Origin of the sequence: Victivallis vadensis (assembly GCF_003096415.1) — a bacterium.
Taxonomy (GTDB): Bacteria; Verrucomicrobiota; Lentisphaeria; order Victivallales; family Victivallaceae; genus Victivallis; species Victivallis vadensis.
The window spans coordinates 1-54,147 of the sequence record NZ_QEKH01000034.1; the positions used below are offsets into that span (position 1 = coordinate 1).

The 54,147-nt window shown below is 55.0% G+C and carries 52 protein-coding genes and 1 tRNA gene; 14 read left to right on the forward strand and 39 right to left on the reverse strand.

The annotated features are described in order from the left end of the window. From C8D82_RS20810 to C8D82_RS16790, 4 genes are all read left to right on the forward strand, one after another. Window positions 1-277 (forward strand): hypothetical protein (locus C8D82_RS20810; protein WP_133245250.1); only part of this gene is annotated, 277 nt, incomplete at its 5' end. A 16-nt stretch (window positions 278-293) separates the two neighbouring features. Then, the gene (locus tag C8D82_RS20815) at window positions 294-1,220 is read left to right on the forward strand and encodes a peptidoglycan-binding domain-containing protein (protein WP_133245251.1); all 927 of its coding nucleotides are present in this window, start codon (window positions 294-296) and stop codon (window positions 1,218-1,220) included. Further along, on the forward strand, window positions 1,221-1,553 hold the full coding sequence (gene hxsD, locus C8D82_RS16785) for a His-Xaa-Ser system protein HxsD (protein WP_116885448.1): 333 nt from the start codon (window positions 1,221-1,223) through the stop codon (window positions 1,551-1,553). 2 nt (window positions 1,554-1,555) lie between these two features. After that, window positions 1,556-2,275, forward strand: a complete 720-nt coding sequence (locus C8D82_RS16790; protein ID WP_116885449.1) for a radical SAM protein — start codon at window positions 1,556-1,558, stop codon at window positions 2,273-2,275. On the opposite strand, the gene C8D82_RS22385 is transcribed toward C8D82_RS16790, so the two are convergent. The 27 genes from C8D82_RS22385 to murA all read right to left on the reverse strand — a co-directional run bounded on the left by C8D82_RS22385 (window position 2,235) and on the right by murA (window position 29,913). After that, window positions 2,235-2,462 (reverse strand): integrase core domain-containing protein, encoded by a 228-nt coding sequence (locus C8D82_RS22385; protein WP_116885450.1) that lies wholly within the window; start codon window positions 2,460-2,462, stop codon window positions 2,235-2,237. The genes C8D82_RS16790 and C8D82_RS22385 overlap by 41 nt on opposite strands. A 586-nt stretch (window positions 2,463-3,048) precedes the next feature. Continuing rightward, on the reverse strand, window positions 3,049-3,462 hold the full coding sequence (locus C8D82_RS16800) for a thermonuclease family protein (RefSeq protein WP_116885451.1): 414 nt from the start codon (window positions 3,460-3,462) through the stop codon (window positions 3,049-3,051). A 325-nt stretch (window positions 3,463-3,787) separates the two neighbouring features. Beyond that, window positions 3,788-3,952 (reverse strand): ribonuclease HepT family protein, encoded by a 165-nt coding sequence (locus C8D82_RS21380; protein WP_165833153.1) that lies wholly within the window; start codon window positions 3,950-3,952, stop codon window positions 3,788-3,790. Next, a complete protein-coding gene (locus C8D82_RS16805) occupies window positions 3,949-4,242 on the reverse strand; it encodes a nucleotidyltransferase family protein (protein ID WP_116885452.1) in 294 nt (97 codons plus the stop codon). The genes C8D82_RS21380 and C8D82_RS16805 overlap by 4 nt, the downstream gene beginning before the upstream one ends. Before the next feature lie 49 nt (window positions 4,243-4,291). Further along, window positions 4,292-6,553 carry a serine/threonine-protein kinase gene (locus C8D82_RS16810; protein ID WP_116885453.1) on the reverse strand — a complete coding sequence of 754 codons (2,262 nt, stop codon included), beginning with the start codon at window positions 6,551-6,553 and terminating at the stop codon, window positions 4,292-4,294. Then, window positions 6,550-7,146 carry a sigma-70 family RNA polymerase sigma factor gene (locus tag C8D82_RS16815; RefSeq protein ID WP_116885454.1) on the reverse strand — a complete coding sequence of 199 codons (597 nt, stop codon included), beginning with the start codon at window positions 7,144-7,146 and terminating at the stop codon, window positions 6,550-6,552. Before C8D82_RS16815 ends, C8D82_RS16810 begins: the two co-directional genes overlap by 4 nt. Before the next feature lie 12 nt (window positions 7,147-7,158). Next, on the reverse strand, window positions 7,159-7,989 hold the full coding sequence (locus tag C8D82_RS16820) for an MBL fold metallo-hydrolase (protein WP_165833154.1): 831 nt from the start codon (window positions 7,987-7,989) through the stop codon (window positions 7,159-7,161). Between the two features lie 144 nt (window positions 7,990-8,133). Next, window positions 8,134-9,135, reverse strand: a complete 1,002-nt coding sequence (locus C8D82_RS16825; protein ID WP_116885456.1) for an SUMF1/EgtB/PvdO family nonheme iron enzyme — start codon at window positions 9,133-9,135, stop codon at window positions 8,134-8,136. Between the two features lie 381 nt (window positions 9,136-9,516). Continuing rightward, on the reverse strand, window positions 9,517-10,686 hold the full coding sequence (locus tag C8D82_RS16830; protein ID WP_116885457.1) for a nucleotidyltransferase domain-containing protein: 1,170 nt from the start codon (window positions 10,684-10,686) through the stop codon (window positions 9,517-9,519). Next, entirely contained in the window at window positions 10,686-11,894 is a 1,209-nt protein-coding gene (locus tag C8D82_RS16835) for a UDP-N-acetylglucosamine 4,6-dehydratase (RefSeq protein ID WP_116885458.1), read from the reverse strand. The genes C8D82_RS16830 and C8D82_RS16835 overlap by 1 nt, the downstream gene beginning before the upstream one ends. A gap of 17 nt (window positions 11,895-11,911) precedes the next feature. Then, entirely contained in the window at window positions 11,912-12,574 is a 663-nt protein-coding gene (locus C8D82_RS16840; RefSeq protein ID WP_116885459.1) for a sugar transferase, read from the reverse strand. Window positions 12,575-12,588: 14 nt separating this feature from the next. Further along, window positions 12,589-13,530 carry an NAD-dependent epimerase/dehydratase family protein gene (locus C8D82_RS16845; protein ID WP_147835249.1) on the reverse strand — a complete coding sequence of 314 codons (942 nt, stop codon included), beginning with the start codon at window positions 13,528-13,530 and terminating at the stop codon, window positions 12,589-12,591. 6 nt (window positions 13,531-13,536) lie between these two features. After that, window positions 13,537-14,748 carry a glycosyltransferase family 4 protein gene (locus C8D82_RS16850; RefSeq protein WP_116885461.1) on the reverse strand — a complete coding sequence of 404 codons (1,212 nt, stop codon included), beginning with the start codon at window positions 14,746-14,748 and terminating at the stop codon, window positions 13,537-13,539. 3 nt (window positions 14,749-14,751) lie between these two features. Next, window positions 14,752-15,900, reverse strand: coding sequence for a non-hydrolyzing UDP-N-acetylglucosamine 2-epimerase (wecB, locus tag C8D82_RS16855; RefSeq protein ID WP_116885462.1), 1,149 nt, complete (start codon window positions 15,898-15,900; stop codon window positions 14,752-14,754). A 2-nt stretch (window positions 15,901-15,902) separates the two neighbouring features. After that, window positions 15,903-17,021: a polysaccharide biosynthesis C-terminal domain-containing protein gene (locus C8D82_RS16860; RefSeq protein ID WP_116885463.1), complete on the reverse strand. Its 1,119-nt coding sequence runs from the start codon at window positions 17,019-17,021 to the stop codon at window positions 15,903-15,905. After that, window positions 17,014-18,039, reverse strand: coding sequence for a polysaccharide biosynthesis protein (locus C8D82_RS16865; RefSeq protein ID WP_116885464.1), 1,026 nt, complete (start codon window positions 18,037-18,039; stop codon window positions 17,014-17,016). The genes C8D82_RS16860 and C8D82_RS16865 overlap by 8 nt, the downstream gene beginning before the upstream one ends. Window positions 18,040-18,075: 36 nt before the next feature. Continuing rightward, a complete protein-coding gene (locus C8D82_RS16870; RefSeq protein WP_116885465.1) occupies window positions 18,076-19,155 on the reverse strand; it encodes a polysaccharide pyruvyl transferase family protein in 1,080 nt (359 codons plus the stop codon). Beyond that, window positions 19,152-20,432 carry a lipopolysaccharide biosynthesis protein gene (locus tag C8D82_RS16875; RefSeq protein ID WP_116885466.1) on the reverse strand — a complete coding sequence of 427 codons (1,281 nt, stop codon included), beginning with the start codon at window positions 20,430-20,432 and terminating at the stop codon, window positions 19,152-19,154. Before C8D82_RS16875 ends, C8D82_RS16870 begins: the two co-directional genes overlap by 4 nt. Then, window positions 20,429-21,844: a hypothetical protein gene (locus tag C8D82_RS16880; protein WP_133245252.1), complete on the reverse strand. Its 1,416-nt coding sequence runs from the start codon at window positions 21,842-21,844 to the stop codon at window positions 20,429-20,431. The genes C8D82_RS16875 and C8D82_RS16880 overlap by 4 nt, the downstream gene beginning before the upstream one ends. 60 nt (window positions 21,845-21,904) lie before the next feature. Continuing rightward, window positions 21,905-22,981 (reverse strand): glycosyltransferase family protein, encoded by a 1,077-nt coding sequence (locus C8D82_RS20820; protein ID WP_133245253.1) that lies wholly within the window; start codon window positions 22,979-22,981, stop codon window positions 21,905-21,907. Between the two features lie 32 nt (window positions 22,982-23,013). Beyond that, on the reverse strand, window positions 23,014-24,195 hold the full coding sequence (locus tag C8D82_RS16895; protein WP_116885470.1) for a Coenzyme F420 hydrogenase/dehydrogenase, beta subunit C-terminal domain: 1,182 nt from the start codon (window positions 24,193-24,195) through the stop codon (window positions 23,014-23,016). Further along, window positions 24,192-25,352: a non-hydrolyzing UDP-N-acetylglucosamine 2-epimerase gene (gene wecB, locus C8D82_RS16900; protein ID WP_116885471.1), complete on the reverse strand. Its 1,161-nt coding sequence runs from the start codon at window positions 25,350-25,352 to the stop codon at window positions 24,192-24,194. The genes C8D82_RS16895 and wecB (C8D82_RS16900) overlap by 4 nt, the downstream gene beginning before the upstream one ends. Window positions 25,353-25,392: 40 nt before the next feature. Continuing rightward, on the reverse strand, window positions 25,393-26,655 hold the full coding sequence (locus C8D82_RS16905) for a hypothetical protein (RefSeq protein ID WP_116885472.1): 1,263 nt from the start codon (window positions 26,653-26,655) through the stop codon (window positions 25,393-25,395). 1 nt (window position 26,656) lies between these two features. After that, on the reverse strand, window positions 26,657-27,460 hold the full coding sequence (locus C8D82_RS16910; protein WP_116885473.1) for a glycosyltransferase family 39 protein: 804 nt from the start codon (window positions 27,458-27,460) through the stop codon (window positions 26,657-26,659). Window positions 27,461-27,552: 92 nt separating this feature from the next. Continuing rightward, window positions 27,553-28,092, reverse strand: coding sequence for a transcription termination/antitermination protein NusG (nusG, locus tag C8D82_RS16915; protein ID WP_116885474.1), 540 nt, complete (start codon window positions 28,090-28,092; stop codon window positions 27,553-27,555). 300 nt (window positions 28,093-28,392) lie between these two features. Further along, window positions 28,393-28,566, reverse strand: coding sequence for a hypothetical protein (locus C8D82_RS21385; protein WP_165833156.1), 174 nt, complete (start codon window positions 28,564-28,566; stop codon window positions 28,393-28,395). A gap of 66 nt (window positions 28,567-28,632) precedes the next feature. Then, window positions 28,633-29,913, reverse strand: a complete 1,281-nt coding sequence (murA, locus tag C8D82_RS16920) for a UDP-N-acetylglucosamine 1-carboxyvinyltransferase (RefSeq protein ID WP_116885475.1) — start codon at window positions 29,911-29,913, stop codon at window positions 28,633-28,635. 180 nt (window positions 29,914-30,093) lie between these two features. Here murA and C8D82_RS16925 point away from each other — a divergent pair, with 180 nt between their 5' ends. Continuing rightward, window positions 30,094-30,552 (forward strand): MarR family winged helix-turn-helix transcriptional regulator, encoded by a 459-nt coding sequence (locus tag C8D82_RS16925; protein ID WP_116885476.1) that lies wholly within the window; start codon window positions 30,094-30,096, stop codon window positions 30,550-30,552. 36 nt (window positions 30,553-30,588) lie between these two features. Here the strand turns inward: C8D82_RS16925 and C8D82_RS16930 are convergent, their stop codons facing one another. The 9 genes from C8D82_RS16930 to gltX form a co-directional block, all read right to left on the reverse strand. Continuing rightward, complete coding sequence (locus C8D82_RS16930; RefSeq protein ID WP_116885477.1) at window positions 30,589-31,530, reverse strand: DMT family transporter; 942 nt, start codon at window positions 31,528-31,530, stop codon at window positions 30,589-30,591. Then, window positions 31,527-32,354: an AraC family transcriptional regulator gene (locus C8D82_RS16935; RefSeq protein WP_165833157.1), complete on the reverse strand. Its 828-nt coding sequence runs from the start codon at window positions 32,352-32,354 to the stop codon at window positions 31,527-31,529. Before C8D82_RS16935 ends, C8D82_RS16930 begins: the two co-directional genes overlap by 4 nt. A 389-nt stretch (window positions 32,355-32,743) precedes the next feature. After that, window positions 32,744-33,676, reverse strand: coding sequence for a CsgG/HfaB family protein (locus tag C8D82_RS16940; protein ID WP_116885479.1), 933 nt, complete (start codon window positions 33,674-33,676; stop codon window positions 32,744-32,746). Then, on the reverse strand, window positions 33,676-34,353 hold the full coding sequence (locus tag C8D82_RS16945; protein ID WP_116885480.1) for a hypothetical protein: 678 nt from the start codon (window positions 34,351-34,353) through the stop codon (window positions 33,676-33,678). Before C8D82_RS16945 ends, C8D82_RS16940 begins: the two co-directional genes overlap by 1 nt. After that, entirely contained in the window at window positions 34,350-36,626 is a 2,277-nt protein-coding gene (locus C8D82_RS16950) for a hypothetical protein (protein ID WP_116885481.1), read from the reverse strand. The genes C8D82_RS16945 and C8D82_RS16950 overlap by 4 nt, the downstream gene beginning before the upstream one ends. After that, window positions 36,626-39,703: a hypothetical protein gene (locus tag C8D82_RS16955; RefSeq protein WP_116885482.1), complete on the reverse strand. Its 3,078-nt coding sequence runs from the start codon at window positions 39,701-39,703 to the stop codon at window positions 36,626-36,628. Before C8D82_RS16955 ends, C8D82_RS16950 begins: the two co-directional genes overlap by 1 nt. A gap of 9 nt (window positions 39,704-39,712) precedes the next feature. Next, window positions 39,713-40,354 carry a hypothetical protein gene (locus C8D82_RS16960; RefSeq protein WP_116885483.1) on the reverse strand — a complete coding sequence of 214 codons (642 nt, stop codon included), beginning with the start codon at window positions 40,352-40,354 and terminating at the stop codon, window positions 39,713-39,715. Continuing rightward, window positions 40,347-40,838 (reverse strand): RNA polymerase sigma factor, encoded by a 492-nt coding sequence (locus C8D82_RS16965; RefSeq protein ID WP_116885484.1) that lies wholly within the window; start codon window positions 40,836-40,838, stop codon window positions 40,347-40,349. The genes C8D82_RS16960 and C8D82_RS16965 overlap by 8 nt, the downstream gene beginning before the upstream one ends. Window positions 40,839-40,988: 150 nt before the next feature. Next, window positions 40,989-42,458, reverse strand: coding sequence for a glutamate--tRNA ligase (gene gltX / locus C8D82_RS16970; protein ID WP_116885485.1), 1,470 nt, complete (start codon window positions 42,456-42,458; stop codon window positions 40,989-40,991). Window positions 42,459-42,635: 177 nt separating this feature from the next. On the opposite strand from gltX, the gene C8D82_RS16975 reads away from it, so the two are divergent. Beyond that, a tRNA-Glu gene (locus tag C8D82_RS16975) sits at window positions 42,636-42,711 on the forward strand. A gap of 169 nt (window positions 42,712-42,880) precedes the next feature. Here C8D82_RS16975 and C8D82_RS21945 read toward each other — a convergent pair. From C8D82_RS21945 to C8D82_RS16990, 3 genes are all read right to left on the reverse strand, one after another. Next, window positions 42,881-43,306 carry a YaaA family protein gene (locus tag C8D82_RS21945; protein WP_243402533.1) on the reverse strand — a complete coding sequence of 142 codons (426 nt, stop codon included), beginning with the start codon at window positions 43,304-43,306 and terminating at the stop codon, window positions 42,881-42,883. Window positions 43,307-43,545: 239 nt separating this feature from the next. Beyond that, entirely contained in the window at window positions 43,546-43,959 is a 414-nt protein-coding gene (locus C8D82_RS16985; protein WP_116885487.1) for a hypothetical protein, read from the reverse strand. A 1-nt stretch (window position 43,960) separates the two neighbouring features. Beyond that, on the reverse strand, window positions 43,961-44,431 hold the full coding sequence (locus C8D82_RS16990; RefSeq protein ID WP_116885488.1) for a hypothetical protein: 471 nt from the start codon (window positions 44,429-44,431) through the stop codon (window positions 43,961-43,963). A 417-nt stretch (window positions 44,432-44,848) separates the two neighbouring features. Between C8D82_RS16990 and C8D82_RS17000 the strand changes: the two genes are divergently transcribed. The 8 genes from C8D82_RS17000 to C8D82_RS17035 all read left to right on the forward strand — a co-directional run. After that, complete coding sequence (locus C8D82_RS17000) at window positions 44,849-47,107, forward strand: portal protein (protein ID WP_116885490.1); 2,259 nt, start codon at window positions 44,849-44,851, stop codon at window positions 47,105-47,107. Then, a complete protein-coding gene (locus tag C8D82_RS17005) occupies window positions 47,104-47,370 on the forward strand; it encodes a hypothetical protein (protein ID WP_116885491.1) in 267 nt (88 codons plus the stop codon). The genes C8D82_RS17000 and C8D82_RS17005 overlap by 4 nt, the downstream gene beginning before the upstream one ends. A gap of 53 nt (window positions 47,371-47,423) precedes the next feature. After that, the gene (locus C8D82_RS17010; RefSeq protein WP_116885492.1) at window positions 47,424-48,641 is read left to right on the forward strand and encodes a hypothetical protein; all 1,218 of its coding nucleotides are present in this window, start codon (window positions 47,424-47,426) and stop codon (window positions 48,639-48,641) included. An 18-nt stretch (window positions 48,642-48,659) separates the two neighbouring features. Then, entirely contained in the window at window positions 48,660-49,559 is a 900-nt protein-coding gene (locus tag C8D82_RS17015; protein ID WP_116885493.1) for a hypothetical protein, read from the forward strand. Window positions 49,560-49,622: 63 nt separating this feature from the next. After that, window positions 49,623-50,087 (forward strand): Rho termination factor N-terminal domain-containing protein, encoded by a 465-nt coding sequence (locus C8D82_RS17020; RefSeq protein ID WP_207776168.1) that lies wholly within the window; start codon window positions 49,623-49,625, stop codon window positions 50,085-50,087. 3 nt (window positions 50,088-50,090) lie between these two features. Beyond that, window positions 50,091-51,905, forward strand: a complete 1,815-nt coding sequence (locus C8D82_RS17025; protein WP_116885494.1) for a hypothetical protein — start codon at window positions 50,091-50,093, stop codon at window positions 51,903-51,905. A gap of 12 nt (window positions 51,906-51,917) precedes the next feature. Then, window positions 51,918-52,499 (forward strand): hypothetical protein, encoded by a 582-nt coding sequence (locus C8D82_RS17030; RefSeq protein WP_116885495.1) that lies wholly within the window; start codon window positions 51,918-51,920, stop codon window positions 52,497-52,499. Further along, window positions 52,499-54,147 (forward strand): phage tail fiber repeat family protein (locus tag C8D82_RS17035; protein ID WP_207776169.1); only part of this gene is annotated, 1,649 nt, incomplete at its 3' end. The genes C8D82_RS17030 and C8D82_RS17035, both read left to right, overlap by 1 nt.

The window sequence follows — 54,147 nt, forward strand, 5'->3', positions numbered from 1 at the left end:
AAGCAAGCAAGCAAGCAAGCAAGCAAGCAAGCAAGCAAGCAAGCAAGCAAGCAAGCAAGCAAGCAAGCAAGCAAGCAAGCAAGCAAGCAAGCAAGTCTTTATTTCCAATAAAGGCTTGCTTCTATCCTCCCCGAATTTCTCTAGAAATAAATTCCACACAATTGCTGTTTTTCAAGATGCAAAATCATTGTTCCTTGAAGAACTGTATCAATCCATTTTTACAGCTGTGAAGTCCGACGATGGATTATTACGATCACTGTTAAAGTATTATAGATAGGATTGATGTTGTAAAGATGAAAATAAATGTAAAAAAAATACTTGGTGGAATTTTAGCCTCCTCTCTTGCCACCATTTCCAATGCATATGGAGCAACGATTGGTTCGCAAGCTCAAAGTGCTGTAATATCTTCATCTTTTATAAGCTCAGAGGAAAAGAAAAAAAATCTTTCGGCTACATCCTTTACTCTGCCGACACGAGGAGAAATACTTCTTGCAGCTCATAGATCTCATAGATCCCATAGTTCTCATAGATCCCATAGTTCTCATAGATCTGCAAGATATACACCATCAACCTATACACCATCAACCTATACACCATCGACCTATACACCATCTTCACCGGCACGAACAACGGTTACCACGCCTGTAGTACCAGCCAAAACCTATGAATACGGAGAACGTACTATTCGTTCTGGTATGAGTGGTAGTGATGTTGCAACCCTTGCAACATTCTTGGTATTGCACAAATATTTAACAATGGATGTTAAACCAGGGAAGAGGGTTTTTTATGATTGGCGTATCGAAGAATCTGTAAAGAAATTCCAAAGGGACGCCAATTTGCCAGAGACAGGCATTTGTGATGCGCAAACAGCAAAAAAACTGAAAGAATGGGAAGCTATTCTTGCCGAGCGTAAAGAAAAAGAACGTTTGGCCGGGTATCAAGAAAAAATAACTCCGATTACACCAATACCAGTCATACCATCTAAAACATTTAAGCTTGGCATGCGAGATTTGCGTATCGGTTGTACAGGCGAGGATGTAACAGATTTCATTTCTCTGTTGCAAAGACTCAATTTGTTAGACTACAGTGAGTCTATGGATTTTTTTGATACAAAAGTAGAAGCTGCCGTAAAAAAATATCAAAAACAAACAGGGCGCACAGAAACGGGAGTTGCAGATAAAATATTTATTCAGGACCTTGTAAAAAAGGAGATTAAATAAATGTTTGATTTTGCAACTAACTCAAATGAAGAATGTGAATTTAAGGTAGATACAAATATATACTCAGACGCGGTCGTTAGCAAGGTTTTGTATTGGTTGTCTAGTGATTTCATAATTTCAAGAAAGCAACTTTCACCGCAACTGCATTTTATCACATTAAAAAAGAAAAAAAATGCAATAGAAAATCTACTTTTAGAAGAAAAAATTGCTCAATTGTTCATTGATTTTAAGGTGCGAGAAACGATAAATAAAGAGACCGAAGCCATTCGTAATATTCTTTACCTAAAGGCATTTGCCAATTATTCCGATTTGGAAGATTTAAGGGATGGTTGACGATGTATTTCTTGCTGCCATTTCGATTTAGATCAATTCAGGATAAAGAAATCCTCGTGAGTGAACTAGGGAATTATTTAATCGTTCCCCGAGGGACAGCTGCAGATATTGTAAATAGAAAAATAGATTCACAATGTGATTTATACAAAGATCTGGAAGCTGGGGCTTTTGTTTCGGAGAAACCAATTCCAGATTTAATTGACAATTTTGCAATTCGTTTGAGAACAAAAAAGTCATTTTTGGATGAGTTCACAACATTGCATATTATTGTACTTACGTTAAGATGTAATCAAAATTGTACTTACTGCCAAGCAAGCAGTTTGCCATCCGATGCAAAACATTGTGATATGAGTGTGGAGGATTTAGAAAAATCCATTGATTTGATAATGCGTTCTCCCGCTACTGCAATTACTATTGAATTTCAAGGGGGCGAATCATCGCTTGTGCCTGATTTAATTAAACATGCCATTAGATATGCAAATAAACTAAATGAATCTGTTGGCAAACAAATAACATATGTTCTTTGTTCTAATTGCATAGATATTTCCGATGATCTTTTGTCTTTCTGCAAAGATAGTTGTATTTTTATTTCAACATCTCTTGACGGTCCGGAGCAACTACACAATAGTAATCGCGGAAAAAAAGACAGTTTTCAGCGTGTAAAAGATGGTATATCTCGGGCTAGGCGTAAAATTGCGCCTCGACTTCATTCGGAGTCCTGAATCCCAGTCGTTGATGTGGACGCAAGCTATTGTAATATTGAACGAAATCCGCAACGTCCGTCTTTAACTTGTCAGGTGAGTTGTAATATTTTAATGATTTCCCTAACAAGTTTATAAAGTCACGGAAAAATCGATGAATGTGCAAATTGATATATCCGGAGTATTTTAGACAGTTCAATAGAGACACTTCCTAAAATACCCCGGTTGATTTTTAATGAGAGAAACATTCCTCTTCGACTCGATTTGGTGTCTTGCTATTCAATGTGCGATGTGAGCGCATCCTATCAGGGTAGTTGTCCGCTATTTTGCGCACATTAAAGTTTGTCATGCAATATTTGAGGTGAGGTATTGAGTTCAACTCACAAAGCTATGTGATTTTGTTGATGTGAATTAAACCTGTGACCTGACGGTTTGAGCTCGAATTGATGTCGCAAATTAGATTTTGCTTATGCTTAGGACTTGAGATTGTTTTTTTATGATGAAATGTTTTTTGACAAGGTTGAAAATATCTTTTTAACTTTTATCTCTAAATGGCCTGCGAGTACAAATTGCGCGTGCTCCACCATTTTTTTAACTTAAAGCCGCTCAGGATAAGCAAGTTGCAAATCCGAGCGTTTTTTTCGTGTCTTGATCTGTCAACGTCTTTCCACGCCTGTCTTTTCCCATACCAATTTTTCGGGATATACAAATAGTTTCCTATTGTATTTTCCTTCAAAGGTGAAAACAGGAGAAGGCTCATCGTCAACCTCACAGGACCGGTGGCAGTAAGGACATTATTTTCCTCCGGTCAGATATTGTTGATTGAGTTTCGGCAGGAGAGGTTCGCCGTCGATATAGACGCCGGTGTCGATTCGGAAATATTTGTCACGGTCGATGTTTCGGAGTTCAATCACACGGGCATTGTTGAGCAGTTCGGAAAGACGTTGTTTTTCGAGGTCAGCGGATTTGCGCTCCTCCGGGTTCTTGCTTCGCAGTTCTGGAGTGTTGATTCCCCGTAGGCGGATGGAGATGTTTTTCCCGGCGATGGCAGAATGTTCGTCGATGTCGCACCGGAACGTATCGCCGTCGATGACACGCAGGAGGCGGGAGACTTTGACGTCGGGATAAAGTTTATCCTGTGTCTGCGGATGGGTGGTGCATCCGGTCAGCAGCAGAATTCCGAACAGCAGAAGTAATGTTCTTTTCATTGGTTTCGTCTCCTTTGTCATCTTATACCGGAGTTTATCGGCAATCTTACGCGGCAGACGGAAAAATGTGCAAAAAAAGAGGTGCCCCCGATTACACCACCTGAAGGCACCGCCAAGCGCCCATGAGAGAATGCAAAAGGGAGCACCAAAGCAATGGTGCTTTCCCTTCAGCAACGATTCTCTCATCAAAAATTGGCGGTTTATCAGGTGAACGTCTGCTGAAAAGTCAAAATAGACTTGTCATATACAATTATAAGATTCGGTTACTTCTCCGATATATCCTCCAGTATCTTTTGTATCTGTTTCTTCAGAACCGGCAAATCATTCATGGCCGTTTCCCGGCGGCTTCTCCGATGATGACCAGATGCGCGAAAAGCGCCGCCTGTTTGTCCTTATTCCCGGAATATTCTTCAAACGACACATTCAGGGATTCGTCGATTTCGCCGATACGCTCAAGAATATGGTTCAAACGTTCCGCATCACTCATCATAATGCCACCATATCCTTCTTCACTTCACGGCTGAATGTATCATTGTTCAAAGTGCGAATGGAAACCACGTCAACAGGCCTGTTAATCAGTTCAGAAACTTCATCCTTGAAATCAAACTGATTGAACAGCGTGGCACCTTTGGCAAACTCGACGAGGAAGTCCACATCGCTTTCCGGCGTTTCCTCTTTTCGGGCGCAGGAACCGAACACGAAGAGCTTTTCCACCTTGTGCGCTTTCGCTATCCGGTAGATTTCATTCCGTTTGGCTCTGAGTTCGTCGAGTTTGCACATGATATCCTCCTGCTCTGTTTAAATATAAGCCGCTTGCAGGAAATTTCAATTACGGCGGCGGGAAAATACCGATGGCGCGATCCGGTTTTTCCAGCTTTTTCCGGAATTCCGGAAGCATCGGCCCATGATAATAGTCCAGTTCCCGCTTGATTTTTTCCCGCAGTGATGCGCTTTCGCCGCTTTTTCCGCTACGCCGGAGCGGCTCCAGCCGTTGGAGCTGGAGTCCGATCAGGTTTTCCTTCACCGCATCGGAAATTTCGGGATTGTAAAACAGGATCTCAAGGATGCCGAGCAGCCGGTCGGTCTCCCGCCAGGCCTGTGGCTCCTTGCCGTCGCGGCGCAGAAAGCCGATGTACCGCGTGTGCAGCGACACCACGGCGGAAACGATCTGCGGATCGTTCGGCCAGCGTCCGAGGAGCCGTTCGGAGAGCTGCACCGCCTCGGCCAGCTCCTGCCGGTTCTGCTCCTGAAATCCCCGGGCATACCGGAGACGCCGCAGCATCAGTTCGACAAGCGCAAGGCCGTACTCCGGCTGTTCGGGGCAGGCGTCGGCGAGCCGCAGAAGCAGTACGACCGCATTCGGCTCGACGCCGGGAATGCGCTCTTTTCGGAATAATCGCGGATTTCCGGCCAGAAGCTGCGCGTATTGAAACCGGTATTCCGGATTGTCCGGGTGGTCCGCCAGCAATGTTTCCAATATTCCGAACGCCCGGGAACGTTCCTTGCTCTCCGGTGCTTCGGAGAGGGCCAGCAGCGCCCGGACCGCTTCAAAACGCTCTTCCGGCTGCTTCGAATCTGCGAAACGGGCGACCACCTGCCGGGAGAGTTCCGTTGCTTCCGCGCTTTTCCCCTGCTTCTTCAATGTCGTCGCCAGTTGATTGATCGGAAAGGCGTCCGGACTCAATTCCACCATGTTGCGGAACGCTTCCTCCGCAAGTGCGTAGTTCCCGGTGCGCAGCGCACATTCGCCGATGACGGCATTCGCCTCGCTGATTCTCGACTCCGGCAGGTTCCGTTCTCCGGCGATCATCCGGTAATAGGGCAGCAGGGTTGAAAGCAGCTGCGTGTTCTTCTGCGAAGGCAGCTGCTCCGCAAGCCGGGCGAACACCTGCGACAGGGTTGCATCCGCAACCGCGGCGTTGCGTTCCGCCTGATTCAGTGCGGCAGTCGTGCGCAGGTAACCGGCCGCGAGTGCGGCGACGAAGGCGGCGGCGCAGAATGCCGCCGCAAAGCCCAGCGCGGCGACCGCCGGTTTGCGTTTGATCCAGAGCCGGAACCGCCTGGCCGGGGACGGCGCAGCGGCGCAGACCGGCTCGTGATTCAGGAAATGCTGCAGATCCGCCGCAAGATCATCCATGCCCGCATAGCGGTCCTCCGGCCGGAAGCTGATGCATTTGTTGATGATCGCGGCCAGATCCGGAGCGCTGCATCTCAGGGGCGGAACCGGCTCTCGGCAGATTCGTTTGGCCAGTTCCCCGGGATTCCGCTCCGGCAGCAGCGGAGACTTCGCAACCAGCTCATAAAGCGTCGCTCCGAGCGAATACTGATCGGTGGCGAAGGTGTTGACTCCGTGCGCCAGCCGTTCCGGGGACATGTAGCGCAGCGTCCCGCTCCGGGCCTCCTCTTTTTCAACGATTTCACCGCCGCCGCGCAATACAAAGGCGAGTCCGAAGTCGCTGACATGCACTTCACGCGCCTCGTCGAGCAGCAGGTTCGCCGGTTTGATGTCCCGGTGCAGGATGCCGCAGCGGTGGGCATAGGCGAGCGCCCGGGCGGCCTGAAGGCCGATCCGGGCGATCTCGCGCGGATCGCTGAATTCACACCGGTCCAGTCCCCTGCCTCCGATGAACTCCATGGCATAGTAACAGCGTTCCGCACTGCATCCGGCGCCGAACACCTTGACGATGTTCGGATGGTGGAGCATCGCGATGACGCGCGCCTCGTTTTCAAACTGGACGCGCCGGGCGGTATCCTTCAGCAGCAGCGGTGACAACAGCTTGACGGCCACTTTCCGGTTGAGCGACAATTGCAGCGCCTCAAACACCACTCCCGTTCCGCCGCTGCCGAGCCTGCGGATCAGCCGGTAATCGGAATCCGGCAGTTCGGGAACCTCGGACGTCTGATGCGGAAGCCGCCGCGTTATTTCGGCATTCAGGCCCTCCATTTCCAGAACGAGCGGCAGGAGATTCAACAGTTCGGACGCATGTCCGGGATGCGCGGCGGCGAAAGCGGAAACTTCCGGCGCGTTCCCGGAACGGCACTGTTCCAGAAACTGTTCGACAAGTTCTTCAAGAGAGCGGTTTTCCGTCATGGCCGGAACTCGGTAAATTCGGTCAGCTGTTTCTGAAGCCGCTGCAGCGCCCGCACATGGCGGATGCTGGCGGCCTTCGGATCAATGTGCAGAACTTCGGCGCACTCCGAATTGGACATCCCGTCGAAGTGACGCAATTCGAGAATCTGCCGGTCGTTTTCCGACAGCGAGCCAAGCGCCTTCTGGAGCAGCGCATAGCGGTCGAGCCGGTCGAGCCGGGTCAGCGGTCCGGTTACGGTATCCGCAAACCGGTTCCAGTTCAGCCGGGCGGCGGAACAATCGCCGTCCTCCGTCACCTCCACCTCCTTGCAGGCATCGCGTTTCCGGCATTGCAGGTGCCTGCGCTCCAGCGCGGCAACGGTCTGAAACAACAGGAGCCGCAGCTTGAAATAGACCGGGATTTCCGGCTTGTTTTCAAAGAAATCGATTTTTCCGCAGGCCGCCGACAATGTGTCCTGAACCACATCCTCCGGTGAAACGCGCCGGGCGAGGAAGGGATTCAGGTTTCGCCGGGCCAGCGCGAGCAGCCGCTCCCGGTATTCGAGAAAACGGCCTGCCCAGAGGTCCGGTTGTTCTGTATCAGGTTGCGGCATTGCGGCAGGGCCTCACTTTTCAGGCGAATAAACATATCCCGCCGCGTTCCGGCTGATCCGGCCGATACCGGGATACGGCAGGTGCATTCCGGCGACCGGTTTCGACGCGGCCGCGGCAAGATCGCAGAAACGCCGCCGGGCCTGTACCGCTTTGGACGGCTCCATATCGTAGGCCGCGCAAATTTCCGGCCGCGGAATCTGGATTGCGGCGGCGTGAAACAGGTCGCCGACGATCAACAGCGAATCGGTTTCGAATACGGTGTGCCCCGGCGTGTGGCCGGAAGCGTCGAGGGCTCTGACGCCGGGCAGCACCTCTTCCCCGAACCGGAACTCCTTCACCCGGCCGGCGTAGCTCTGCAACACTTTCCGGGCCAGTTCTCCGCGCGCTCCGGCGGCGCTTTGCCAGTATTCCCGTTCCGGCGCGGAAACATATACAACAGCGTTGGGGAAGGCGGCCTTTCCGTCTCTGCCGAGCAATCCGCCGATGTGGTCGCCGTGCATGTGGGTCAGCAGGATGCAGTCGATTTTTTCCGGGGGAATGCCGTCCTGTTCAAGTTTGCGGAGCATCGCGCCCCGCTTCCCGCCGTTGCCGGCGTCGACCAGGATCAGCTTGCCGCCGCGCTTCAGCACAAAGACGTTGACGGAGGAGGGAGCCCGCTGCGCACCGGCCAGCCTGCGGAACTCGGTTCCCGGGATTCCCGGGAAGAGTTCGGCCCGCATTGCCGAGGAGGCATCCTGAACGGCAGTCACTTCAAAACTTCCGAACCGGAATTGGCGGTTCGGCGGTTCAGCGGCGATTACGGCGGAAATCATCGCGACTCCGGCCAGCAGCCATTTTGTCATAAGATATCCTCCTGAACGATATTTGTTTATCATTCAATGTGTTATGCCTGATTTTAATACAATATACCACGGAACGGAGTGAAAATCAAACGGGCTTCCGGGTCGTGAGGTCCGGAAGCTGCGGAAATGCCGGTCAACTGCTTCTTACCGCCGTTCGTCCTGTCTGCCGGTACGTCCCTTACTCTCGCGGATGACCCGGAAACCGACGTCATCGGCTTTGACGGAGGCTTCCCGTCCTTCCTCCTTTTGTTCGGTACGGCATTCCGTCCGGCGTGACTTCCAGGAGCCTCCCTTTACCGCCATGACGGTTTTGCCGCGTGCCGTCGGCGTTGAAGTCCACTCCCGGCAATTCCCCCACATGTCGATCGCGCCGCAGGCCGCCAGGGTTTCCGCATAGGCGTCAACCGGCGTTGTCCCATCATTTTCACCACAGTTGAAACTCGCATCTTTCGGCATGTGTCCGGCGGCGAACTCCCACTCCTCCGCGGTCGGCAGGCGGTAGACGGCGCTTTGATCCTTGTCGGAAAGCCATTGGCAGTACGCGGCGGCATCGGCATAGGAGACAGTCACCACGGGATGCCGCGCTTTTCCGGCGGGCATGGCGCCATTCCGCCAATCCTGCGGCGGTTTTCTGCCCGTCGCTTTCAGGAATTCGGAATACTCTTCGTTGGTGACCGGCGTGCGGGCGATCGATACGTTCCGGGCGGCTCCGATCACCGGCAGATACTCTTCCTGCCTGTCGCGGGAGCCGGGCTTGAGGCGCGGATCGGTGAAGCGGCGCAGGCTCTGTTCGATGCGTTTCTCCCGGTTCTGAAGCATCTCATCGACAATCTCCTGCATTTCCTGAACCTTGGACGCATGTTTGGCGGTCCGCTTCAGTTCTTCAAGTTTCGCTTTCTTGCGCTCGACGACTTTGTCGTAATTGGCAGCCACCTGCTTTTTCAGTGCGGCCAAGTTCGCCTCGGTGGGATGGCGGCGCCAGGCGGAGATCAATCGTTTCGTTTCCTCATTCAACTGCGGGCGTTCTTTCTCGATGGTGGTGCTGTATTTGTGCAGTTTGGCCTCTCCGGCGGAAGCCGCGAATCCCATGCCGACGGCTGCGGCCATGCATACCGCAAGGATGCTTTGAGCGAAATTGATGTTCATAATTGTTTCCCTCCTGTTGGTTGTCGTCGCTGTAAAAGTGCCGGAGCTTTGCCGCTCCACCTTTAAGAATGCGGTTTTTCTGCAGATTCTACACTTTTCCTGAAGAATTTTTTATTTTTTTGTAGAGTCGGCGGCTTGTCGCGGAGGCGCCTCGACGCACCGTTGGATTCAACCCTGCTTTGAGGGCTGCGGAGGGGAGGGGAGTGTGAAAAAACAAATAAAAAACGACTGAAAGAGAAAAAATGCTTTGTTTCTCTTTTCAGTCGCGGTTTATGGCGATGTCGTTTCAGAAAATTCCGGAGCCGTTCTCCGTGATTGCGTAGAATGTCTTCAGGCGGAATACCGGCGGCAGGCGGTATCGCGGATTGAGTTCAAGGAGGCTTATTGCCTGAATCCTTCAAAGAAATGTTTGATATGGGTTCGGCGTTTCAGATATGACTGCATTTGAGGCTCCTGCCGCTTTCGCAGGCTGCGGACGGCGAAACCGGCCTTCCGCATTCCGTCCCGGCAGGCGCAGAGGAACAATTGCCAAGGATGTCCTTTCTCCAGATGATACCGCACATACAGCACCTGCGGACGCAGGCCTTTCAGGCGGGTACGCCACCATTTCGGAGAAAAACGGCCCGGTTCGTTCATCAGGATCAGCCATGAAGATTGCGGGAACACACAATTTTCTCCGAGCAGCGCCAGAAAATCGTTCCGGATCGCTTCCGGAATTTCTCCCCGGAATTCCGGAAGGCCCGGAGCGTGCCGGAACAGTTCCGGCACGACCGCAAACAACGGTGCCGGCGATAACACTCCGAACCGTTTCGCCAGCAGCTCCACGCGGTTCCAATCGATGGTTTCCCGCCGGATCAGGAAGGCGAGGTCCAGCAGCAGTTTCATGCCGTTGTGCCATTCGTGGCCGGCGGCATGGGCGACCTGCAGAAGAAGATTCAGTTCGGGGGAGAGGCGATGTTCTTCGGCATTGCCGGTTTTTCGGCACTCCTTCCAGAACTGCGCCGGTTCTTCCGAATGAAAACCGGGAAGATCGAAATGGATTTCGACATTCACTCCCTTTCGTTTCAGCGGGGCGAAATGGTGATCGTAACGGAATTCGTCTCCGGTCCAGCCGTCGGCCCGCAACAGGGCGATGGCTCGATCGATGTCGCCGGGATGGATCAGGATATCCAGATCGCCCATCAGCCGCAGCGAAAGATCGGGATAGACTTCGCGTGCCAGCTCCGCACCCTTGAACGGCACAAACCGGATGCTGTTTTCATTCAGCAGCTTTCGGATGGAATCGAACTGATGGAAGAGGGGCAGGGAGTTCTGCGACACCGCCCGCCCGGCTTTCTGAAACTCCGTTTTCCGTTCCGGAGGCAGCACTTTCCACAGATAATAGTAGAAAAAAGGCTCCAGGCGGTATTGAACCGCACTGCGGCAAAGTTCTTCGCGCACCTCCGCCGCACACCCGGCCCAATACTCTTCCGTCCGGGAACGGAAAATGAACTCCCCCGCCGTTTCCAGCAGTCGCGAAAGTTCATCCGGGTGTTTTTCGTTTATTTGCATTACATCTTCTGGTCGAGGTTTTTTCCGGTCTCATGATGCTCAAAATTGGGCAGGAAACGTTTCAGCGCGGCGACGATTTCCGCCTTGGTTACTTCCGGCCGGGACAGCAGCGCCGCGAGTTCTTGCAGAAACGCCTCCACTTCGGCCAGCGGGCGGCTTGTGCCACCGGTGATTACCCCCAGGGCCCGGAATCGTTCCTGATCAATCGTTTCTCCCGCCACATAGAACTCTTCGAAGCTCTTTTCGCCGGTGGTGTCGGAAGTGAAGTAGTAGACCGGATACCGTCTGGAATCTTCCGGCATCTCCGCAGCGAACCGGCGAGCCTCCTCTTCGGAGGCACACCGGAACGGTTCGTAACCCAGCGCCCGCAGCAGACGGTCGGAGATTGCGGCAAAGGTCATCATCTGTTCTTCACCGAGCTTCGGGAAGAAAATCTCCCGGTTCCGGCCCAGAATGCAGGCCATCAAACAGATCTGGCCGCTCTCTTCCGGTGACACGAAATAGCGTTTCACGTCGGCGGGAGAACTCAGAGGCTGCCGCTTCAGCAGCCGTTCCAGAAAGCCGGCGGGCAGACTGCCGTTGGAAAAGGCGACATTCGCAAATCGGGCGGTGGTTACCTTGAAGCGATCCGCATATGCCATGATCATGTCTTCCATGACCCGCTTGCTGGCCCCCATGATGTTCACCGGATTGGCGGCTTTATCGGTGGAGACACAGAAAAAGTGTTCCGGCGGAAACTCCGCCAGCAGTTCCAGCAGGCGACGCGCTTTCAGCACATTGTTTTCCAGCAGCGCCTGTACGGAATAGACATCCTTCTCGCTGCGGACATGCTTGTGGGCCGAAAAGTTTGCGACGATATCAAAACCGTTTTCCGTCCGGAAAATTTTTTCAAAAATCGGGTCCGCGAAACTGAGCGGATAAGTCCGGTAATCCGGCGGTACATACATGCCGAAGGTCGAACGCAAGTCGCGGGTCAGTTCGGTCAGGCCGTTTTCGCTGAGGTCCACGACCACAAGTTTTGCAGGACGGAACGGCAGCAGGGCGCGGATGTAAGAACTGCCGATGGTCCCGGCGCCGCCGATCACCAGCACCTTTTTTCCGGCGATTTCACGTGTCAGGAGTTCTTGATTGGCCGTCAGGTCCTCCCGGAACATGCTGGCATTCCGTTGCGTGACCGCCTCCGCGATGAATTTATTTACATGGAACATATTCGATCTCCTGAATGTTATTTTTTCGTCATCCATTCCGGTTTGGACGGCAGATCCCGGAACCATCGGTACGGCAATTCGCTCTCCGGAAATATGATCACCCACGCTGTCAGAAAAATAATCCTGAAATCTACTGCCAGAGAGGCATGTTCCTGATACCAAAGCTCCAGCGCCCCCTTGTAGGGCGCGATGAATTCCCGGTAAAATTCCGCCGGCTTCTCCGTTCCGGAAAGATACTTTTCCTCATCACGGAAAATCACCGAACCGATTCCGCTCAGACCTGGGCGCAATTCTCCGATTACCTGTTGAATTTTCGGCGAGTAGTACGCAAAATTCCGCGGTGTCAACGGCCGCGGCCCGATAATGCTCATATCACCTTTGAGAATATTGAAAAGCTGAGGCAGTTCATTAATTTTGGTTTTTCTCAGAAAACGACCGAATGGCAGCACCCGTGGATCGTGTCGGGTCGTGATATCACCTGTACCGATATTCGGACTGTTCTTCAACATGGTAGCAAATTTCATCAGACCGAATGGCTGTCGATTTTTTCCTATCCGCTCCTGACAGTAGAAAATATAATGTTCTCCAGTCAGTTTCAGGATGATCATGATCGGAATTAACAATGGTGAAAGTATCACCACGGCGAATGTTGTTAAGATAATATCAAAAAAACGTTTCATAATACCAAGCCGTTTCAGTTACGGGAACTCAATTCCCTGAGATGTTCTGTCACAGGATGGGGACGCCACGAAAAATCGCGTTGTGCCGCGCTTCCGTCAAATGTAAGGGTTTGCGTCATCTGATGCAGCCTTTTTTTGTTGAATATAAATGTCTTGTGCGTAACACCCTGAATCAGTTCGCCCGCATAAGCCAGTAAAACGGCGCACCAGACTGGAAGTTTGGGACGATGCGGAAAACGGTTCAGGCGGCAGAGGCCGGAATACAATTCAGAAAATGACAAGTCATGCCCGTCCGTCAAGTTGTATGTTCCTCCACTGACAGCCAGTTCCTCCAAAAACGGCGCTACATCACGCAGCAGAATTGCACTGCGTCTTGCCTCGCCATTGCCGATGTTGAAATACACACCCTTTTTCATTGCCCGGAACATGCTGCCCAGATTACCCGGCGCGTCGGGGCCGGCAATCAGTGGCAATCGAACGATCCCGCGTACTACCGGTGAAGCAAAAGCTGTTTCACGGATCAGTTGTTCTGCCTGGATTTTACTGCGTCCGTAGGGAGTATTGGCGAGCAATGGAGCAGTTTCCGGGATATGTTCCCCCGCTTCCAGTCCATATACTGCTACGCTGCTGATGAACAGCAAGGCACGCGGTGGTGCGGCTTGCAAAGCCATAAGCAAATGTTCGGTTCCTTTTACATTAACCTCAAAAAACTGCTGTTTTTCCTGCTCGGTTCTCGGAATCACGTGCGCTTTTCCGGCAGCATGGATTACCATATCATAGTGACAGCCTGCAAGCTCTGGTATCTGTTCTGCCAAGTTGCAGACGATATGCTTTGCCGGCTCCTTACGTTCGACTGTCGTAAGACCGAGGGTGTCTACAACAGCTCCGCGGGCTGAAAAATATTCCAGAACCGCCCCGCTCAGAAAACCGGGATAACCGGTCAACAGAATACGCATGGACAACTATTTTTTCTCCTGATGGTTAAGTGAAGTGAAAAGCTCTCCGTATCGGTTCTGAATTACAGTTTCGGAAAAACGTTTTTCTGCTGTTCTTCGCGCCGCCTGTCCTGCTGCAGTCAGTTTTTCTTCCGGCAGAGCACAGATCAAATCAATGAGTTCAGCAAGCCGGGCCGGTTCATGAGGCTCGACCTGCCAGCCGCATTGTTCCTCTGCAATTACCTGGGCGATTTCAGAATCATGCTCTCCGATATAGAGCAAAGGCTTACCCGCCGCCATTGAGAAGTAGCTTTTGCTGGGGACTCCGAGACCGAGCATATTGGTGCCGAGTGTTACAATTGCCACATCGCACGCATTCAGAAACTCCGGCTGCTTTTCCAGCGGAAGAGGTTCCAGATAGTAGATATTATGATACCGCGATTCTGCCTGTTGCATACGGACAGTGTCAGCCATTGCGCCGGAACCAATGAACAGAAAGACCGCCTGTTTGCTTTTGACCAATGTGATTGCGGTCAGAAGATTGTTGATCCCCTGGACTCTGCCAATATTTCCGGCAAATAAAAAAACCTTTTTGTTTTGAATTCCCAACTGGCACAAGTAAGGATTGTTCCGTGGTGAAGTCGGTTGAATCCGACTACAGTCACTCCAGTTCGGAATGAGCAGGAGCCGTCTGTTTTCAACTCCCTTGTTTTTCAGGATGTTCGCCATATCCCGGCCAATCACGATCACCCGGTCAGCCCGGCTATACGACCAGTCGAAGATTTTCTTGACCACGCGATAATGGAAACTTTTCTGACGTGCCAAACCGGCTGCCACCAGATTTTCCGGGAAAATATCATAAGCCAGCAGAATATATTCGAAACGCCGGAAAGAGCGCAACACCGCCAGTATGAAAATGATAAATGCCGGGTTGGTGACCGCAAACACCACATCATTTCGGCGAACATGCAGAAAGGCCAACCGGAAAAAATGCCAGGAGATAACTAGAAATTTCTGAATCCTTTGCTTCAGGTTGTTTTTATCTCCGTGTCCCACCGCAACTCGGAAGACACTGAAATTTTCGGTATCTTCCGATGGAGTCTGCGGGCCGGGTGTTGCACAAATTACCTGAATTTTTCCATGGAATCTTCGTGCTACGCCGATAATCCGCGTCAGGAAATAGGCCGTCGAGTTTGGTGCCGGCTCGTAATATTCCGTAAAGAAAAAGAGAGTTCTCATCGTTTACTTTTTCAGTTCAATACCGCGCCAGCGGTTGGAAAGTCTGGCGGTGCCGAGGATCAGCTTCAGTACGCGCCATGAAGTGTTCGGAACCTGATATTCCGGACAGATTTTCTCATATTTGCCGCCGTTCTGCTCGAATTCATCGATCACCAGCCGGACTGAATCCAGCACGATCTCCGGATCAAGCCCGGTCAGGATGATCGTGCCGGCATCCATCGCTTCCGGCCGCTCCAGCGCCTGCCGGATCGTGACCGCCGGGAAGTTCAGCATGCTGGATTCCTCGCTGATCGTGCCGGAATCGCTGATCGCACATCTGGCATTCAGTTGCAGGGCGTTGTAATCGAAGAAGCCGAAAGGTTTCAGGAACTGCACGCGCGAATCAATCTCCACGCCCTCCAACGCTTCGATCCGTTTGCGGGTGCGCGGATGGGTCGAAACCACGACCGGCATGTCATAGGTTTCCGCGAGGCGGTTCAGGATGGTCAGGATCTTGCGCAGGTTCGACGGATAGTCGACGTTTTCTTCGCGGTGACAGCTGACGATGAAGTACCTGTTCTTTTCCAGCTTGAGCGTATCCAGGATTTTCGAGGAACGGATTTTATCCATATACTGGTGTAGCACTTCGTACATCGGGGAGCCGGTCACGTAGATATGGCGGTGAGGCAACCCCTCCGCAAGCAGGTGACGGCGGGAATTTTCGGTGTAGACCAGATTGAAATCGGCGATGTGATCGATGATCCGGCGGTTGATCTCCTCCGGCACGTTCAGGTCAAAGGAGCGGTTGCCCGCTTCCATGTGGAAAATCGGAATCTTCATGCGCTTGGCCATGATTCCGGCGATCGCGGCATTGGTGTCGCCGAGGATCAGCACCGCGTCAGGCTGCTCGGCGTTGAACACCTCCTCCACTTTGATCAGGGTTTCACCCAATACATGGCCGAGGCTGGAGGTGTCCACGCCCAGATAATAGTCCGGCTTGCGCAGCTCCAGCTCCTCAAAGAAAACCTGGTTGAGTTCGTAATCGTAGTTCTGGCCGGTGTGGATCATCTTGTGGTCCACATGGGCTTCCAGCAGTTTGATGACCGCCGCAAGCCGGATGATTTCCGGACGGGTTCCGACGATCGACATCACTTTGAGTTTGGATTTTTCCATGGTCAGGCTTCCTCAAAAAAAGTATCCGGGTCCTCCGGATTGTAAAATTCGTTGATCCAGAAAACGGTGTACAGCTCATCATCCCCGATGTTGGTGATATTGTGCGTATGCCAGACCGGCATATCCACGAAGGCAGGATGGTCGCCATCCAGCTCGAACACCATTTTTTCTGTTGTTCCGATTCGGCGCAGTTCGATCCGGGCCTTGCCGCGGATGACCGCGAAGCGTTCGATTTTGCGGGTGTGGTAATGATTTCCACGGGTCACTCCCGGCACGGTCGTTGAAAACGACACCTGACCGCCGAGATGGTCCAGTTTCACCAGCTCCACGAAAGTACCGCGCGCGTCGGTGTTGTTTTTCAGGCTGAATGGATAAAAAGTTTTGTAATCCAGATAGCCGCAGAAGGTATTGAACAACTGCACCTCGAACCGGTCACGAAGTTCCGGCAGGATGCCCTGCTCGAAGTAGAGTTCCTTGAAGCGGCGGAAGGTCGCCAGCAGCTCCGACACTTTTCTCTCCGCGCCGTAAGGGATCGGCCGGAGAACCGCCGTCTCCGCGGTACGCATGATTTTAATGAACTCCCGGCACAGATCGCCGACATAGATCAGCCTGATTGAACCATCAACCTGAATTTCCGGCTCCTCGCCGTGAGTCAGTTTGTGACAGAAGGTGGCGACCACGGAGTTGTAATTCGGCTTCCCGAAAGGACCGAATACATTCGGAATCACGCAGCCGGTGAATTTTCCTCCGTTACGCTCAGCCCATTCCGCCAGCAGTTGCCGGCCTTCCCGCTTGGAAGCGCCGTACAGATTGTCGCGCTCCTCCTGGGTCGAACTGGAGAAAAGCACATGAGGCGCGACTTGCTCTGCCTCCATCGCCGCGATCAACTGTTTCACCAGCCGGATATTGGTGTCGTAGATCACCTGCGGATCGGGATGACGGTTCATCGCCGCCAGATGCACAATCACGTCACACTGTTTTACGAAGTTCCGCAGGGCTTTTTCGTCGGAAAAGAACTCATCCCGGCAGGGAATCCGCTGTATATCCGGCTCCGTACCCAGCAGGTTGTAGAGATGGGAGCCGACAAAACCGGGCTGCCCGGTGATACCGACCTTAAGCATGACCGAGTTTCTCCATATCTTCGCGGATGAAATTCAACTTCAGCAGCAGTTGCTTCATGCCGTCCACATCCAGCCGGCGGGTATTGTGTGAATGATAATCCTCGATTTTAGCGACATCCTCCGAACCTTCCACGAAAAATTTGTCGTAATTCAGGTCACGGGTATCGCACGGAATTCGGAAATAGTTGTCCATATCCACCGAACGCGCCATCTCTTCGCGGGTCACCAGCGTTTCATAGAGTTTTTCCCCATGCCGCGTGCCGATTACCCTGACCTCGGTGTCGGAGTGGTAAAGTTCTTTGAGCGCCGTTGCGAGGGTGGTCAGGGTAGCCGCCGGAGCCTTCTGTACGAAAAGGTCGCCGTTTTCGCCATGCTGCCATGCGTAGATCACCAGATCCACCGCGTCATCGAGGGTCATCATGAAACGGGTCATATTCGGATCGGTGATCGTAATCGGTTTGCCGGCCTTGATCTGCTCCACCCACAGCGGAATTACCGAACCGCGCGATGCCATCACATTGCCGTACCGGGTACAGCAGACGGTGGTTTTCGCGCTCTTTCCCAGTGCGCGTCCTTTGGCGATCGCAACTTTCTCCATCATCGCTTTGGAAATCCCCATCGCGTTGATCGGATAGGCTGCTTTGTCGGTGGAAAGCACCACAATATTTTTTACGCCGTGGGCGACGGCGGATTCCAGTACGTTATTGGTGCCGAGCACATTGGTCTGAACCGCCTGCAGCGGGAAAAATTCGCAGCTCGGCACCTGTTTCAACGCCGCCGCATGGAAAATATAGTCAACTCCGTCCATCACTCCGTCGACGCTCTGCCGGTCGCGGACGTTGCCGATATAGAACTTCACTTTGGGATTTTGAAGCTCATGCCGCATGTCGTCCTGCTTTTTCTCGTCACGGCTGAAGATCCGCACCTCCCGGATATCCGAATTCAGGAAACGCCGCAGCACAGCATTCCCGAATGAACCCGTTCCGCCCGTAATCAACAATACTTTGTCTTTGAACACCGTTCACCTCATTATTCAATTACTTGATCATAAAAATTATTTATTCACACAACATTCTGATAAAGCATCATTCAGGAAGTGTTTCGACATTTCCCGCAGTCTGTTTAGATTGGGTTGGACTTCCGAATAATCGATAGCCTGGTCTACAATCGCCAAATCATCAGGAGTGTGGATAACTCGTTTCAACACCCCCGCACTGTTCAGGATGTTTTCAACTCGTAAGCGATTAGTTGGCGGCATGACTACAGCAAATTGTTTCTGATAGATCAGTGAAAAAGCAGTACCGTGAAACGAACTGGTGATCACAAAATCCGCCTGTGCCACATAAGCGAGAAATTCCGCCGGTCCTGCAGTTCTGACGATCTCATCGGCTTGACACTTTTTAGCGAAACCACCGATTTGAATTACTTTTTTATGCAGACGCGCAGCAAGCATCGTAATGACTTTTTCCATAAAAGGATCTTTCTGAATAACATATGCGAGAATATAGTTTTCAGCGTTGACGCGCCTCTCAAGTTGCCGATAGTGTTCGCGATCCAGTAGAAAAACTGGATCAAGCACATAACGCGCCTGAGTCATGCCGATTTCCTGCAACTGCTGCACCGACACTTCTTCCCGCAAGGAAACTGCTTTGAAATCCGACAATCTGTTTTTAAGTTTGACAAGTTCTGCCGTTTTTTCTATCTTTCGCCCCAAGCTGGCGGCGTAAGACAACTTATTGGGAGAATGAACAAATTTCAGGTAATATGTGTTATCGTTACCACAGTGATATTCAGTATTCCATACTTGGTCGCTTCCAATCAAAAACACATCCGCAACCGGGGGCTTTGCCTCCAGTTCTCGATAAGAGGAATAACGCCGGGTCAGTTTTTGTGTGGAAATGAAAGTTTCAAATCGTCTGCTTCTGATCAGATATGGAATCAAAAAAAGCATATTGGCTGCAATTTTGGTGAAAAAACGACGAATACTGGTTATACCATTTGAATAGAATGGCCTGTAATCTAAGACCTCCACCTCATAACCTTGTTTCTCCAGATAGGTGTACAGCGCATAAGCCTGCAGTACACTGCCGAAATTATTATTCTGGCTATGTAAAGTAATCAACAGAATTTTCATTTTTTAAGATATCTCCGTTTCGACATGAATAAGATTGTTAAAAGCTCCAGCAAGTATATACCCGAATACACAACTGAAATGTAAAACAGAAATACACTAATATTCCAATTGCAGGGGCGAACCAACAGTGATCCACCAATCAAAGCTCCAAAAAGCAGAATCTGAAAAAACAATTCAAACAGTTGCCTGGAAGCCAGAATAAAACCATAACCGACCGTACCGACTAAAAAACGTATTCCGAACATTGGCGCCAGAATACGTACATAGATTCCCGCTTCCCGCCACTCCTCTCCAAAAATAATTGCAAACAGCATCGGTGAACATACCATCAGCACAATAGTGAATGGAACCACTCCAGCCAACGCTAACATCAGAGTTTTGACTGTACAGTGGAAATAATTCTGTACCGCAGCAATTTCCTTTACGGCATCGCGATAATGAACTCGCGCAATATTCGAGCTGAAAACCGCAAGCGGCAACCCGAGGACACGCAATGAAATACCGTATAACCCCAGCATCGTCATACCGTATGTATTGCCGATACAGATACTGATTGCAGAATAAGCCAGAGCATTGATTAAGGTCGCAGGTGCGGAATAGGTCAACTGCCGACTGTGTTTCCAAAACGCATACTGGATTGCCCGTCGGTCCGGCGTAAAAATTTTAATTCCGGATTTCAACAGAGAAGAAGACTGTTTTTTCAGTCCAGCGAGCTGGCCGCAAAACTGCCCTAACAAAAGTCCCCAAATTCCCCAGTGAAATATGCCGCAACCAATGATGATTACATTTTGCAACACCGACCGGATTACATAAACTCTCGCCATGATCCGATACTCCTCCGCTCGGTTGTTGTATGCATTGAGAATATTGACCACGCCGCTGATCAGCAGCAGAAAAAAGCAAACCCATATCAAAGCAAGTAAAGATCGGTCCTTCCCCCACAGAAGCAAATAAAGATAAAATCCAAGAGTAACACAGATACTTCCAATAACGGCAATTAAAAACGAAAGCTGAATCAGTCCTTTGATTTCACCTCTGCGGGAAGCTGAAACAATGGATATTTCATATCGGCCATTGATGACACCGGAAAAGATATTGATAATGGAGAGAATGAAAGTGAAGAAACCGATATCTGCCGGCAGATAAAGTCTGGTGATAATTAAAGAACAGAGAAAAACAATTCCCTGAGCCCAAATTGATCCTGAACTCAGAACAAAAATGGCATTCAGAAAATTATTTTTCTTCAAGCGATTACAGATGTTGTTCAAGGTTTTCATAACAATTTGCAGCGATCATATACTCTTTGTGCACAATAGATTCCCGCAGTAAAAATCAGGACCAGGGAAAATGATGTGATCACAGTATAAATATTGGAGGCAACCATACAGGAAGCCAGACGAATGAAAAAATAGCTTCCCCAAAAGCCGATGAATACAGAACGCGTATTGATCAAAATTCTTTCAAGCTGAAATGCCAAATAATAACAAATACAGATCAGGCCGGGAGCAAGCAAATAGCCGAAATATAAGAAACAATGACCGGAAATAGGCAATAGGAAACCATTGGAAGCTCGGTTATCTGTGACAAACAAATTATATAATATCGTAGTTGTATCAAGAGAAGAATCTTTCACGAGAAAACTGATTCCGATAAAAGGGCGCAATAAATCCAGCAAAAAACGTTGTATTGTAAAAACGCCTTCAGACTGCACGGCAAAATCAAAAACAGAGGCAATTGTCAGGGGGCCAAGCAGATACAGTTCCAGATTTTTTGTAAGTTCGTAGCCGTTAAAACCAGTTTCAGCGATTGCACTGCCATAAGAGTCCATCTGAAAAACATACAGATGTTTATACAATGACAGAAGAGTCAGAATTCCCAATGCGCTCCCGGTTAGAGTGATGAAAATATATCGCCTGTGTTCCGGAAAGGTTTTGCATAACAAGAAAATACAAGCGAAAGCACTATATACCTGAGTTGATCTCTGCTCTCCCACAATTGTCGCAATATTGATAAAAGCGATCGCGAGTAGCAGATTAAGCCCCAGAAAACTTTCCCGTTTTCGTTTGAGCATCAAGGTTCCGGTAATCATCATACAGCCTAGACCGGTAATAATGATCTGCCGGAGAAAGTATTCCAAGGTAGAGAACTCCTGTCCCCCGAAGCGCTCTCCCGTTCGAGCAGCGATTTTAACAAAATTCAAATTTTCCCGGGCTTGGGGAAACAGAAACCAGATTCCCAAAGCAAACAATACAAACAGCATGTAAATGCCGTATCCTTCTGTTGGGCCAAGTTTCTCTCGTTGTTTCTGTTGAATTTCCGGGGGCTTCATCCTTCTTATAAAAAAAGCAATGAAAACTGATACAATGACCAATTCATAAAGCAGGAATAAACATCCCGCTGACAAATACATTCTATTTAATGGATAATAATATGAGAATTGATATACCGGCCACAAACTAAGGCAGACTGGCAATAGAACATAGCGGGCCATGACGACCAATAAGAAAATCAGCACGGTTATGGAGTTGCATTTTTTCAAAGCAGGAAAGATAAGAATATTGGCTGTCCCCAATGCTCCCATTGGTAGAAATGGTAAAAAATAATAGTCATTCTCCGGGGCTGTTGCACAAAGCAATATTGCTAATAAAGCAGAAATATTATATCCGGAAATAAACAGACGTTTCAGCATAGTGCAATTATGAAATATCTCGGTTTGCAACAACCATTACGCAGTCTGCACAAGCCGTTTTCAGACCAATTCAGAAGTAAATTCATCTGAATTCAAGAAGTTTGTAACTTTCTGGTCAAAAATTGCATTTTCCCTGAAAACTTCTACCAGAAAATCATCGCAGGCACGTTGCAGTTTTTCTTTATCAATTGCCGTATAATAAGAATAAAAATTGTCAGCAACATGTTGGCTATCAAGGTCCATGGTATATCCAAATCCCACAGACGCTTTCTGCATATAGGTATCCGGACAGACCAGAATAGGCTTGCACAATTTGGCTGCGTAATACAATTTATTGGAGAGAGCATAATCCAACAGGGGAATATGATTCCCGTATAAATTGGAAATTACATCGCTCTGCATAAAATATTCAACTGACTTTTCAGGAACGAAGTAACCTGTCAACTGAACGTTTTCAACCTTTTGTTCTCTACAAAAATCAGCCAGCTCATCAGCTCCTTTTCCAATAAAACGAAGTTGAAAACGAGGATCATTCCGGAATGCTAAAATCAATTTTCTGTTCTGCTGATGAAATCGAATTAACCCGATATTTGAAATCACAATCGGTCGTTTCCGAGTTGAGAAATTTCGGCGGGATAATTCAATCAGCGATGGTTCAATCGGATTATCATTATGCACTGAAATATATTCTCCCGACGGCAGAAAAGACAAATAACCTTTGGAAGATATGACATTCAAGCCGGAATGATTTACTAGTTTTTTCTCCCACTCCCGATACCAGCGATATTTTTCATAAGAATAATCCCGGATGTCCAGTAGATAACGCCCGGAATACTGTGTGCATAGCAGTTTCCCAATCAACACAGCCAATGGGGTATGCAGGATGACAACCCGACTGTAGTCATTTTTCTTCAGTATTTCCGCCGCAAAAAAACTGAACCTTACATAACCGAGCAGTTTTTGAAATTTATTTCCGGAAGCACAATGAAACGCATAAATATTTTCAGCGCCGCTTTTTTCCTCCACATTGCTCCGATTCCAATAGATAACATCATATTTGCCGACAAACGACAGATATTTTTTCAGATATGGAACCAAATAAAGGTTATCCAGCGAAATAAAACAGACTCGACCCATTATATCCTTTTTTCTTTAAGTATCAGAAGTTCTCAGTTCATTTTGCTGTAATGAAAATCCAACAGCCAATGATAGATTTTTCTCAGCGGCAATTTCATTAAATTTTTATAATATATTTTTTTCAAGGAGGTTCTGGCGGCTGCCCGGCGGATTCCCCTGTCCTTCAATTCTTTCAGAAAAACCGCGCGGTCCGGATGTAATGCAAAAGGCGTACGCAATTGATTATTCCCGCGAACAGCCTCTTCGATAGGACGTTCGGTCCAGACAAATCTCTCCTTTACCGCCTCGAATAACTTCCGGCCTTTGTCGGTATGCAGCAGCGCCAGGGAAATTCCTCGATTGGGAGGCAATTCCGGTAATGCGGAATAATCAATCCCCCAAAAGTCGCCAAGCGTGATATCCCCGACTCGCTCCGGACAGGCATAAGGACAGGAATAACAGTTCACACGAAATGACAAACCGTACATGAAAGCCAATAAATACCAATCCAGCGTACCTTCGCAGGAATATAACCTCTTTGATTTCTCAAAGAGCTTAAAGCAATAACCATTCCGTTGACGGAACATAACATGTGTATAATGTCTTGATCCAATTATTTCCCGGAGGTAGTCTGCAAAGAGATCATAGACCGGTACGCCATGGCAGACCAGATCTACCGTCAGCAATTTGTCATATTCCTGACCAAGAAAGCCATATAATCCTGCAATTTGACATGGAGTTCCGAAAACCAAAACAGTGCGTCCCGCTTTCAATCGGTTCTCCACAGTCGAGTAAACCGAACTGAAATCGCTCTGAACATATTTAGACCCGCAGAAGTTCGCCGCAACCTCCCGGGTTTCTGCAATCGTATGAACCAGCTTCCCATCAGCAGTGAAACCTGCACCGACAACTACACCGCCTTGTTCAAGAACATAGTCGGTGAAGCCTTGAGCGGCGCCACCGGAAGAGGAACGTGCCGCCTTCTGAACATCCCGTAACCACAGAGCGATGGCATGTCCGGGAGTTTTCCTGAATGGAGGTGTCACAACCGGACAGGCTTGACGACACATTCCACATTGAATGCAAAGTTTGTCATCAACCACGGTACGCCGACTCAATCGCTCCGGATCGAATTTCAACCGCACAGCCTGTCGGGGACATTTCGCAATGCATGCACCACAGCCGGTACACTTATCTGCACTGCAGATTTCTGTAATTTTTCCCACTGCTGTCATTTTGCTGTTTGATGGATCAACACTTGCAAAATCCGTTCACACGCAAAGCCATCCCCATAAGGATTGACGGCATTGCTCATAGAGGAATAATATTCCGGATTTTGCAGAAGAACCGTTGTTTCGCCGACAATTTTATCAAAATCAGTGCCGACCAATTTCACTGTACCTGCCAGAAGAGCTTCCGGCCGTTCCGTTGTATTCCGCATCACCAGAACCGGTTTTCCCAAACCGGGAGCCTCTTCCTGAATTCCGCCGGAATCGGTCAATACCAAAGTGCTTTTCTCCATCAGATAGACGAAAGGCAGATAATCTAAAGGCTCCATAAAAAACATATTTTCCGGGGGCCTGTTGCCGAATACCTCCTGAATCGGTTTCCGGACATTGGGATTCAGGTGCATCGGATAGACGAAATCGACATCTGCATGCCGTTGTACCAACGTCTTTATCGCGGAGCAGATAGCCAGAAAACCATCACCGAAGTTTTCCCGCCGGTGGCCAGTGATCAGCACCAAGCGTCTTCCCGCCTCTATCCGGGATACTGGATAACCGGCCACTCTCAGAATTTCAGCTAACTGCTGCTGCATGGCCTTCGAGTTTGAAATTTTTGAAACGACCCAATGCAGAGCATCAATTACGGTGTTTCCGGTAACGAAAATCCGTTCATCCGCAACATTTTCTTTGAGCAGATTGTCACGGCTCAGAGGTGTCGGGGCAAAATGGTATTCGGCAATACGTCCTGTGAGTTGCCGGTTCATCTCCTCCGGCCACGGACTGTAGATATCGTGCGTCCGCAACCCTGCTTCTACATGCCCGACCGGAATCCGTTGATAAAATGCCGCCAACGCTGCGGAAAAAGAAGTAGTAGTGTCGCCATGTACTAAAACTACATCCGGCCGCTCTTTCTGCAATACCTCTTTCAAACCGCACAGTACTCTGGAGGTAACATCGTACAAATCCTGTTTAGCCTGCATGATATTCAAATCATAATCAGGCTCAAGTTCAAACAAATTCAGAACCTGATCCAGCATCTGACGATGCTGCCCGGTAGAACAGACCTTTACATCAAAATAATCAGGACGCTGCTGAAAAGCCTTTACTAACGGAGCCATTTTAATTGCTTCCGGCCGCGTTCCAAAAACCAGCATTATTTTTTTCATAATATCCTTATATTTCCAAAACGATTTTCAATTATTCCAGTCAATCCCGGTATTCACGCCCGATATTGAAATTCTCCAGCGCAATCTGACCATCAGCAAATTCTATGGCAAAAATGAATTTTTCCACTTCCGGTGGGAAACGATCCAGCAGAAAGACTGCCTGTTGTACGGTATTGAACCGCAAACCGTAACATGTTTTGACTAATACGGCATCAGCAAGTCTGCCGGATTGGTCGAAACAATATGCATAAACGTTCAATTCGCTTCCCGGAGTTCCTCGAAATCGAAGACTACCCCAATATATTCCGTTTGCCGGCTGTCGTAATTCAGAAATAACGATTCCCTTCCCGCGGCCGGAAAAATAAATGGCATTACTTTTCTCGCCTGTACGGTTGGCGCTCAGTTCCAATTCTTCCCGATTACCACGACCATCATTAGGAACCCAGCCGGCAGGAAACCATAACGGCTGTCGTGCAAATCCTACCCCCTTCTCCCGCAGGGTATGCATCATCGGGTGTGTTTCCGGAATTTTCCGTAATATTTCAAAACAATCCGTCAAAACCATTTCCATTCCTTTCTGCCTGTTCGTATTTGCAGCATTTCTGGAAATGGAAAAAATCTGAAAATATTTTCCCTGATATTCCTGTTTCAGCGCGGGTTCTGATGCTTTTAATTTCTGCAAGAGGCCAAACTTGTCCTCCTGTTGAATGTAAACAAGTAATAACTGCTTGTAATAGGGGGCTGACCATTGGATGCAATTAATCCACGCCGCAGCGTCTTTCGGCAAATCGATACTTGTTCCCTGTCGCTCAGCGGAAAACAGAACACGGGACATCCGCTTGTCGGAAGACAATACCAATCGGGAGCCAGAAAGCGGCGATGGGAGAGAGCGGAAGTATCGTATAAGTTCCGTTTCCATTCTGGTTCGCCTGCTCAGGCGGATCTCTTTCAGGAAGCCGCCGAGGCAGATGCCGAAGACCAGCACGAGCAACAGCATCCCTCGCCAGCGCCGCACCGGGGTGGGGCAATTATGCCAGCTCCAGTGAAGCAGCCAGACCGACCAGAAAAGTGTCAGGATGCCAATTCCGATTACATAACGGAAACTGATGACCGCCGGATTCGGAATCCGATTCGCCATCATGAAAAGCAGCAGCAGCGCCAGAAAGCCTTCCATTCCGGTCAGCTTTTTCCGCCACTCCCCGGAACGGAATGCCGTATATAGAAAAATCCCCGCTCCCAGCCAGCCCAGTATTACCAGCGGCGGGAAGCAGGCCCCGAAAATGCGGTTCAGGGTTTCAAGCATTTCAGCCCCACAGTCCTCGCAACCGCCCCGTAAAGGCTTCCGTGTAGTATTCCAGCGGAATCCCGAGCAATACAGAAAGCAGGATTCCACCGACGGCTCCGCCAAGCAGGAAAAGCAGAAGCGCCCAACCGGTTTCACGGCGCTCTTCCGCATTCAGCCACAGGCGACCCAGCAGAAAAAGCGGAATGAAAAGGAACAGCTCCAGCGCCTCATACCGGGCAAGTGCTGCCAGAAAAGCCCCGGCCCCGGCTCCGCCCCAGTAAAAGCGGTTTCTGCGCCGGAAGCCGCAGACAGCCAGCCATAACGCCAGCGTCATGAAAAGCAGATACAGGGATTCGCGCTGGATTTCCACGGAAAGCTGTATGAATTCAGGAACAAATGCACAGAACAGTGCCGCCAGCGCTCCGAGACGTTTATCTCTGAAAAATTCCCCCGCCAGCAGAAACACCGCCGCAATCAGTAAACTTCCGGTCAGAACATTGACCAGAATTCCGGAGGAATAGGCGGAAAGACCGCACAGCATGCCGCGGCTGACGCTCCAGGGCAGCAGCGGCGGTATCCAGGCGGCCTCGCTTCCCTGCAGCGCCTGAAAACCGCCGGTCAGCCAGAGTTCCGCCTGACGCAGGTATAAGACGCCGTCGCGGGAGATCATCGGCTCCGCCCAGTGGCGCCACAAGCGGAAAGCGCCTCCCGCCGTCAGGGCGGTGAGCAGCAGCCATGCCCAGCCATGCCGGAAGCGGCTCAGCTTGTCCAGTTTTTCAGGACAGGTGGAGATGATAAAATTTTTCAGTGGAGTCAGGATCATCACTGCCGCATTGAGAAATGCGAAAAGAACAGACTGTTTCGGAAAGGAAACAGTTCAGACGTGTTTGGGGTTGCGTATTGTGCTTCGAAGCGTTATTCCGTCAACTTCTTGAGTTTTTCGGCGGGAAGCCGGTATTCGATATGCTGTCCCAGCAGCGTTACATTCACGATGATCGCATCGTGGGCGTCGTCCCGGCGGACCACCTCCGTGACCAGCCCCGCCAGAGAGCCGGAGGTGATCAGCACCTTATCCCCGTGGCGGATGCCGGGATTGATCAGGATCGGCTCCGTTTTCGCCAGCGCCTCACAACGCTGCAGCGTATGAAGTTCATCGATCAGCAGGGCTTCCCGGCCTTCGTCGAACTGCAGGTCGATTTTGACGATTTTCTTTTCCCGGATCTTCAGGTCGGCGGCTTCGAAACGCCCCAGGCACAGAAAAAGATAGCCGGGGAACATCGGCACTTCCGTAATCACTTTGGTGGAGTGCATCATATAGGCGCGGGGAACCACCGGCAGATAGCAGGCGATCCCGGCATTCCGCAGTTTTTGCGCAACCATTTTCTCCGTCCTGGGGTGCAGATAAGCATATCCCCAGTGACGTTCCGGCTGTTTTACGATATCGATTTTATCCATGCGGATTTAAGGCCGAGAGGCGGATTTTTCCCATGCAGTGGCATCCTCACTTGATCGTCCCGACCGAGTAAGGATGCCGTGTCAACGGCGGCTGTTTTTCGGCGCCGCCTGAAAATAAATAACCGTAAATCCTATTCAATCTGGAAATTTACGGCAGTGGAAACAAATCAGAAACGGTTTACGGTTCCCGGACACATTTTCCCCGCGATCAAAAAAACAGGCAGATATTGTAGCCGAAAACATAATCCTTTTTCCCAAATAAGATAAACCTCGCTTAATATAGTCCGTTTGTCCGGAAAATCAATTGTTAAATACCGCCGTTCGGAAAAAAATGCCCTCCTGCATCATCAGTGTCCTGCAAGCCGGGCGCAGGATGCCGGCAAGGTGCGGAATGACCGTCAGTGCCGCATCATTTCCAAATGTTTTTCGGGAAAAAATCAGAAAAATCCGGAAAATCGCAATGAGTGCAATCACTTGAGAAGGCAAATCACCTGAAAGCCCGCTCCGGCAGGGGAGCGGGCAGGGGAGCCCGCGGCGGGATCAGGGGCGAAGTTCTTCAATTTCCGCTCCGATGGCGGTGAGCTTGGCGCAGAGGTTTTCGTAGCCGCGGTAGATCACTTCCGCCGAATGGATCGTGCTGGTCCCCTTCGCGCAGAGCGCCGCGATCACCATCGCCATTCCGGCGCGGATGTCCGGGCTGGACATCGTGACCGCGTGGAGCTGTGCCTTGCCGGTGATCACCACCCGGTGCGGGTCGCAGACGATCGCGTTGGCTCCCATGCTGATCAGCCGGTCCGCGAAGTAGATCCGGCTTTCGAACATCTTCTCGAAGAACATCACCGTGCCGGTGCACTGGGTGGCCGCGACGATCGAACAGCTCATCATGTCCGACGGATACTGCGGCCACGGGCCATCCGAAATCTGCGGGATGTGACCGCCGAAATCGCATTGGATTTTCGGCTGCTGGCCGCCGGGCAGGATGATCCGGTCCGAATAAAGCTCCATCGCGACGCCGAGCCGCTCGAACACGCGGCGCAGCATCCAGTTGTGGCGGGGCGCGGTGCCGTGCACCGTGAGTTCTCCGCCGGTCGCCGCGGCCAGCGCGAGAAAGCTGCCCGCTTCGATATGGTCGCCCGCGATCGTGTAGTCGCAGCCGTGCAGTTTCTCGACGCCTTCGATTTCGATGGTGTTGCTGCCGGCCCCGGTGATCCTGCCGCCCATCGCGTTGAGCAGTTGGGCGAGGTCCTGCACGTGAGGTTCCCCCGCCGCGTTGTACAAGGTGGTTTTGCCTTTGGCGGTGACCGCCGCGATCAGGATCTGTTCGGTCGCGGTTACGCTCGCTTCGTCGAGGAAAAGCTCGCGGCCGAAAAGCCCGCCGGGAGCGTGGAAGCGGTAGGTTTCATCGCCCGACATCGCGGAACCCAGCTTGATCAGTCCGTAGAAGTGCCCGTCCAGGCGGCGGCGGCCGATCACGTCGCCGCCGGGCGGGAAGAGCTCGGCGGCGCCGCAGCGGGCGATCAGCGGAGCGGCGAAAAGGATGCTGGTCCGGTTCCGGGAGCACATTTCGCGCGATACCTTGGTGGTCCTTATGTCGCGGCAGCGGAATTTCAGCACGTGGTTTTTAAAGGAGAATTCCGCCCCGAGCTCTCCGGCGATGTCCAGCATGGTGCGCACGTCGAGGATATCGGGCACATTGCGCAGTACGCACTCCTCCTCGGCCAGCAGCAGCGCCGCGATCATCGGCAGCGCCGCGTTTTTGTTGCCGCTTACCGTAACCGAACCGCGGATTTCCGCGCCGCCCTTCACTCTCAAACTCTGCATGAACCCCAGCTTTCCATTCTATTGCTTTGCCATGCTGTAAATTTAATTCCAACTTGTCTTATGTCAACCGGAAATATGAATTTACCGCCGTTTTTATTTCATTAAGGACTTGAAAATATTATTGAAGGCAGTATGTTAAGGATGGCCTAATTTCAAAAAAACTTAACCGGATGTCAATCAATGAATAGTGAAGAAGTCATTCCGCTGTGGCGTAAGATGTTTGAGGTGACGGATATCATGCGCAACATGAATATCTCGATCACCGATGAAATGCTCTTTTCCCTGACGTTCAACCAGTTGAGAATGATCAAGAACGTTCATGTCCTCAATCGCGACTATCCGGAGGGCGTAACCCTGAAAGTCCTGGCCGAATCGCTGGCGATCACTCCCGCCGCCGCTTCTGAAATGGTCGACGCCCTGGTACGCAAAGACGTGCTGCGCCGCGACCACAACCCGCAGGACCGCCGTGCCGTCGCAATCAGCCTGGCCGACTCCTGCCGCAAGCGCTTCGCGGAAGGGGAAAAGAATTTCGAGAATCTGACCAATGAGTTTCTGGCGACCCTTCCGGCTGCCGACCGCGACAGCTTTATCTCCACCGTCGAGAAATTCCGGGTTTTCATGCAGCCCTATAAAAAATAGATTGCAGTTGCGGTTTCCCAAAGGCAGCCCGGCGGTTTATTCCGGCCGGGTTGTCTGTTTTTTCAGAAGGGAACGCCATGTGCGAATCCCGGGAAGCCGGAGGCGTTCCTCGGAGATCAGCAGGCCGGCGAGCGTCAGGATTGTGCCTGCGATGGCGGCGGGCGTGAGCCGTTCCCGCAGGATCAGGGCTGACGAGAGCACGGTGACTACCGGAACCAGATAGATATAGAGACTGGTTTCGACGGGGCCGAGTACTTTGACGGTCCAGTTCCAGACCGCGAAGCAGAGGGCGGTGGCTCCGAAGCCGAGAAAGAGCAGATTGAAGAGATTGAGCCATTCGAAGCAGCGCGCTGTCTCCGGTTGGAAGCCGAAGAGGAAAAGCGCCGGAATCATGAACAGCCAGCCGTAGAAGAAGATCCGCCGGGTGCACAGCACCATATTCAGGTTGAAACCGGCGATCAGCTTGGTCAGGATCGAATAAACCGCCCAGATCAGCGCGGCCAGTATCGCCAGCAGGTCGCCGAGCGGATTGAGTTTGAGGACCGTGTTGCCGTTGAATACGATCAATGCGATACCGGCGATCGCCGCTCCGAAGCCGAGGAAGAACCGGCCGCCGGGCCGTTTCCGCTTCAGCCAGAGCCACGCGAGCAGGGCGGTGAAGAGCGGAGCGGCGGAGACCATGATGCCGACGTTGGAGGCCAGCGTATGGGTCAGGGCGATGTTTTCCACCAGGAAATAGAGCGTGACGCCGCTGAGGCCGGCTCCGGCATAGTACAGTTCGTGCCGAAGCTCCCGGAACGGCAGGAATTTCGGGAAAAAGGCCAGCAGCGACAGATAACCGATGGTGAACCGGATGAACAGGATTTCGACCGGCGAGAAGCTGCGCAGCAGCACTTTGGTCGAAATGAAGGTGGTACCCCAGATCAGGATGGTCAGCAGCGCGGCGAGGTGTCCGGCGGCGTTCCGGCTGAACGTCATGGCCTGGCCTCCGGCGTGAAGATATGGCGGTACTGGCCGGGGGTAACGCCGATCGTCCGCTTGAAAACGCGGGTGAAATGGCTCTGGTCGGCGAAGCCGGCGAGCACGGCGGCCTCGGCGGACGGAAAGCCCTGTGCCAGCAGCTTGACGACGCAGGAGATCCGGATGGATTCCAGGTAGCGGCATGGGGAGATTCCCCGGCTGCGGGTGAAAGCGCGCAGCAGCCGGTATTTGCCGATGCCGGTGCGGTGTGCCAGCTCGTCGAGCGTGATGTTGCGGGCGTAGCCGGTTTCCAGGAAACGGCTGACGGCGGCGAGCTGCGACTCCGGCACGGCAGCCGGGGGGAGCGGTACGGTCGGTGAACAGTCGCGCAGCAGCGTTTCCACCAGCAGCAAATACGCCTCCTCCCGGCGGAACGGATGGTCGTTGTGGAGGATCATCTCGTGCAGCTCTTCAAGCAGGGGCACGAGTTCGCTGTGCGGATGGAGGGGGCCCCGGAACACGGGCAGCTCCGGCGTTCCGGTGATCGCCCCGACCGTTGCGCGCATGGTTTCCCCGGAAACATGGATGCTGCGGTAGTCGAGCGGCCAGCCGTCCAGCTCCTCGCAGGAGTGGGGGTGCCGGGGATTGAAGAGCAGCAGGTCGCCCGGTTTCACCTCGAAGGTTTTTCCGGAGCAGAACAGCTTGCGCCTCCCGCTGACGATGCAGCCGATCACATAGTGGTCGTGGAAGTGGAGCGGAAAACGGTGCACGACTTCCCGGAAGGTGCAGATTTCGATCTTCAGCTCCGGGTCGCGCTGGATGGTTCTGGTTTCACGGCACATGATAATTTCCCTTTTGCACGCATAATATATCACCGCGCCGGAGGAATGTCTTGTACGATCTTGCAGGGAAGCAAAAAAGCGGGAAATCCGTGATTCCCCGCCTGCTGAATCCATCGGCATACCGGTAAGGTACTGCGCTTCTCCTGGGAGCAGGGCGCCGGTCCCGGAGCTCCGGTCCGGACTGGAAACGCATTGCAACAGAAAAACTCATGCGTTGGCTGCCTCCCTTGGCGGAGCCGGACCCCTTGATACCTCCCGGACCGCCTTACCCCGATCGGCCGTGTCCCGTGTCGGAGCTTCCGGTTCCTTTGTCCCGCCGGTCCGGGAGTCGCGCAGCACCTTGCCGGTACGCCGGTGGAGTCCCGGCGGATACCCGCCGGGCGGTTTGTTTACTTGAGTGCCGGCAGCATCCGGCGCGCCAGTTCAAGGCTGCACCGGGCGAGGGCGTCCTTGGCGGCGATCACATAGCTCGGCCCCGCGACCGTCTCCTTCTGGCGGTCGGAGAGCAATATTTGCTTGCCTTTGTAAAGGTTGAGTTCGAGCCGCGCAGTTGAGCTGGAGAAATTCTGGTAACGCCCGGAATCGGTGGCCAGCCCTTCGCCGAGGAACAGGAATTCGGCGTCCTGCCGGTCTTCGACCACTTCAAAGCCGAGGGCGATCAACAGCTTTTTGAGCTCGGTTTCGGCTGCCGGATCGATCGCGGGGGCGCTGATGCTCTCCGAGATCTTCACGTAGACCTTGCGCCCGTTTCCCTTGACGGTTCCGGAGAGTTCACCGGCGACGGAGAGCGCGGTTTTCGGCCTGGGCATCAGCTGCCGGGAACGGGCGGTCAGCTGTCCGGCCACCTTGACCGCCAGCTCGGAGACGAGATCGGTGGCGGCGCTGCCGCCTTTGGCGGCGGCCGGCAGGACCTTGCCGGTTTCGACGCCGATCAGCTTGGCGACGACGTAGTTGTTGTCGCCGCTGCGGAATACGGAGCCGGTGATCAGGATTTTCGCGCCGGTGAGCTGTCCGAGCTTGAGCTGGGTCTCCTTGTCCACCAGCCCGGTGGCGGAAAGGTGCAGTTCGGTCAGGATCTTGTCGAGTTCGGCGCGTTCGACCAGTTCGAAATCTCCCTGCGTCGCGAGTTCGACGGAGAGGAGCTCGGCGATCGATTTGCCGAGATTTTCATCCTGCGCCCTGGCTCCGCGCGAGTCGAAAGGCAGCACCGCGATGGTCGGAACCGGCAGGGAGGCCGTCTCCGGCTGCGGGGCGGGATCGGCCGCAACAGCGGCACTGTGGACGGTGAATACCGCCGCGAGGATCATCAGCAATCTGTTCATTATTTCATCTCCTTTAATATGGTTTGGATCAGTATGATATTTTCCAGCCGGGCCGGGTCGAACTCCGGGGAGAACACGATCAGGCGGCGGCGGCCGTCGCGCAGTTCGATATAGGAGGCGCGTCCCGTCCGGTCGATTGTTTCCTGCTTTTCACGGTATAAGACGCCGAGCGTGCCGGGAATCTTAGCGCGGACCATCCGGATTTCCCGCCAATTTTCCGGCAGCGCCAGCGGCAGGTCCGAACGGGTCGGGAACAGCAGCTGGAGCCGGGCGTTCCCATCGCCGGACAAAGTGTCCGTAAACAGGATGGGACACTCTCCGGCAGCGGACAACCCGGCATCCAGCAGAGTCCGGCGCAGTGCCGGCCGCAGGTCGAACCGGGCTTTGAGTCCGGCGAGCGGCCGGGGGGAATGCAACAGCAGCGGCTGCTTTATGTTGTCGGCGATCAGGTCGACCTGTTCCGACGCGCCCGGTTTCAGGGCGGCGAGGTAGAAAGCCGGGCAGCCGTCGGCGGTGCCGGCCGCCAGCACCCGGCCGTTGGCCGCAACCAGCTGGTAGGAACCGTGCACTTCGACCGGGACGGTGACTTCGCGCCCGGTCGTCAGGTCGAGCGGTTCGGCGGCGTGTCCGGCTGCCGCGAGCAGCAGCAACATCAAGCAGGCGGGAATCGTTTTCATCGGAGGAATTCCTTTCCTTTGGATATCAGGACCGTATCTATGGTGAAGGTGACCGGCTGGTCGGACTTTTCCAGAATCAGTTCCACCAGGCCGGAGCCGGAACGCAGCGTGACGGTGCCGTCGGCGGCGAGCGGGCTGATGCCGGAATTGGCGCCTTCCCCGACGCGCAGCGCAGGCAGCTGCCGGGCGAGGTCGTCCGGCTTGAAGATGAGCCGCAGCGATTTGCCCGCGGTCAGTTCCGGATTGAACTGCAGCGACACGCGGCACTCGAACGGAATCTTCTCCGCCGTGAATTCGAGCACCTGGTGCTTGCCTTTCTGCACGGGACGCACCCGGAAAAGGTCCGCGTCGGTGGCGAAACTCTGCTGAAGCGCCTGCGCCGGGTCGAGTCTTGCCGCTCCCTGCTGTTCAAGCCGGAGATCTTCGACGGTGATTCCCTCCTGACTGTCGGGCCGGCTGCCCCATCCGCCGCGCGGCGCGATTTCATAAAGTGCGTCCTCTCCCTCCAGCCACAGCGTATTTCCGTCGGGTGAGAGGTGGAAACGCCCGAAGCCGATGCCCCGCAGCATCAGTGACCGCTCCGGCCGGACGAGATTTATCAGCAGGAGCCGATGGTATTCGTCCCGCAACAGCAGATACTGCCCCTTGAGGCCGAGCGGTTTGAGCTTTGGCGGAAGGTTGCGGTCGGCGGCTCCCGGCAGCACCCGCATTCCGGGGATGAAATTCGGGGGGCCGGCAATCACCAGGAAAGGTTGTCCGGGCCCGCCGTCGACCGCAAGCAGTGCGGGGTAGTCCTGCCGGGGAGTGAGGATATGGCCCAGCGGCGTGTCGATGATGCGGGGAATGCCATGGAACTGAAGTTTCCGGCGGACCGCACCGGTGGCGGGTTGAATTTCATACAGATAGGAGCCGGCCTGCACCAGCAATGTCCGGGAGTCGGGATAGCTCCAGATCCCTTCCAATCTGCCGGGAGGCAGGTTCTGCCGATCCAATACCAATGGTTGATCGGGACTGCCGTTCGGTTTGAATTTCAGCAGTTGCCCGGGACCGGGACCGGCGGCATAGAACTGCCGCCCGAGCAGGGCGTAGGTTCCGGGACGGCGGAAGAAATCAGGCAGCGGAGCCGGGGCGCCGCCATTGGCCGGGATTCCGCCGTAGCCGCTCCAGATTACGGCCCCGGTGTGCAGCAATGGCACATTGCCGTTTCCGTAAGGATAGTTGTCAATACTTTCCGGTGCGGTGTTTCGCCATAGCGTGCGCCATTTGCCGGAGGCGGGATCGTATTCGCACAGTTCGGATTGCTTGCCGTTGCGGCAGATGCCGTAGAATTTCCCGTCGTATATCGTGGCGGCGGCAAAAGGGCCGCGGCTGGAGGCGGCGGGGGGAAAACGCAAATATCTGGAATATCTGCGCTCCTGTTCCGACGGATACCGGAAAATCGGCCGGATGGAAAAATCCGGGTTGAGCCGGGTGAGCTGTTCGGGCGTCAGCCGTCCCGCCGGCGAAAAGGGGGGATTCCGCATGGAACCGCTTTTCAGCATCGGCCGGGCGTCGAACAGATTGCCCGGATTCTCCGGTTCCGCCGTTTCGGCGCGTTTGACCGGCGTTTTCTGCCCGGCTGCCTTTTTCGGCGTTGGCGGCGGCTGCGATATTTCACCGGGACCGGTGAGTTTGAGGTTGCGCAGCTCCAGTTCCATATTCCGGGTCATGGCCTGTTCGTCGTCCGATATCAGCAGGAAAGTCATGAAGATGCGGTCAAATCGCCGGTTGCGGCCGCAATTCGGGCAGTTGCCCGCATCCGGTACAGGAAACGTGAGTTGGAATTTCCGCCACTGGCTATTGGAGTTGTCGGCGGCAAGCTCCCGGGATTGCCTTTCGATCCACATGGCATGTTTTTGCGCCTCCCGGGCTTCGGGAGTGCCTTGGGTATCGGGACCGCGCCAGACCCGGTAATCAGGATTGTCGCCGCCGAAGGTCACTTTGAACCGCGCTCCCGGACCGCTCAGGGAACGCAGTTCGCCGGAAAGCGTATAGTTTCCCGGTATGGCCACCGTATTCTCCAAAGTCAATGCGGTCTGGTTGTTGCGTTCGGCACGGAGCAGAACGCTGTTTCCTTCCGGGGAAATTTCGTACCAGTACTCCTCGGGAATGTCATACGGCGTATTGGCGGAGACATGCCAGCCGCCCTTTTCCGGCAGGAACCGGTATTCCAGCTCTGCCGCTCCGAGAGTCGGAAGCAGAATCGCCGACAGAAGAAGTGAGGGAAAACGCATTATAAGACCTCCGCTTTGGGTGTGACCTTGAATAGCTGGTGACGGGTGACGAGCAGTATCGAGCGTCCGTCCGGATCGGGAAAGAGCGTGAATAACTGCGGAAAGAACCAGAAAGGTGTCCGGGCGGGAGCATCAGGGCGGAACAGCAGACTGCGGATGTGGTTGCCGCCCGACGTATACAGCAGCCCGTTCCGCAAACAGGCGGCGCCCCATAACGGCGGCAGGTTCTGCCAGCGTTGCACCGGCGGGGTCTCACGGGCGGGAAGCAGCAGGTTGCGCGGCAGTTGCGGTTCCCGCTTGCCGCCGCAGCGGAATTCCCCCGATTTTTGTTTCAGGTTCCAACAGGCGACCGCATAGAAATCGGGGTGGTTGGTACAGAGCAGCACGCTTTCGCCGGAGCGTTGGATGTTGTCCATGCTTTCGTGCTGCGGTTGCAGCAGCAGACGCGACTGCAGCAGCGGTTCGAGGGTTCCGGCGTCGGCGTCGAAGCGGACGAAACCGCATTCGCCGATCAGCAGGAAGCGGTCCGGTTCTCCCGGTTCGGCGAAGAATCCGCGAAGCCGGAACTGGTATCGGCGGTCGGCGTTTGGGAATGCGCGGCAGGTATCGTCGAATTTGGAGAGATGCACCCGGCGTCCCGTCCCATCCGTCCTGCCGGAGAGCACGATCCCCTCCGTCGCGAACCAGATCCGGTCGTCCTTGCGTTCCACGCCGACCACCTTGCCGGGCAGGTCGGTGTGGAGCCTGACGGGGGCCCCGTCGAGCGGAAGTTCCGCCACCATGTCGCCGAGCCGCAGGAATGCGCTTCCGGCGGAGAGGGACAGCCGGTTGCCGCCGGGTTTCGCAAGCCGGTCCATGACCTGACGGTCGGTGACCGCATGGATGCGGGCATTTGCCCCGGAGGCCGGGTCGATCCGATGCAGCGTCAACGCATTGCTGCGCTTCAGCAGCAGCCAGACGGAACCGGAGGCGTCCTGGGCCGCTCCGGCGACCGGCATCAGCAGGTGGTCCGGGGAGGCGGCGGCCGGATAGAGCCGGCGGATCTCAAACTCCGGGTGAAGTTCGGCGGCGAGATCGACACTCCACGGCGGGAAATGGGTGGGAGGAAAGTCCAGAGCGCCGATTCGGGCGGAAACTTGCTCCGCGTAAGGTTTCCGGCTGTATTCGACGGCCTGTGCCAGCAAAGGCATAAGACGGTGGCGTTCAAAGAACTTCCGCACTCTTTCCGAGGAAAAACGATCGACCGGCGGGGGAGGCGGAGGGATGGAACGGCTGTCAAGCTCCCGCAGGAGGTCCGATATGAACCGCCAGGCGGCAAAGCCGGCGTCCGGCTTGATTCCGGCATCTTCGATCAGCTCCGTCCAAAGCTCGTCGTGTTCGGAAGGAAGGCGGCACGGCTTGCGTCGCAGCAGGACGGGACGCAATACGCCTGCCAGTTCATCACGGGTACGCGGCGGCGCTTCCCGCAGGGCCGCATAAAGATCGAGCCATTCCGCAAGCAATTGAAAGCCGGCCGGTTCCTCCTGCCGGAACTGCGGCGCCCAGACGCGGGCCTGCCGCGCGGCGGCATCCGGCGGCAACAGCCTGAGGTAGGCGTGAAGCTGCCCGCGGGTGTTGGAGTGCTCGTCGTTCAGGTAAATTGAATTGGGTACCGGCTTTTTTTCCCGGCAGGTGGCGATATCCCTGAACATCGCCGCGATTTGCCTGCTTCCTTGCGTAATGCAGAGCGCCGGGTTGAAATAGAACTCCGGCTGTAGAAATTTCAGTGAACCGTGCACATAATGGTACAGGGAAATGTGAATATCTCCGGGACGGTTCAGGCTCAACAGTTCTTCCCGAAGTTTGGTGTGGCGTCGTTGCAGATATGCCCGGTAGGCGTCGACGACGGGACGGATTCGGGACTGCTGTTCCGGCGTGAGGCGGTCACGCTGTTCATAAAGCGCATACAGGATCTGGTCGAGCGGTTCGCTGGAAAGGTGGGGAGTGCCCCGGGGAACTTTACGCCGGAACGTCCACGGATCGCCGAATTCGGGACCGAGCACCGCATTGACCAGCTCCAGACGTTCCAGCAGAAGCGGAACCGGCAGCGGAGACCGGCGGTAACCTATGGCAAGGCGGGTATTCAGCGCCCGGCGGTATTCGGGATTGTCGGGATCGAGCAGCCAGGCGGTACGGTATTGGGCGATCATGCGCTGCTCTTCTTCCAAGGGGCTGCTTTTGTACCAGCGGGCCTCCTCGAAGAAGCGGGCAGCTTCGGCTTTGCGGTCGTCGGAGGCAGCGGGGGGAGGGGGAGTGCGTTTCAGGTAGTGTGCCAGCTTTTCGAGCAGGGTTCCCGCCGGATCGTCCCCGGTGCTGTAAGCTTCGGCGGTGAACAGCACGGTTCCTCCCGGCGCGTAGAGCAGCAGCCGGCAAAAGTATTCGTCGGCGCTCCGGCCCGGACCGAGCTCCAGCGCCAGCAGCCGGGAGGCGGCGGCGAGTTTGCCGAAACTTCCGGTCAACTGCCGCTCCCGGATCAGGGTGTCGAGTTCTTCGCGTTCCAGCAGTACGAGCCGGTCGAGGCGCAACAGCCGCCGCTGGAATTCGTCGGCGGTGCGGTGAGCGTCGATCCAGTGGCGCCGGGGCAGGGCACGGTCGCGGATGCCGGTGGCCGACAGGAACACTGTTTGCCCCGGAGCTTCGATGAGAGTTTGTTTTTGCCGGATCAGCCCCGCAGCGGCCTGCTCCGGGTTTTCGGCGGGCAGCTGCTTGTCCGCGAGCCGGAAGCCGTTGGCCGGTTCGAAGATCAGCAGCCGCGCCCGCGCTTCCTCCTTATCCGCCGAAACCAGTACGAAAAGATCGGCCTTCAGCAGCGGGGCGAGACGCCGGACAGCGACGGAATCAAGCCTGTCGCCGGAGAGTTTGCGCTCCTGAAGCACCGCCTGAATCCGGTCGCGCTCGACAAAGTCGAATTCAGGGCTTGACGCGAAAATGCGGTCGGCCAGGTTCTGCCCGGCTTCGCCGCGTCCGAGCAGGGCGACCGTGGAAGCCATCGCCTGTTGCGCGGCAAGGAAAAAGAACAGGATGATCAGGTGTTTCATGGTTCCGGCTTAAATGTTGAGTAAACGTTTCTCGATCCGGTAATCCGCATCGCGGGCGGTATAATTACATCCTGTTTTCATTACGCCGATGTCGCGCAATTTGACGGTTTCACCGTTGCCGAGGGTCAGGGCGAGGCTGAATTCCAGAATCTGGTCCCGGTCCGGTCCCCGCTGCAGGCTGATTGCCCCTTTCAGGCGATCTGCCGTGAGCTCGAAATAATCGTCGGCGCCGGCCGCCAGCTCCAATATGGCTACTTGCCGGTCGTTCCGGTCGTAGACGGCGAGTTCGACCATCCGGGTGGGACGGCCGTTCTGCCGGTCGAAGGTGACCGGTTCGCCGTTGACCATGCCGATGCCGCTGTCCGGACTGAACAATGCGACCAGCTGCCGGAGCCGGTCCGCCGCTTCGCCTTCCTGCGCCTGCCGCTTTTCTTCGGAGGCCAGCTGCACGGCGACTCCCGCGATCAGCAGCAGCGAAGCCGCCGCCAGACCCCAGATGGCGCGGCGCAGCGGCCGGGCCTTGGCGCTCTGCATCCGGGAGCGCCGGAAAAACATCTGCTTGAATTCTGTGGCGGAGCAGAATTCCGAAGCAGGGGCCGGGTGTTTTTCCCGGGCCTGTTCGAGCAGTTCGTCGATTCTGTCCTTATTCATATTGCACCTCCCGGTATGTTTGCCGGAGCAGTTGTTTGGCCTTGTGAATCCGCTGATACAAGGTGTTGGGGGAGCAGCCGAGCCGTTCGGCGGCGGTCCTCCCGTCGAGATCGCTGAGCACGCCCAGCACGATCGCTTCCCGGTAAAGTTCGGGAAGTTCCGCAATCGCCGCTTCGAGCCGTTCCACATCGGAGCTGTCGTTTTCCGGAACGGCCGGAGTGGTGGCATAGGCGGCGAGTTTGCGCGATTCGCGCTCCCGCGCCCGCAGGATGTCGTAACTGGCGTTGACCGTGATCCGGTAGACCCAGCTCGACATTTTCGCATTGCCCCGGAACGTGTCGAATTTTTTCCACGCCGACAGCAGCGCCAGTTGAATCGCCTCATCCGTATCCGCCGCGTTGCCGGTGATCCGGTACGCCACGCTGCGCAGCATCGGCAGATGTTCATCGATCAGATGATTGAATACCGCTTCGCGATCATCCATTGAAGTAACCTTGTGAATTTTCCGTTTTCGCAGTGTAAGACGCGGGGAGGGAAGCGGTTCTTAGCGGCGGCGGGCCGGACCGGGAACTTTTTCGATGAAAACGTAAAAAGCCGCCCCGGCAGGAGGCGGCCGAACGTGACGGGAAATGTGTCAGTTGCCGCCGAGCAGGGCGATCGCCCCGGCGATGCGGCGCATGGATTCCTCTTTGCCGAGGATGTTCATGATCTCCGGCGCGCCGCCGGGAGTGACCGCAAGCCCGGCCACCGCGATGCGCAGCGCCCACGCGACGCGGGCGAGCTTCACCTCGCGGCTGGCGGCGTAATCGCTGACGAGGGCGTTGAGCCGGTCGAGCGACCAGTCGTTTTCGGCGTCGAGCAGCGGCTGAAGCTCTTTGAGGGTCTCCAGCGCGTTCTCCGGATTGGACTTGCTCTTCTTGTGGTTGTAGAGGGCGGTCTCGTATTCCGGCAGACGGTGCAGAAAGCCGGTCATGCTGGGGATGTCGCGGAAGGTTTCGACGCGCTGGTGCAGCAGCCGGGCGATTTCGGGCCACCGGGCCTGAAGCGGGGTGCCGTCGACTCCGGCGAAGCGTTCCGCCTGCGCGGTGAAATCCTCAAGCGGCATTTGCTTGATGTATTCGCCGTTCATCCAGCGCAGCTTGTCGTAGTCGAACACCGCCGGGGATTTGTTGAGGCCGTTCACATTGAAGATTTCCTCAAGTTCGGCGAGGGTGAAAAGCTCCCGGTCGTTCTTGGGGGACCAGCCGAGCAGCGAGATATAGTTGATGATCGCGCCGGGCAGATAGCCGTCTTCGAGCAGGTTTTCAAAGCTGACCGAACCGTGGCGCTTGGAGAGTTTCGCGATGGTGCCGTCCTCGTTGCGCCCCATGATCAGCGGCAGGTGCACATACTGCGGAACCGGCCAGCCGAACGCCCGGTAAAGCAGATTGTATTTCGGGGTGGAGGGGAGGTATTCGGAGCCGCGCACCACATGGCTGATCTTCATCAAGTGGTCGTCCACGACGTTGGCGAAGTTGTAGGTCGGCATGCCGTCGCGCTTGAGCAGGATCTGGTCGTCGAGCACCTTGTTCTCGATGGTGATGTCGCCGAACACGAGGTCGTGGAAGGTGGTGGAGCCTTCCTTGTCGATTTTCTGGCGGATCACATAGGGCTTGCCGGCGGCGAGGTTGGCCTCGACTTCGGCGGGAGCGAGTTTGCGGCAGCGGCCGTCATAGCCGACGGTTTCGGAGGCGTGTTCCTCTTCTGCGGCTTCCTCGGTTTTATCGCAGAAGCAGTAATAGGCCGCTCCTTTTTTGACCAGTTCTTCGGCATACTCCTTGTAAAGCGGCTTGCGTTCGCTCTGGACGTAAGGGCCGTATTCGCCGCCGACGTCGGGGCCTTCGTCGTGGCTGAGCCCGGCGAGCTTCATGGTGTTGTAGATGACCTTGACGGCGTCTTTGACGAGGCGGTTCCGGTCGGTGTCCTCGATGCGCAGCACGAATTTGCCGCGGCTGGAACGGGCGAGCAAATAGGCGTAGAGAGCGGTGCGCAGGTTGCCGACGTGCATGAAGCCGGTCGGACTGGGGGCGAAGCGGGTTCTGACTTCGTTGAAAGTCTCACTCATGATATGATAATCTCCGGTAATGGGTTATTGCAATTGATAAATGTACAATCGTTTGCGGGGGATTGCAAACTTCGGCAGGGAACGGGGCGGGATATTTTTATTTTTTTGCAGATTCCCGGTTGACTTTTCCGGAATTTCAACTACATTAAAGTAACATCATCAGTTGATACGACTAGCGTCCCCATCGTCTAGAGGCCTAGGACACAGGGTTCTCATCCCTGCAACTGGGGTTCGAATCCCCATGGGGATGCCATTTTTTTGCCTTGATCATAAACAGGTTACTATAAAAATGAGCGTGATACTCAATTAAGCCGAAGCAGTCTATTTAAGGCAGAATTGTATGTAATGTTGTATGTAACGGTCTGAAAAATAAAGGGAGCTTGAATCGAAAATGGTTCAAGCTCCTTTTTTATTCCTGCGGTTCAGTCGGCCCACGTCCAGCCCTGCCAACTTTCCATGTGTCTTACCACGCCCGGACGGAGCAGGCGAAGCATGGTTGCTGCGTAGGGATTATGGTTCGACAGGATTCTCAAATGCTCAGGAAGGAACAATTCAGGATGGGACAGTACGAAATAATTCATGTTTCGGAAAACAAAGAGTTCCCCGGCAGGTGAGCACAAGCGCCACTCTTTCGCATGTGTGTTTTCAGGCCCTTTTCGGCACTTCTCCGACGCGCGGGCGGCGGCCATCATGGCCTCGGTACATTTCCGCTGCACTTTGTTCCGCAGACGAGCGGAAACGCATTCTTTGCGCCCGCACGTCGGATGATGACGGCGGCAGGGCTGTCCGCAGATTTCGCAGGTCCCCGGCGGCAGCGGCTTGAAGTGCGCGCGCCAATAGTTCACCATGCACTCCTTGCTACAATATTTTCTTTGGTGTGCTGGAGTGAAACGAATCTCTTTCCTGCACCAGAGACAGGGAATTTTTACCGCTCTTGTGCGATGCTTCCGGGGCTTCTGCGGACGGCTCCGGGCCAGCCGGGAGAGAAGTTCATCCCGGCAGGCATCGGAACAGGTTTTCCGCTCCGGCAGCGCGGGGGCACCGCAAATGACGCACTCCCGCGCTTCGACAATCTTTTTAGGGCGGCTCATCGGCCCAATTCTCCGATTTTCCAACCCTCCGCCATGCTGCGGAGAGTTTCCGCGAGCTTGTTCTTGCGGTTTTCGCAGCGAACCTCAATAAAGCCGGTGCGGTAGCTCAACTCAATTTCTCCGCAGCGGAAACGGTATTTCTCCGGTTCGTGGATCAACTCGACCGGCTGTTTGTCCCCTGTGGACGCGATCCGGACCATTTTCACGATGTCGCGCTCGATTTTCATCGCCCCGGCAAGGTCATTTTCCAGCTTCAGCAGTCGGGCCGTCGAAAGCCGCGCATCCGAAACCGGAATTTCTCCTGTCCGGTATTTTTTCAAAGTGATTTCCGAAATTGCCAGCTTTTCCGCAAACGCCGCATTCGTCAGCGCAAGGTCCGCTTGAATCTGTTTCAGTTCTTCGTTGTTCATCTCAATCCTCGCTTTCTTCATCTTCGATTTCAGTGATTTCGATATCTTTCGCGTCGAATACGACGACCTCGACGTAATTCGTCAATCCCACCGAGGCAAGCCGGTTCAGCACCCGCACACCGGCGTAACCGGCAGCTTTCAGGTGCTTTTCCAGTCCGAAGCCCTCGCCCGAACCGGACCTGAAAAAAGTTCCGTTGTACTCCGCAATTTCCCGCATCTGCGCCTTGACTTCTTCAGGAGCCGGAAAGTTTTCAATCGCGGCTGCGTCATCTTCAAGATCGAGGTCGTAAAGGTTATCCGTCACTTCGCAGGTCAGCAGGTAGCGGGCTTCAAGCTGCCGCTGGATGTCCCAAGCGTGCTGAAGTTCATCCACGAAGTAGAAGCCTTCACCGAAATAACCCTCATCCCGGCTGTTGAGAAACCGGTTGTCGAACTTCTCGAACTTGCTGTTGGTCGCGTGATAAACTTCCATTTTTCAAACCTCGTATATTTTTCTTTGTTTCTGATATTAATATATACTCTTTTTCGTATATTTCAAGCAGCTAAACAGGGTAAAATATACTTTTAAAAAACAAAAAATTCGGGCGGTCTTCTGGCCGTTTGCGAATATTGCGGCGAAGAAGAGGGGGGAGGATACAGGAGGGGGGTGATGATGCAAGATAGCCGGGGGAAGAATATACATTCCGGAAAGTACGCCAAAGGGGGCCGGGAAGCGCCGCTGGCGCGGCACAGGCCGGAACACGGGAAAAGGCACACAAGCGGACGGGAGGGAGTGGAGTTCGCGCGCGCACGTCTCCGGGCCATTTTCCGCAGAAGTGAAAATTTTTTGGACAGGCGGCGACACTTCGCTTGACAATCGCGGCACATTGGTTCCCAAACAGGAGGAACCATGTTTGATTCGCCGGAAAATCTGAACCTGAACCCTGACGAGCTGGCCGCATTCATACGCCGCGTCTATGACGCCAACGCCAGAGCGCGCGCCGCCGTCACCGACCGGCTGCTCAGAGCCAAGCTCGCCTTCGACGCGCAATACTCGCCCGATGAGCTGGCCTACATTCACAGTGTCGGCGGCTCCGACTCCTATTACCCCATCACCAAGATCAAATGCACCACCGGCGCGGCATGGATCAGAAAAATCCTCGGAGGTTCGGAAAAGCCCTGGGCCATTGAACCTACTCCCGATCCCGACCTCTCCGATCCCCTCGTGCAGCAGATCGTGCAGGCCACGATGGCGGAAATGCAGCGCATTACCGCGATGGGATTGCAGATGACGCCGGACGATGCCTACGAATATGCCCGCGATGTCCGTGAGCTGATGGTCCAGTACCGCAACGAACGCGCCGCCGACGCCGCCAAAGAGATGGAGCGGCTGATCGAAGATGAATTGGTGGATGGCGGATTCAAGAGCGCATTCAACGAGTTTCTCGCCGACCTGCTCCCCTATCCCGCCGCCTTCCTGCGCTGCGTGAAGCGCATCGAGCATGTTTCCATGGTCGAAAGCGCGGAAGACTCCGGCGCGGTCCGGCTCGTCGAAAAGGAGGTGGAACGATACCGGTTCGAGCGGATTTCTCCGCTTCACGTATTTCCCGCCGCCGGGCAGAAGAAAGTCGACGACGGCAATCTGGTGATCGTTTCACTCTATTCGCTGAGCGAGCTGGGCAAGCTGGCCGGAGTTTCCGGGTACAATGCCACCGAGATCGCGGCGGTGATCGCCGAAAACTCCTCCGCCGCCGAGCCTGGCGACGAAACCGATCCGCTGGCAGCATACCCGGAAGCAAAGCTGTTCGATCAGGAACAGTACCGGCAAAACGGCAAAATCGCCGCGCTCGAATTTTATGGCGCAGTCCCCGGAAGGCTGCTCAAAAGCTGGTGTGTACGCTCAATGTCACCTGTGCAGGCTGCGGAATTTTATCCGGATTCGCCGCAGGTCCCGTTATCTCCCGAAGAGTTTGAGCAGAAGTTGCAGCAGGCCGCCGCCGAAGGCATCGCCCAAAGCGAAGAGGACGCGGCGGCGGTCAAGGTCCGGATCGCCGGTGTAGACGGCGTGGAGGATATTGACCAGCTCGAAGATTTGAAGTTTTACGAGGTGTACGCGGTGGTCGTGCGGAATCACTGCATCTACTGCTCGCTCTCCGCCGCCAGCCGGTACATCTATTCCGCCAGCTACCGCGCCAACATCGACAGCATTTGGGGCGAAGGCATCGCGGACCTGCTGCACCACGTGCAAAGATCGGTCAACTCGCTGATGCGCTCGCGGAACAACAATCTGGCGCTGGCCGGTGCGCCTCAGGTCATCATCAACACCGACGCCGTCCGCCTCAAACCCGGAGAGCCTTTGCAGATCACTCCATTCAAACAGTGGTTTGTTTCAGGTTCAGGATACTATGGCGCTCAGAAGCCTTTCGAGCTGATGCAGATTCCGGATGTTTCCGATTCCCTGAGCCGGGAGCTGGAAAAAGAACTGGTGTTCGCCGACCGGATTTCCGGGATTCCCGAATATTCGCAGGGAGTCAGCAAAGGCGCGGAAAATGGCGCAGCCGGGACCGCCTCCGGCCTCTCCATGCTGCTCGACGCCGCCAGCAACCAGATCAAAGACCCGATCAACAACATCGACGAAGGCCTTTACGAACCGCTGATCCGCGACCTCTACTACGACAAGATCAACGATCCGGAGGTGCCGAACTCCGCCAAAGGGGATTTCAAAATCCATGCGCGCGGCGCAATCGGACTGGCGTTCAAGGAACAGTCGCAGATCCGCCGCCGGGAGTTCTTCTCGCTGGTACTGCAATCGCCGCTCCTTCAGCAGATTTTGAAGCCGGAAGGCATTGTAGCGCTCACCCGCGAGGTGGTCCGCACCCTCGATATGCCGGTGAATGATATCGTTACCTCTGAAACCGAGTTCGCCGCCCAACAGCAGCAGCTCCAGTTGCAGCAGCAGGCCGCCGCCGCTCAGAGCGACGAGTTGCAGGCCGCGATCCAGCAGATCGACGAACAGCTTGCCGCCGGACAGATTTCCCCGCAGGAAGCCGACCGCGCCAAGCGGGCGCTGGCAGGAGAGATTCAGGCCGCACAACGGCAGCAGGGAGGCCAGCCGGTCCCCGGAGGGCCTGAAATGCAGCGTCAGGCAACCAGGGAGGATGCACGATGAATCAGGAGTTGAAGCCCGGTTATCTCGAAGCGCTGGAGGCATTGAGAAACAATCCCTCCATGAAGATCGTACTCGAACAGTGGCGGGATGAACTTGTCCAGATGGGACTGCGCATGATGCTTGTTTCTCCCGCCGACTTTTCCCACTGGCAGGGAAGAATGGTAGCATTCAACGAAGTGATCGCGCTTCTCAGCCGACAGGGAGACGAATTGAAGAAAATCAACCCGGAGACCGGCCGCAAGGCCCCGCCCGGATTCTTTTAACACACTGCCGGACACCGCCCACCGGCGGCCCGGCGCAGGAAAGGAAGTGAACCATGTCCGCAACCGTCGTCAACAATGGAGCCGAAACCGTCAACGCCGCAGGAACGGAGACGCAGAATCCGCTGGTTGAACTGTACGCCGGGTACACCCCGGAGATGCTCGCCACGCTGCCGCCCGAAACCCGTCGCGAAGTCGAAGCCGCCCGGAACGCCGCCAACCCCGCGCCCGCTCCCGTCCCCGGTCAGGAGCCGGGAACCGGAACGGAAACGCCCGATCAGGCCGTAGTCCCGGAAACGGATCAGAAGGCCCCGGAGGTTGCACCGGCCGATCCGACTGCCCCGGCGGAAACGACCGAACAGCCCGCAGAAGTCAATTGGGAAAAGCTGCTCGCGCTGCATCAGGCGCGTTATCAGACGTTGCAGGGAAAGTACAACGCGGAAGTTCCCGAATTGAACCGGCAGCTTCAACAGCTCCGCGAAGAGAACGCCCGGCTGAAAGCGCAATCAGGAGGAAACGGACAGCCCGCCGCCGGAAGCGAGAACGCCGGAGCCGCCGCCGGAAATCCGGCAATCGCGGAGCGCATCGCCAAGCTGGAAGCGGGCGGATTCGATCATGAAGCCGCCGTGGCGCTGGTGGAAGTGATGGGGGGAGCCGCTCCGGCTGCCGATCCCCGGCTGGATCAGGTCGCGCAGAACGTGGACCTGCTCCGGCAGCGGGACGAAGAAGAACGGCAGAACAGGATCAACGCCGCGCTCGACGCGGAACTCGGAAAACGCGGTCTTTCCATCGCCCTGCTCGAACAGCAGGGAGGAGCCGTCGACGAGTTCATGAATCAGTTCACCCGTCTCGACCCGGTCACGCAGCAGCGGGTATCCGCCGCGCAGGACTACAGCGAAGCGAGCAGCCGCGGTGACGTGGTCCGCATGGCGGAGATTCTCAAAGTCATCTCCGACCAGATGCGCGCGGAACAGGTGTTCTATGCACCGCCGCATTCCGCCGCTGCGGCTCCGCAGCAGACGGTCGTTCCGGCGGCTCCGGCTGCTGTCCCGCCGGTCCGGCGCGGCGCTCCGGCGCTTCCCCGCTCGGTCAACGGTGCTGCCCCGGCGCTTCCCCCGGCGCAGCGCGATCAGGCGACCATTCTGGCGGACCTCAATGCCGCCAACCGGAAATTCAACACCGGAGTCGGCGATCCCGCCGCATTGCTCCGGACTATCGAAAAATTGAACAAGGAACTGGCTTCCGCCCCGGCAACCGGCGGAGGAGGCCGATAACTGTAAAGGAGGCCTGTTATGGCTGCACTTTCCACCGCTCTGCACGGTAATTACATCCCGGAAATCTGGTCCAAGACCATGGAATCGCTGTTCTACCCGCAGCTGTTCCTCTCCTGGATCACCAACAACAAGCGCGAAGGCGAAATCAAGAATTTCGGCGACACCGTGAACATCCGGTTCGAGCCGGACGTGACGATCAACGACTTCACGCCGCGCACCGACCTCACCATCGAGGAGATCACCGCGCCGGAACTTGTCCAACTGCTGATCGACAAGGGCAAGTACTATGCGATCAACGCCGATGAGGTCGAACAGCATCAGTCCGACGTGCCCTACATCCAGCGCGCTGTCCAGCGCGCCGTGACCAAGCTCAAGGAGACCATCGAAGGCGAGTTCGTCAACGCGATTTACGCCGACGCCGCCGAAAAAAACTTCGGTGCGACCGCAGGTGAGAAATCCGGCGCGTTCAATCTCGGCATCACCGGAACTCCGGTTGAATTGACCAAAGACAATGTGCTCGACTGGATCATCGATTGCGGAACCGTCCTCGACGAACAGAACCTCCCCAACGAAAACCGCTGGATGGTCCTGCCGTTCGCCGTGGTCAACCGGATCAAGAAGTCGGAGATCAAGGAGGTCTACATCACCGGCGACAAGCAGTCGAGCCTGCGTACCGGCAACATCGGCATGATCGACCGATTCAACATCATCGCCACCAACCAGCTCAACAAGACGGGCGATAACTGGCAGCCGGTGTTCGGCCACAAGGATGCGATCAGTTTCGCCACCCAGATCGTCAAGAACGAATCCTGCCCGCGCGAAAAGCGGTTCGGCAAGGTCTACAAGGGCCTGACCGTCTACGGCTGGAAAACCGTCCACCCGGAAGCCCTCGGCTATTCCGTGGTTAAAATCGCCTGACATCAACCCGCGCCGCCGTCCGGTCCTCCGGCTCCGGCGGCGCTTACCAAAGGAGTCCAGTACATGAACGCAGCCCGCTTTATGAAAAATACCGCCACCGGCGTGGTGATGCCTTACAATCCCGCCGTGATGAAAGTTTCACCGCATGTGGCGGAATGCACCGCCGAAGGAGTGCTGATCGGCCGCGCGCCGGTCGCCGAAAACACCATGCTCGAACGCATCACCGAATTGCAGGCCAAATTCGAGCAGGAAACCCTCCGCTCCGGCCGCTTCGAGACCGCCGCGCAGAATGCTCTCGCCGAAGTGGAACGTCTGACCGGCGAAAACCAGGCGCTCGCCGAAGAGAACGCCGCCCTCCGCGAAAAAGTCGCCAAGCTCGAAGCCGCCGCGCCGCCGCTGTCGGAACGGCTCAATGCGATGAAAGTCGCCGAACTGCGCCAGTTGGCTGCCGAGCGCGGCATTGAGAAGCCCGACGACCTCAAGAAGGAAGAACTGATCGCCGCCATCATCGCCCAAGGGGAGAAGTAAGTCATGATCGACCGTTCGCTCGTGATCCAGTTGGCAAAAGCCCGGCTGCATGTCGCCGACCGGCTCGATCCGGTCGAGTCTGCCGACGTTCTGGCGCGGTTGCGGGAGTTTCTGGCTGACCTGAGCGAACGGAACGCCGCCGACATCACCGAAACCGTGATCCGGCGCGCCCGCGAACTGCTCGCCGACATCCGGGAGCGGACCGTCGCGGATATCTCCTCCGCAGCCGTCCAACGCGCCCGGGAACTTCTGGCCGAGTTCGGCGGCGACACTACCGCGCTGGCGACGCCGGATGCAGTCAAGCGCGCTCAACTGCTGCTGGCCGACCTCTCGCACAGTGTGCCGTTTCTGGAACGGAGCATCGTGCTCGAACAGGCCCGCGAACTGCTCGCGGACAGCATTGAACCATACCGCTGGCCGGATGACCAGTTGATCCGCTTCTACGATCAGGGCTTGCTCGAAGTGGATAAGCTGCGCAACGATATCGCCGGAACTTCGGATGTCACCGGTGACTTCGCCGCAGCTCTCGGCTGTTATGTCGCAAGCCGCGCCGTCGCGCAGGACAACGACTATCAGCAGAACAACGGCGCACTCTCCGAAAAGCTGTTCAGCCGTTTCGTCGAACTGACGATGGCGGCTCCGTTTCACTGGCAGAGTTCCGACCTCGAAGAGTATGCCGGACAGGGAATCGCGGAAATCCGAAAACTGCGCAACGATATCGGAATGGAGGGAACCGTCACCGTCGAATTTACCGAGGCGCTCGGTTACTATATCGCCTCACGCGCTTTCAATCTCGACCATGACCAGAAGGCGAATAACGGCACGGTTTCCGACCGGCTGTATGCAAGGTTCAATGAACTGGTTGCCGCCGTACCGTTCCGGGTGACCGACAATCAGTTGAAGGCGTTCGCCGCCGATGCGCTCGCGGAAATCCGCAAATTGCGCAATGATATCGACGACGCGGTTCTTCCATCTGAATTTCTGGAAGCCGCCGGATATTACACCGCGTTTCTGGCGGCCAACCTCACCGGCGATCAGGTCAGAAACGGCGGAGCCGTCGCGGAACGTTTCCGGGGCCGCGCTCTGGAGGCGCTGGCGCTGGTGCCGTATCACTGGACTGATGACCGGCTTGCCGCATTCGCCGCCGACGCACTCGCGGAGATCCGCAAGGTCCGCGCGGATGCCGCCAGCTACGGAGCCGGTGCGGAGTTTCTGGAACCTGCCGGGTATTATACCGCGTACCTCGCCGCCAACCTGACCGCCGACCAGCTCAAAAACGGCGGCGCGATTGCGGAACGGTTCCGCGTCCGCTTCGCGGAAACGCTGCAACTGGTGCCGTTCCATTGGGGAGATGAACAGCTTTCCGCCTTTATTCAGGATGGAATTGCAGCCGTCCGCCCGATGCGCCCGGATATCGGCGGAGCCGGAACCGTGACCGTCGATTACGCCGACGCGATCACCCGGTATGCCGCCGGGCGCGCCGTGCTGGTCAGTCGCGACCTGGCGGCGGGACAGGCGGCGCTGGCCGACAAACTCATGCAGCAGTTCCGGGAACTGGTCTCCGCCGTACCGATGCAGTACCCGGAGAACCGGTTTGAAGAGTGGTTCGACCGCGCGACGGCGACGCTGTACTCCATGCGTCCCGAACTGATGCTTGACGCCGCCGGGATGTGGGAACCGGAGCCGGAGAGGATACCGGAACGTTTCTCCGAAGCGATTGCGGATTATATCGCTTCGCTGGGATTTCTGTTTTACAACCGCGTGAACGAGGCGGCCCCGTTCCGGGAACTGGCCGCCGCCGGATTCCGGCAACTGTAGGGAGGTGTCGCGATGTATCAGATCAAAGAGCTGCTTCCGGAGCTTCTGCCGCTGCTTCCGGGATGTGAAAGCCCCGTCGCCTTGCAGGCGGTACGGGCCGCCGGGCGGGAGTTCGCCCGCGAATCGGGCGCTTATCTGGCCGCCCATCAAGAAGAGTTGTCCGAAAGTGTGGAAGCGGTCTGCGTGGCGGTGCCGGAGGATGCGGTAATTTTCCGGATCAACCGCGTTTTCTGCGGGAAGCGGATGCTGGCGCCCCGTTCCTACCGGCTTGATCCGGCCAACCACACCCGGGTGCTGCTGGATAAGCCGACCGGGCAGAAAGGCGAAGTCATCCGTGTGGAGTATTCCATGCTGCCGACTCCGCTGTGCAACGCCTACGCCGAGGAGTTTTTCAACCGGTACTGGGAGGCGGTCAAGGCAAAGGCGCTGGCGGAGCTTTTCGCCATGCCGCAGAAGCCGTGGAGCAACGGAGAGTTGTCCAGCTACCACCGGGCCGCCTATTTGCGGTTCAAAGCGGAGGCGATTGAAGAGATGGAGTCGGCGGGAAAGCCGCTCGATCAGCATTGTACGATAACAGGAGCGAGGTTTTTCTGATGATGCAGCTTAACGTGACGCCTGATTTTAAAAAGCGTTCTCTGAAATTCAAGCCGGAATTTCCGGCGGCAGCCAAACTGGAGAGCGTGGAACTGGTAATCCCGAATCCGGACGGGGAAATCAAGACCGCCGGGCTGAGCTTTATTATCTATTCCGCACGCTGCGGCGGCCGGAAACTGGCGGTCTGCGACGCTTTCACCGGAACCGGGACGATTACCGGAACGCTCAATTTATGCACCGACAGAATGGTGGATGAATTTTATCACCTGCCGCTCGGTACGCGCCGCAGCTTTCACGCCGTATTGTGGTCCGAAGCAGACCAATGGATGATCGGAGCGGGCCGGATTGCGATTGCCAACAATCCGGGTTCCGACAGTATGAATCCCGCGCCGCTTCCGGCGGACCGTTATCCGACCTTTGAAGAGGTCGAAGAGATGATCCGCAACAGCGGCGGGCTTGACGAACCGGTCGTGCGCCGCGTCAATGGAATCGCCCCTGACAATGCCGGAAACGTTTCGATCACGATTCCGGGCGACGTTTCAGAACTCAAGGACAAGGACGGCCTGACGCTCACCGTCCAGCAGAAGAATACGCTCGCCACGCTTTCAACGACCTATGCGTCGAAAAATCATACCCATTCAGAGTATGCGCTCAAGAGTGAACTGCCCGATGTTTCCGGATTCATCACCGCCGACAAGCTGAATCTGTATCAGTTGAAAGCGGATGCGTTCAGCGGAAAATACGCCGACCTTTCCGGGAAACCCTCCGCATTTCCTCCAGCCTCGCATACTCACGCCGTCGCGGACGTGAACGGCCTTGCCGACGAGTTGAGCCGGAAACTGACTGTTCCGGCCGGAGGGAACGCCGGGCAATTCCTGATGAAAACCGTTTCCGGCTGCGGCTGGAGCAGCATTGATCTTGCCTCCTATATCACCATCACGCAGGCCAGAAACGAATTTGCGGCGAAAACTCATGAACACAGTCAGTATGCCCTCGCTTCCGCATTGCAGGATTATGCGGCCAAAGTTCACACGCACATAATCGGCGATGTCACCGGATTGCAGGACGCGTTGGACGGCAAAGCTGCCGCCGACCATAATCACGACTCCGTCTATGCCCCCAAGGAAGCGACCGCGGCGGCGCTGAATGCCAAACTGACGATCCCGGCGGGAGGAACTGCCGGACAGGTGATCGGAAAAACTTCGGACGGCTACGGCTGGATTACGGTGTCCGGAGGAGTTTCCAGTTGGAATGACCTGACCGATAAACCTTCGGCGTTCCCTCCGGCGACGCATAACCATGTAATCGGCGATGTGACCGGGCTGGAAAATAAATTGAATGAGAAGATATCTTCGGTCAATGGTCAAGTACCGAATAGTTCCGGTGCGGTGACGCTCCCCGTGGCTACTTCAAAAGCCGATGGGCTGATGTCCGCCGCCGATAAGGAGAAGTTGGACGGACTTGATACAACCGGTTCAACCGGCGATATGCTCAAATCGGTTTACGACACCGACGACGACGGCATCGTCGATCACGCCGCGACCGCCGACGCCGTGGGCGCGACCACCGCCGCGCAGGTCGCCGACGCGGTCGGCAAAGCGCACACCCACGCCAACAAAGCGACGCTGGACAAACTCGCGGAAACTGA

What these genes read in the sequence shown, in the direction of transcription:
- C8D82_RS16935 (WP_165833157.1), bottom strand. Translation starts at nt 32,354, where the DNA reads ATGTGCCGTGAAACCAGAACCATCCAGCGCGACCCGGAGCTGAAGATC.
- C8D82_RS16800 (WP_116885451.1), bottom strand. Translation starts at nt 3,462, where the DNA reads ATGAAAAGAACATTACTTCTGCTGTTCGGAATTCTGCTGCTGACCGGA.
- C8D82_RS16825 (WP_116885456.1), bottom strand. Translation starts at nt 9,135, where the DNA reads ATGAACATCAATTTCGCTCAAAGCATCCTTGCGGTATGCATGGCCGCA.
- C8D82_RS16905 (WP_116885472.1), bottom strand. Translation starts at nt 26,655, where the DNA reads ATGCTTGAAACCCTGAACCGCATTTTCGGGGCCTGCTTCCCGCCGCTG.
- hxsD (WP_116885448.1), top strand. Translation starts at nt 1,221, where the DNA reads ATGTTTGATTTTGCAACTAACTCAAATGAAGAATGTGAATTTAAGGTA.
- wecB (WP_116885471.1), bottom strand. Translation starts at nt 25,352, where the DNA reads ATGAAAAAAATAATGCTGGTTTTTGGAACGCGGCCGGAAGCAATTAAA.
- C8D82_RS16830 (WP_116885457.1), bottom strand. Translation starts at nt 10,686, where the DNA reads ATGCAAATAAACGAAAAACACCCGGATGAACTTTCGCGACTGCTGGAA.
- C8D82_RS17030 (WP_116885495.1), top strand. Translation starts at nt 51,918, where the DNA reads ATGTATCAGATCAAAGAGCTGCTTCCGGAGCTTCTGCCGCTGCTTCCG.
- C8D82_RS16805 (WP_116885452.1), bottom strand. Translation starts at nt 4,242, where the DNA reads ATGTGCAAACTCGACGAACTCAGAGCCAAACGGAATGAAATCTACCGG.
- C8D82_RS16850 (WP_116885461.1), bottom strand. Translation starts at nt 14,748, where the DNA reads ATGAGAACTCTCTTTTTCTTTACGGAATATTACGAGCCGGCACCAAAC.
- C8D82_RS16875 (WP_116885466.1), bottom strand. Translation starts at nt 20,432, where the DNA reads ATGAAAACCTTGAACAACATCTGTAATCGCTTGAAGAAAAATAATTTT.
- C8D82_RS16960 (WP_116885483.1), bottom strand. Translation starts at nt 40,354, where the DNA reads ATGAATAAGGACAGAATCGACGAACTGCTCGAACAGGCCCGGGAAAAA.
- C8D82_RS16840 (WP_116885459.1), bottom strand. Translation starts at nt 12,574, where the DNA reads ATGAAACGTTTTTTTGATATTATCTTAACAACATTCGCCGTGGTGATA.
- C8D82_RS20815 (WP_133245251.1), top strand. Translation starts at nt 294, where the DNA reads ATGAAAATAAATGTAAAAAAAATACTTGGTGGAATTTTAGCCTCCTCT.
- C8D82_RS16985 (WP_116885487.1), bottom strand. Translation starts at nt 43,959, where the DNA reads ATGAACAACGAAGAACTGAAACAGATTCAAGCGGACCTTGCGCTGACG.
- C8D82_RS16815 (WP_116885454.1), bottom strand. Translation starts at nt 7,146, where the DNA reads ATGCCGCAACCTGATACAGAACAACCGGACCTCTGGGCAGGCCGTTTT.
- C8D82_RS16880 (WP_133245252.1), bottom strand. Translation starts at nt 21,844, where the DNA reads ATGCTGAAACGTCTGTTTATTTCCGGATATAATATTTCTGCTTTATTA.
- C8D82_RS16835 (WP_116885458.1), bottom strand. Translation starts at nt 11,894, where the DNA reads ATGTTCCATGTAAATAAATTCATCGCGGAGGCGGTCACGCAACGGAAT.
- C8D82_RS16955 (WP_116885482.1), bottom strand. Translation starts at nt 39,703, where the DNA reads ATGAAACACCTGATCATCCTGTTCTTTTTCCTTGCCGCGCAACAGGCG.
- C8D82_RS16820 (WP_165833154.1), bottom strand. Translation starts at nt 7,989, where the DNA reads ATGACAAAATGGCTGCTGGCCGGAGTCGCGATGATTTCCGCCGTAATC.
- C8D82_RS16925 (WP_116885476.1), top strand. Translation starts at nt 30,094, where the DNA reads ATGAATAGTGAAGAAGTCATTCCGCTGTGGCGTAAGATGTTTGAGGTG.
- C8D82_RS16930 (WP_116885477.1), bottom strand. Translation starts at nt 31,530, where the DNA reads ATGACGTTCAGCCGGAACGCCGCCGGACACCTCGCCGCGCTGCTGACC.
- gltX (WP_116885485.1), bottom strand. Translation starts at nt 42,458, where the DNA reads ATGAGTGAGACTTTCAACGAAGTCAGAACCCGCTTCGCCCCCAGTCCG.
- C8D82_RS16845 (WP_147835249.1), bottom strand. Translation starts at nt 13,530, where the DNA reads ATGCGTATTCTGTTGACCGGTTATCCCGGTTTTCTGAGCGGGGCGGTT.
- C8D82_RS16950 (WP_116885481.1), bottom strand. Translation starts at nt 36,626, where the DNA reads ATGCGTTTTCCCTCACTTCTTCTGTCGGCGATTCTGCTTCCGACTCTC.
- C8D82_RS16810 (WP_116885453.1), bottom strand. Translation starts at nt 6,553, where the DNA reads ATGACGGAAAACCGCTCTCTTGAAGAACTTGTCGAACAGTTTCTGGAA.
- C8D82_RS17000 (WP_116885490.1), top strand. Translation starts at nt 44,849, where the DNA reads ATGTTTGATTCGCCGGAAAATCTGAACCTGAACCCTGACGAGCTGGCC.
- C8D82_RS16895 (WP_116885470.1), bottom strand. Translation starts at nt 24,195, where the DNA reads ATGACAGCAGTGGGAAAAATTACAGAAATCTGCAGTGCAGATAAGTGT.
- C8D82_RS20820 (WP_133245253.1), bottom strand. Translation starts at nt 22,981, where the DNA reads ATGGGTCGAGTCTGTTTTATTTCGCTGGATAACCTTTATTTGGTTCCA.
- C8D82_RS16945 (WP_116885480.1), bottom strand. Translation starts at nt 34,353, where the DNA reads ATGAAAACGATTCCCGCCTGCTTGATGTTGCTGCTGCTCGCGGCAGCC.
- C8D82_RS16870 (WP_116885465.1), bottom strand. Translation starts at nt 19,155, where the DNA reads ATGAAAATTCTGTTGATTACTTTACATAGCCAGAATAATAATTTCGGC.
- C8D82_RS17005 (WP_116885491.1), top strand. Translation starts at nt 47,104, where the DNA reads ATGAATCAGGAGTTGAAGCCCGGTTATCTCGAAGCGCTGGAGGCATTG.
- C8D82_RS16790 (WP_116885449.1), top strand. Translation starts at nt 1,556, where the DNA reads ATGTATTTCTTGCTGCCATTTCGATTTAGATCAATTCAGGATAAAGAA.
- nusG (WP_116885474.1), bottom strand. Translation starts at nt 28,092, where the DNA reads ATGGATAAAATCGATATCGTAAAACAGCCGGAACGTCACTGGGGATAT.
- murA (WP_116885475.1), bottom strand. Translation starts at nt 29,913, where the DNA reads ATGCAGAGTTTGAGAGTGAAGGGCGGCGCGGAAATCCGCGGTTCGGTT.
- C8D82_RS16860 (WP_116885463.1), bottom strand. Translation starts at nt 17,021, where the DNA reads ATGCTTAAGGTCGGTATCACCGGGCAGCCCGGTTTTGTCGGCTCCCAT.
- C8D82_RS16910 (WP_116885473.1), bottom strand. Translation starts at nt 27,460, where the DNA reads ATGATCCTGACTCCACTGAAAAATTTTATCATCTCCACCTGTCCTGAA.
- C8D82_RS17020 (WP_207776168.1), top strand. Translation starts at nt 49,623, where the DNA reads ATGAACGCAGCCCGCTTTATGAAAAATACCGCCACCGGCGTGGTGATG.
- C8D82_RS16965 (WP_116885484.1), bottom strand. Translation starts at nt 40,838, where the DNA reads ATGGATGATCGCGAAGCGGTATTCAATCATCTGATCGATGAACATCTG.
- C8D82_RS16990 (WP_116885488.1), bottom strand. Translation starts at nt 44,431, where the DNA reads ATGGAAGTTTATCACGCGACCAACAGCAAGTTCGAGAAGTTCGACAAC.
- C8D82_RS21945 (WP_243402533.1), bottom strand. Translation starts at nt 43,306, where the DNA reads ATGGTGAACTATTGGCGCGCGCACTTCAAGCCGCTGCCGCCGGGGACC.
- C8D82_RS17025 (WP_116885494.1), top strand. Translation starts at nt 50,091, where the DNA reads ATGATCGACCGTTCGCTCGTGATCCAGTTGGCAAAAGCCCGGCTGCAT.
- C8D82_RS16940 (WP_116885479.1), bottom strand. Translation starts at nt 33,676, where the DNA reads ATGAACAGATTGCTGATGATCCTCGCGGCGGTATTCACCGTCCACAGT.
- C8D82_RS17010 (WP_116885492.1), top strand. Translation starts at nt 47,424, where the DNA reads ATGTCCGCAACCGTCGTCAACAATGGAGCCGAAACCGTCAACGCCGCA.
- wecB (WP_116885462.1), bottom strand. Translation starts at nt 15,900, where the DNA reads ATGGAAAAATCCAAACTCAAAGTGATGTCGATCGTCGGAACCCGTCCG.
- C8D82_RS17015 (WP_116885493.1), top strand. Translation starts at nt 48,660, where the DNA reads ATGGCTGCACTTTCCACCGCTCTGCACGGTAATTACATCCCGGAAATC.
- C8D82_RS21380 (WP_165833153.1), bottom strand. Translation starts at nt 3,952, where the DNA reads ATGATGAGTGATGCGGAACGTTTGAACCATATTCTTGAGCGTATCGGC.